This window comes from Pseudomonas sp. AK106 (genome assembly GCF_053903055.1).
In genome coordinates this window covers 5,511,577-5,568,398 of sequence record NZ_CP096426.1, presented here as the reverse complement: position 1 = coordinate 5,568,398, position 56,822 = coordinate 5,511,577, and the positions used below count along the sequence as shown (strand labels likewise).

Genomic DNA, 56,822 nt, shown 5'->3' with positions numbered 1-56,822 from the left:
GGCCGGTGGTGAACAGTCCATGGCTGCAGGCCAGCCGGCTGGCGTTTTTGGGGCTGTATGTCGTGACCCTGCTGGCAGCGCTCGGCTGGGCTGTCTCCAATGTGCGGGAAATCGACCCACAGAACCGCGCCGTGGTGTTTCGCTTCGGTGAGATGGACCGCGTGCAGAACGCCGGTTTGCTGCTGGCCTGGCCGCAGCCGTTTGAGCAAGTGGTGCTGTTGCCTTCTGCTGACCGCGTGATTGAGCGCCATGTCGAAACACTGATGCGTTCACCCACTGCGTTGGCGGCCGACAAGATCACCAGTTTTGCGACGCCGATGAGCGACGCACTGGCAGGTTCGGGTTATCTGCTTACGGGCGACGCCGGTGTCGTACAACTCGACGTGACGGCGTACTACAAAGTGACGGACCCACGGGAGTTCGTGCTCCAAGGCGAACACGTGCTGCCGGCACTGGACCGTCTGGTCAATCGCAGCGCCGTCAGCCTCACGGCGGCGCGGGATCTGGACACCATTCTGGTGGCGCGTCCCGAGCTGGTGGGCTCTGATAGCCAGTCTGCCGAGCGTCGCGAACGCCTGCGCGGCGATCTGGTGCAGGGCATCAATACGCGGCTTGGCGAGCTTACGGCCACTGGCGTGGGTCTGGGCGTTGAAGTCGTGCGTGTCGACGTGCAGTCCAGTCTGCCGGCTGCGGCGGTGAATGCGTTCAACGCGGTGCTGACTGCCAGCCAGCAAGCCGATCAGGCCGTGGCGAACGCGCGCACGGACGCAGAGAAACTCAACCAGACCGCTAATCAGCAGGCCGACCGCACGCTGCAGGTCGCCCACGCCCAAGCGTCTGAACGGCTGGCCAAGGCGCAGACCGACACCGCAGCAGTGACCGGCCTGGCGATGTCGATCCAAAACAAGAGCGATCCCGGATTGCTATTGCGGATCTACCGCGAGCGGGTGCCGGCCATCCTGAAACAGGCGGGTTCAGTGACCACGGTCGACCCCCGCGACGATTCCCGCCTGATCATTCAGGGAGCTGACAAATGAGTGGCGAAGCCGTACACAACCATTCCCACGACCCTGCTCACCCGCATGCCGAGCCCGACGCGCCCGGCAGCATGCTCACCAGCCGTGAACAGCGCAGCGCAGCCCGACAGTTGACGCTGGCGATGCTTGCCCTCGGCCTGCTCGCGCTGGGGCTGGTGTGGCGATTTTTCTCGCCCGAGCAAGTCGGCGTCAGCCAGTTGCTGTTGGGCGCCGCCTCGCTGTTGGTCGCCATCCCGGTGGTCAGCGCCGGCTGGCACAGCTTGCGGTACCCCAGCCTGCACGGCATTACTGACCAATTGATCGCACTGGCCATGCTGGGCGCGTGGGCGACGGGCGATTTGATGACCGCCGCGTTGCTGCCGATCATCATGATTTTCGGCCACGTGCTGGAAGAGCGCAGCGTGATCGGCTCCCAGGAAGCCATTCAGGCATTGGGCCGTCTGACTCGCAGCCACGCTCGGCTGATCGATAAGGATGGCTCTGTCCGCGAAGTCGACAACGGTACGCTGGTGGCCGGTGATCGCGTCGAAGTGCGCGCCGGTGACCGTGTCCCGGCCGACGGCTTGGTGGTCTCGGGGCAGGCCAGCCTCGATACGGCGCCCATCACCGGAGAGTCGGTTCCGCTCGAAGCGCGCGCCGGCATGGAAGTCTTCGGCGGCGCGATCAACCTCGACGGGCTGCTGCGCATTGAAGTGACGCGCATTGGCAACGAGTCGACCCTGGGCAAGGTCATCGCACTCATGCAAAGTGCCGAACGCTCCAAACCGCCCATCACTCGCCTGTTGGAAAAGTACGCGGGCAGCTACATGGTGCTGGTGCTGCTGATTGCGGCCGTGACCTGGTTCATCACCAATAACGCCCAGGCCATGCTGGCGGTATTGGTCGCTGCCTGCCCTTGCGCGCTGGTGCTGTCAGCGCCGGCGACAGCCATCGCCGGTATTGCAGTCGCCGCGCGTCACGGCATTTTGATCCGCAGTTCGGCTTTCCTTGAAGAACTGGCCGACCTCACTTCACTGGTCGTCGACAAGACCGGCACGCTGACCTACGGCAGTTTGCGTCTGCAATCGGTTCAAGCCGAGGAGGGCGCGGGCGACGACGTCATTGAGCTGGCGGCAAGCCTGGGTTCGGCGAGCAGTCACCCGGTCAGTCGCGCGCTGGCCACGTTGGTGGACAAGGATCATCTGCTCCCACTGGACGACATTCGAGAGCGCCAAGGGCTGGGCGTCGTTGCGCAGACCGCGCGGGGTGAAGCCGCCTTGGGGCGGCCTGAGCTGTTCGCGCAGATGGGCATCGCGACCTCGCCGATCCCCGATCACGATGGCCCGATTGCCGGGCTCGCGGTCAATGGCCACTTCCTGGCCTGGCTGCTGCTGGCCGACAGCCTCAAGCCCGAGGCGCGTCAGGCGCTCAGTGAACTGCGCGAACTGGGCATGGGTCGGCAGTTACTGCTGACGGGGGATCGCCAGAGTGTCGCCGACAGCCTCGGTCAGGAGGTCGGCATCAGTGATATCCACGCTCAGGCGTTGCCCGAGGACAAGCTGAATCGGGTGCTGAGCGAAATCAAAAAAGGCTTTCGCCCGATGGTCGTCGGCGATGGCATCAACGACTCCCTGGCGCTCAAGGCCGGAGTGGTTGGCGTGGCGATGGGCGCGGGCGGTGCCGATATCGCGCTGGCCTCCGCCGACATCGTGTTGATCGGCAGTGATCTGCGCCGGCTGGGCACCTGTGTGCGGCTTAGCCGTCAGTGTCGCCACACCCTGCAAGTGAACGTGATCATTGGACTGGGCTGGACGCTGGCCATTGTCGCCATGGCGGCTTTCGGTGTGCTGGGTGCCGCAGGCGCCATGATCGCGGCGGTTTTGCACAACCTCAGCACGCTGCTGGTGCTGGGTAATGCTGGGCGACTGCTGCGTTTCCACGAGCCCATCGCGAAGTTTCACAATCCTTCCTAAGCCATATTCCCCGGCGCCTGCATCGAAAGCGCCGGGTTAGAGGGCTCCCCTAAGTATTAAAATTCGCTTGAGCTTTGAAGAACTCTGTTACAAATTAAGTTCAGTCTCGTTCGGGGTGCTCCATTTGCAGGCGTCACATTGGCTCGAATTCTGGGGCACGAGGTTGTACCCGTTGTAGATTCGTCGTCGTTCAAACAAGCCGATCGCCTGACGGCTCCTGGTCTGGAGCCGGTTATGGACTACCCTTTTCCATGTAGCTGGATCAGGGGGATTTCATATGCTCGCGCAACTTCCACCGGCGTTACAGAACCTTCATTTGCCGCTGCGTCTCAAGCTCTGGGACGGCAACGAGCTCGACTTGGGAAATGATCCCCGCGTCACGATCGTGGTTAAAGACCCGTCCCTCGTTTCCGATTTCACCCACCCGAGTCTGGGCCTTCTGGGCAGCGCCTTCGTTGAAGGCCGGCTTGAGCTGGAAGGGTCAATCAGCGAAGTGGTCCGGGTGTGCGACGAGCTGACCAAAGCGCTGGTAGACGAGGGCGATGACAATCTCCCGGTGCGCACCGAGCACGACAAGGCCACCGACGCCGCGTCGATTTCCTACCACTACGACCTCTCCAACGACTTCTACCGCTTGTGGCTGGACCGGGAGATGGTCTACTCCTGCGCCTACTTCAAGTCCGGCAACGAGACGCTCGATCAGGCGCAGCAGAACAAGTTTCATCACCTGTGCCGCAAGCTGCGCCTCAAACCGGGGGAGTACCTGCTCGACGTGGGTTGTGGCTGGGGAGGGCTTTCCCGCTTTGCCGCGAGTGAGTACGGCGTCCGAGTGTTCGGCATCACGTTAAGCCGTGAGCAACTGGCGCTTGCCCAGGAGCGGGTGCGCGCGGACGGTCTGCAGGACCGTGTCGAACTGCAGCTGCTCGACTACCGGGATCTGCCCAGGGACGGCCGCTTCGACAAGGTCGTCAGCGTTGGCATGTTCGAGCATGTCGGCCACGCCAATCTTGAGCTGTACGCAAAGTGTTTGTTCGGTGCGGTGAAGGAGGGCGGTCTGGTGATGAACCACGGCATCACCGCCAAGCACACCGACGGGCGACCTGTCGGGCGCGGCGCAGGAGATTTTATTGATCGCTATGTGTTTCCCAATGGTGAGCTGCCGCACCTGTCGATGATCACCGGATTCATCAGCGAGGCCGGGCTGGAGGTGGTCGATGTGGAAAGCCTGCGCCTGCACTACGCCAGGACGCTGGAGCACTGGAGCGCCCGTCTGGAGGAGAAGCTCGACCTCGCCGCTGCGATGGTGCCGGAGCAGGCACTGAGGATCTTCCGGTTGTACCTGGCTGGTTGTGCGTATGCGTTTTCCAAGGGCTGGATCAATCTGCACCAGATTCTGGCGGTCAAGCCGCATGCGGATGGCAGCCATAATTTGCCGCTGACCAGGGACGATATCTACGCGTAATTGCTAAAACTTGTGGGAGCGAGCTTGCTCGCGAAGACGTCGGTACATCCATCGAATCATCGGCGGTTGAAATACCGTCTTCGTGAGCAAGCTCACTCCCACACTTGGCGTACTGCTCAATCACATCTACAGAATCGGCGAAATCAGCCTGGCAACGCGCATTCCCAACTGCTGAAGGTGATGGGTCTCTTTGCTCTCTTCACTGGAGATTTCGTGGGAGAGGGCGAAGTCGTCGATCAACATGGTTTCGACCTCGCGTGCGAAATCCTCATCCACGGTCAAGAGCATGAGTTCGAAGTTGAGCCGGAACGAACGATTGTCCAGGTTGGCGCTGCCGATCGCCGAGATCGCGTTATCCACCAGCACCACCTTCTGGTGCAGGAAGCCGGGTTTGTAGCGAAAGATGCGAACGCCTGCGCGGACGGCTTCAAACGCAAACAAGCTGGAGGCGGCATAGACCGTGTAGTGATCTGGACGCGACGGCAGCAGCAGGCGCACATCCACGCCGCGCAGGACCGCCAATCTCAGCGCCGCCGACACTGCTTCATCGGGAATGAAATAGGGTGTGGTGATCCAAACCCGTTCGGTCGCCGCATGAATGGCTTCGACGAAGAACAGCGAGCAGGTTTCCTGCGCATCGGCCGGGCCGCTGGCAAGTAACTGGCACAGTACGCCGTCTTCCGGGTAGCTGTCGGGCAGGATCAGCGGGGGGATTTCACGAGTCGCCCAGAACCAGTCCTCGGCGAACGATTCCTGCAAGCACGCCACGACAGGTCCGACAACGCTAACGTGAGTGTCGCGCCATGGCGCCAGCGGCGGCTTGAGGCCGAGGTACTCATCGCCCACGTTGTGCCCGCCAACGAAGCCTTTGATGCCATCCACCACGACGATCTTGCGGTGGTTACGGAAGTTGATCTGGAAGCGCGTCAGCCAGCCGCCCCGTGTGGCAAAGGCCTTGATCTGAACGCCACCGGCACGCAGTTTGTCGATGTAGCGCGCCGGTAACGCATGGCTGCCGATGCGGTCGTAGAGCACATGAATCGCTACGCCTTCAGCGGCTTTTTCCAGCAACAGCCCTTGCAGTCGGCGACCGAGATCATCGTCATGGATGATGAAAAACTGCACGAACACCACTTCCCGGGCGCTTTTGATGGCCTCGAAAATCGCACCGAATGTTTCATCCCCGTTGATCAACAGCTTCACTTCGTTATTCGCCAGACACGGCATGCGGCCCAGTTTTGGCATCGCGCGCAGCGAGCGATAAGCGTCCGAGCGCCGCGCGGCCACCGCCTCTTCAATCCATGGCTTCCAGTTGAAGTCGGCGATCGCTGTGCGCATCTCGGTGTTCGCCTGACGCCGTGCTTTGATGTAGGCATCGAACGTACTCCGCCCGAAAACAAGGTACGGGAGGAGGGCGACATAAGGGATGAAAATGAGGGGCATCGCCCAGGCAATAGAGCCCTGAGCAGTACGTACGGTGAGTAAGGCGTGGATTGCTGCGACAATGCCCAGCAGGTGAGTGAAACCCAGCAAATAGCCAAAGAAATACGGGCTGTGGTAATCCATGCGCAACCTTGTGCTAGAAGCTTATTGGTGTCTAACAGACCACACTGCACCAGGATTGTCGCTATTTTATTGCGGGTGCAACTGGCTACCCGATCTGCCGTCTAACCGTCATCGTTCAGTGGCTTGCAAGCAGGCCGCATCAAGATGCCCAAGAGTAATAAAGGAACCCGATTCATGAAAAAGCGTGTACTGGCGTTGATGGTTTGTCTGACTGCCCCCTTCGCCCAGGCGCAGGTGTTGCAGCCGGGGCTGTGGGAGTTGAGTTCTAGCAACATGCAGGTCGACGGTCAGCAGATGCCGGACCTGCAGGTGATGCTGTCCCAGCTGCAAATGATGGCGCCGCAGCAGCGCGCTGCCATGGAGCAAATGCTGGAAAAACAAGGCGTTACTCTGGGTGGTAAGGGCGTACGTATTTGCCTGACCCAAGAGCAGGTCAAGAATGAGCAGATCCCGCTGACCGATCCGAAGTCGGGCTGCACCCAGCAGATCACCGAACGTACCGGCGCTACCTGGAAATTCAAGTTCAGCTGCCCTCGCGCTCAAGGCACCGGCACTGCACAGTTCCTGAGTGACCGTGAGTTCAATACCCACGTCATTGGCTCCTTCAACGCTACAGGGCAGCAGCAGAACGGCAGCATGGACACCCGAGCTGTTTGGCTGGGCCAGCAATGCGGAACGGTAAAACCGAGAACCTGATTCACAATGTTCCATAAGCGCCCTGACTTGTCAGGGCGTTTTTGTTGGTGCAGACAGCGGGTCGTGTTCCACGTGGAACATGGTGTTGTTTCACATGAGCTTTTCCGCCTTAGGCGTTGATGAGGCTCACTAAAACCCCGCCGATCTTATAAAAAGCTTCATCTTCGTCCGATAGCCCGGCTGTTATATTGTAACTATCGCCCTCCATCTCTGAGCCGGGATGCTCAACGCCATCGGAACGTGCCATGCACCGACGTCAAATGCTGCTCAACATGCTTTTGGCCAGCGCCGCCTTTGCGCTTCCATTCTCAGTCAACGCGACGCAGATCCGAAACGCTCGACTGTGGCGTTCCGATAGCAAGCTGCGTCTGGTGTTCGACCTGAGTGGCCCGGTGCAGTACAAGACCTTCACGCTCAGCGCGCCCGAGCGGATCATCATTGATGTCAGCGGCGCGCGGCTTGAGGGCAACTTCAGTCAGCTGGCGCTGGAAAACACGCCGATCAAGTCCATTCGTTCCGGCCACTTCGGTCAGAGCGATACGCGCATCGTGCTCGACCTGACATCCCCCGTGCAGATCAACAGCTTCCTGCTGGGTCCCGATGGCGCGCAAGGCAACCGGCTGGTTCTTGATCTGGGGCATGACGTACTTGCCCGTCCGCCGGTGCAGTTGGCTGCAGCCGCACCGTTAGCGAAGGAGCCTCTCGCTCAGTCCGCGGGAAGGGACCGTTCCAAGCGCGACATCATGGTGGTCGTCGACGCAGGCCACGGCGGCAAAGACCCTGGCGCCGTCGGCTCGAAGGGTGAGCGGGAGAAAGACGTCGTGCTGTCCATCGCGCAGTTGCTCGCCAAGCGTTTGAAGCGCGAAAAGGGTTTTGATGTGCGCCTGGTTCGCAATGACGACTTCTTCGTTCCGCTGCGCAAGCGCGTGGACGTCGCGCGCAAATACAACGCTGACATGTTCATTTCGGTCCATGCCGACGCAGCGCCCCGTTTGACGGCTTCCGGCGCGTCGGTGTTTGCCTTGTCGGAGAACGGCGCGACCTCCGCGACAGCGCGCTTCATGGCCCAGCGTGAAAACGGCGCCGACCTGATCGGCGCGAACAGCCTGTTGAACCTGAAAGACAAGGATCCGATGCTGGCCGGTGTGATTCTCGACATGTCGATGAACGCCACGATCGCCGCGAGTCTGGATCTGGGTCACACCGTACTGGGCAGCCTGGAAGGGATCACGACGCTGCACCAAAAGCGCGTGGAACAGGCCGGTTTTGCGGTGCTGAAATCACCGGATGTCCCATCGATTCTGGTCGAGACCGGCTTCATCTCCAACAGCCGTGACAGTCAGCGCCTCGTCACCGCGCGTCATCAGCAGGCCGTGGCCGATGGTTTGTTTGATGGCATGAAGCGCTACTTCGAGCGCAATCCGCCAGCAGGGTCATATGTGGCTTGGCGCCAAGCGCAAAAGGCGAATGAGGCGTTGGTCTGACGGACTAAATCATGAGGCAGAATGTGCAAGTTCGCTCTCATCAAACTTGACACCACTGCAGATGCACCTGGCTGAACACCCATTGTGGGAGCGCCGAGGAATCGGGGTCACCGACAGCCCATCACTCGGTCGCAGGTAATCTTGGTCCGGCTCCCGCTTGAACTGGACACCCGACTGATCGTCGTCCACCCCACTTTCCGGGTATAACCCACCCACGTCTCGCCGTCCGATGCCAGCCCGGTAAAAAACGTCAGCGAGCCATAACGGCTGTTGGTCTGCGCCCAGCGGCGCTTGCCCACGCTTTCGAAGCCGCGCACGAACATCGTCTTCCCTGCCACCGCCACGCTGTACGTGTTGTCGTCGGCATCGGTGCAGGCCAACAGCGTCGCAGTGCGCGTGCACAACGACTTGTCCAGCCTGGGCGAGGGTGGCAGGGCGAACGCCTGCGTACTCAGCACCAGCGAACACCCTGCCAACAACCCAAACCACCGCGTCATGAAGCTGCCTTCAAAAAAGATTAGCGCCTTTGTATCGTTATACTATAACGTAAAAAGCGATCACAACCGTACTCTGGTGAAACCTTCATGAACCGCCTTCCCGTTACCGTTCTGTCCGGCTTTCTTGGCGCGGGCAAAAGCACGCTGCTGAACCACATTCTGCGCAACCGCGAAAACCTGCGCGTCGCGGTGATCGTCAACGACATGAGCGAGATCAACATCGACGGGAGCGAAGTTCAGCGGGACGTCAGCCTCAATCGGGCGGAAGAAAAACTGGTAGAGATGAGCAACGGCTGCATTTGCTGCACCCTGCGCGAAGATTTGCTGGAAGAGGTCAGCCGGCTGGCCCATGAAGGCCGCTTTGACTATCTGCTGATCGAGTCCACGGGCATTTCCGAGCCGCTTCCCGTGGCGGAGACCTTTACCTTCCGTGATGAACAGGGCCGGAGCCTGGCCGATGTTGCCCGTCTCGACACGATGGTGACGGTGGTCGATGGCCTGAATTTTCTGCAGGACTTCAACGCTGCAGAAAGCCTGGCTACACGTGGCGAGCCCCTGGGCGAGGAGGACGAGCGGGCGATCACTGATCTGCTGATTGAGCAGGTCGAGTTCGCCGACGTGATCCTGATCAGCAAGATCGACCTGATCAGCTCTACCGATCGCCGGGAACTGATGGCCATTTTGCGTCGCCTCAACAGCCAGGCGGAGATTCTGCCCATGGTCATGGGCGCCGTGCCCCTCGGTAAGATTCTCGACACGGGCCGTTTCGACTTCGAGCGTGCGGCGCAGGCACCGGGCTGGCTCAAGGAATTGCGTGGCGAACACGTGCCGGAGACTGAAGAGTATGGCATCGCATCCACGGCTTATCGGGCGCGTCGGCCCTTTCACCCCCAACGCTTTTTCGACTTCCTGAATGCGCCGTGGGAAAACGGCCGTCTGCTGCGCTCGAAGGGGTTTTTCTGGCTCGCCAGCAAGCACGAGGACGCCGGCAGTTGGTCCCAGGCCGGCGGCTTGATGCGTCATGGTTTCGCCGGTCGTTGGTGGCGCTTCGTGCCCAAAGCGCAGTGGCCGCAGGATGACGAAAGCACGCAGGTGATCATGCGCAGCTGGGAGGCGGAGACCGGTGATTGCCGTCAGGAACTGGTGTTCATCGGTCAGAACATCGACTTCGGTCGGCTGGCTGCCGAGTTGGATGAATGCTTGCTGACCGACGCCGAGATGGCGGCCGGCGTCGCGTGCTGGCGCTCGATGCCTGATCCGTTCGGCGACTGGTATGGCGACGCGGCCTAAAACCCGTCCGACTTACTGCGTTTTCCAGATGCCTTTGCTCTGCTGCTCGCAGAACGGTTTGAGAAACGCCGCGTCGCTGGCCACGCCGTAATAGTGAATGTTCTGCCGATAAGGCATATTGGCCACCTGCGCGTTGCTGCACTGGCCAAATGAACCGGAAGGGCACTGTTCCGAATACGTGACCTCGGTTTTCTGATCCTTGAGCTGGGGTTTGCAGAAGCCGTCATGGAACAGGTCTGGGGGAATGTTCAGGTTTTCCTGACAGACCTTGACATCCACTCGGTCGCCTTGGCTGTGTACAACGCACGACTCGGCCCAGACCTGCGCCGACGTCATCGCCAGCAGCGCCCACGCCAGCCCTATGGGCAGCCTGATTATTCGCATCAATTACCTCCGTCAGCGCTCACTTCAGGAGCGAACTCAAGAATGGCCGACATGCTGCAGAACATCCCCACTCATGTCATTGCAGGCCCTTTAGGTGCTGGCAAGACGAGCCTGATCAGGCATCTTCTCAAGCAGAAACCTGCGCACGAGCGCTGGGCTGTGCTGATCAATGAGTTCGGCCAGATAGGCCTGGATGCGGCACTGCTGACGACCGGCGACGATGGTATCGCACTTGGTGAGGTGGCTGGCGGTTGCCTGTGCTGCGTCAACGGCGCGCCTTTTCAGGTGGGGCTCGGCCGGTTGTTGCGCAAGGCCCGACCGGACCGCCTGCTCATCGAGCCCTCCGGGCTGGGGCATCCGGTTCAGTTGATCAAGCAACTACATGAAACGCCCTGGATCGGCGTGCTGGCGATCCAGCCCAGTGTCATGGTGCTCGACGCCCAGGCGCTCGCCCAGGGCAAAACGCTGCCTGACACCCAGCAAGACGCCCTGGCGCAGGCGGGCCTGTTGGTGTTGAACAAGTCTGATGGACTGGACGCGTCGACGCGAACGGCGATTACAGATGGACTGCCTGTTCGGCCGCTGCGCTGGACTGATCACGGCGCGTTGTCTCTGAATGCGTTGCCCGGCATCGACGTCAACGCTCACGCTGGCTCCGACAATCCGGCCATCCCCCGGTCATTGGCGCAACTCCCCGCAACGTGGTCGGACCCGATGGCGCCGGTGTGCCTGAGCCAGCAACAGGCGGAGGGCTGGAGCATTGGCTGGCGCTGGCACCCTGAGCGGGTATTCGATGCGGCAAAGGTGCAAGGCTGGCTGCAACCCTTGGGCTGGCGGCGCGCCAAGCTGGTTATCCACAGCGAGAAGGGGTGGATCTCAGGCAATGCGCTAAACGGGAGTTCGCTGGAATGGACGTCGAGTGAGTGGCGCAGAGACTCTCGCCTTGAGCTGATCTTCGAGAAGCCCCAGGACGAGGCCGCTTTGCAGACAGCACTGGCGGCCTGTCTGCTTTAAAGCGAGTTATCCACAGCGGATCACTGTTTCCACTTGTTGTGTTCCTGACGCCACTGGCTCAGCTGGATAATTTCGGCCGTGGGCTTGGGGTCTTTGATCTCGAACGGGTAGGGCGCCAGTTCGATCTGCGCCGCATGGGCACCAAACATGGTGATCGTGCCGGGATGCCGATGTTCACCGGTGACGGTGAACTCGAAGTTATACACCCGTGCCAGGCGCTTGCGGCCCTCATTGTCGCGCTTGAAAGCGAGTTTCTTCAGCGCGACGTTGCCGTCGAGCAGTTCGAGCTCGAGTTTGGCGCAGTGCTGTTTGACGCGTTCGAGCGCCCGTTCACGCAGGCCATGGGCGTGCCACAGCCAGGCGCCGGCGGTCGCCAGCAGCATGAGGACGAAAATGTTGCCCAGGGTCAGCATGGAAAAGGAACTCCAACAGAAGACTTGCAGCTTAACTGCGTCGGGTGACAGACAGCCATAGCCCGAAAGTTTAATTTCGCTTCACTTCGTCCGGCATCGCCACTACTGTGCCTTCCCGGTCTCAGGAACCTGTCATGAAACGCACGCCCCATCTACTCGCCATCCAGTCGCACGTCGTGTTTGGTCACGCCGGCAACAGCGCAGCCGTGTTCCCTATGCAGCGTATCGGCATCAATGTCTGGCCGTTGAATACCGTTCAGTTCTCCAACCACACCCAGTATGGCCACTGGGCGGGGGAAGTCTTGGCGCCGCAGCAGATTCCGGCGCTGGTCGAGGGGATTGCCGCGATAGGCGAGTTGGGGAATTGCGACGCGGTGCTGTCGGGTTATCTGGGCAGCGCAGCGCAGGGGCGGGCGATTCTGAGCGCCGTTGCGCAGATCAAACGTGCCAACCCGCGCGCGCTGTATCTGTGTGATCCGGTGATGGGGCACCCGGAGAAGGGTTGCATCGTGCCCCAAGAGGTCAGCGATTTCCTGCTGGACGAGGCCGCTGCAGTCGCCGACTTTCTGTGCCCCAATCAGCTGGAGCTGGACAGCTTCTCCGGCCGCAAACCCGAATCGTTGCTCGACTGCGTGGCCATGGCGCGGGCGTTGCTGGCCCGAGGTCCGAAGGCGGTGGTCGTCAAACACTTGGCCTATCCGGAGAAACCTGCAGACGGCTTTGAGATGCTGCTCGTGACCGAACACGAAACCTGGCACCTGCGCCGACCGCTGCTGGCATTCCCTCGGCAGCCGGTCGGTGTGGGCGACCTGACGTCCGGGCTGTTCCTGTCCCGGATTCTGCTGGGTGACGACCTGCGCAGCGCCTTCGAATTCGCGGCCTCAGCAGTGCATGAGGTGCTGCTGGAAACCCAGGCCTGCGGCAGCTACGAGCTGGAGCTGGTGCGCGCGCAGGACCGAATCGCTCACCCGCGCGTCAAGTTCGAAGCCGTCCGGTTGTAGAGCGAATCCCGGCGCTGGCTTAAACGGGCTCATCCTTGATTTCACGATAACGCTTCTCCAGTTCCTGACGGATCTGGCGGCGTTGTTGTGCCTGCACGTAACGGCGCTTGTCTTCGCTGTTGGTCGGCGTCAGCGGTGGTACGCCGGCAGGTTTGCGCTGGTCGTCCACCGCCACCATGGTGAAGAAGCAACTGTTGGTGTGACGAACCGAGCGTTCGCGGATGTTTTCGGTCACCACCTTGATGCCCACTTCCATCGACGTATTGCCGGTGTAGTTGACCGATGCCAGGAACGTGACCAGCTCGCCGACGTGAATCGGCTCACGGAAAATCACCTGATCCACCGACAGCGTCACGACATAGCGTCCCGCATAACGGCTCGCGCACGCGTAAGCCACTTCATCGAGGTACTTCAGCAGCGTCCCGCCGTGCACGTTGCCGGAGAAGTTGGCCATGTCCGGGGTCATCAATACAGTCATCGACAGCTGGGCGTTTCCGGGTTCCATAGCGTGCTCACGGTCTAAAAGGGTCAGAAGGCACCTTGCTCAGGTGCTCGAATTGCAGATTGGCTACAAAACCATCGATACCGGGACGCCAACGGCCGCTCCGCCGTCACGCCCTGCACCCATCTGTTTCCATATATTGCACTGGCTTCTCGCGCTTTTGTGCGGTGTTAACCTGCGGAAGCCCTTGGATGGGGTAAATCCTGCGTCTCAGTCAGAATAATCGGACCTCGTTGGCGAGTTTTCGTACAGCAGTCGTCTCTCTTTCAGGCAGATACGCATATTTCACCGATTGCCAGCAGGAGCAGCGCCCATGCATGCCATCAGTTTCATTCAAGACCTGGCTGTGATCATGCTCGTCGCTGGCGTCGTAACGGTGGTGTTTCATCGGCTCAAGCAACCCGTCGTACTCGGCTACATTGTCGCCGGCTTTATCATCGGCCCGCACACCCCGCCTTTTGGCCTCATCCACGACGAAGACACCATCAAGACCCTCGCCGAACTCGGCGTAATCTTTCTGATGTTTTGTCTTGGCCTGGAATTCAGCCTGCGCAAACTGTTCAAGGTGGGCGCGACGGCGTTTATCGCCGCGTTTCTCGAAATCATGCTGATGATCTGGATCGGTTACGAAATCGGCCAGTTCTTCGCCTGGAATACCATGGATTCTCTGTTCCTCGGTGCCATTCTGGCGATCTCGTCCACCACCATCATCGTCAAAGCGCTCAACGACCTGAAAATGAAGAACCGGCGCTTCGCCCAGCTGATCTTCGGCGTGCTCATCGTCGAAGACATCCTCGGCATTGGCATCATCGCGCTGTTATCAGGCATCGCCGTGAGCGGCACGGTCAGTTCCGGCGAGGTGTTTTCAACGGTCGGCAAACTGTCGCTGTTCATGATCGTCGCGCTGGTCATCGGCATTCTGGTTGTGCCGCGATTGCTGGCTTATGTGGCGAAGTTCGACAGCAACGAGATGCTGCTGATCACGGTGCTGGGCATGTGCTTCGGGTTTTGCCTGCTGGTGGTCAAACTCGAATACAGCATGGTACTGGGGGCGTTTCTCATCGGCGCGATCATGGCTGAATCCAGGCAACTGGCGAAGATCGAGCACCTGGTCGAGCCCATCCGTGACATGTTCAGCGCGATCTTTTTCGTCGCAATCGGCTTGATGATCGATCCGAAAATCCTGCTCGATTACGCCTGGCCCATCGCCGTGATCACCGTTGCCGTGGTGCTGGGCAAGATGATTTCCTGCGGGCTGGGTGCTTTTATCGCGGGCAATGATGGCAAGACCTCGCTGCGGGTGGGCATGGGGCTGTCACAGATTGGCGAATTTTCCTTCATCATCGCAGCGCTGGGGATGACGCTGCAGGTTACCAGCGATTTTCTCTACCCGGTCGCCGTGGCGGTGTCTGCCATAACGACGCTCTTGACGCCTTACCTCATCCGGGCAGCAGACCCGTTGTCCCACACACTGGGCGCTATTGTTCCTGCACGCATGGCGCGGGTGTTTGGCCTATACGGAGAGTGGTTGCGCAGCATTCAGCCGCAGGGGCAAGGCGCCGTGCTGGCAGCGATGATCCGCAAGATCCTGCTGCAAGTCGGGATCAATCTGGCTTTGGTGATCGCCATCTTCTTCACCGGCGCATTCTTCGCGAAGCGTATTGGCGTCTATTTCAGCGATTGGGTCAGCGATGTCGGGCAGCAAAAAGCCTGGATCTGGGGTGGGTGCTTGCTGCTTTCCCTGCCGTTCCTGATCGCGGCTTATCGCAAGCTCAAGGCGCTGTCCATGCTGCTGGCAGAGATGAGCGTGAAGCCGGAGATGGCGGGCAGGCACACCGCGCGTGTCCGTCGGGTGATCGCCGAAGTGATCCCGCTGCTGTCATTGATGGTGATTTTTCTGCTCATCGCATTGCTGTCATCCAGCATGCTGCCGACGCGCGAATGGCTGATGCTGATTGTGGTCGTGGCGGCCGTGGTGGCTGCCGTGTTGTGGCGCTGGTTCATCCGGGTGCATACGCGCATGCAGATCGCGTTGCTTGAAACCTTGGGCAATCACCCTGAGTCATGAGCGCTGAATCAGCCTTGAGGTTCGTGCCTCAAGGCTGACTGAGGAGGGCGGCTGTGCTTCTCAGCTTTCCAGCCAGACGTCGCGCGCCCAGTGCCAGACGGATTCCCAGCTTTCTTCGGTGACCAGTTCTTCTTCGCCAGACCACAGCACCACAGTGCCGTCTTCTTCAACGCAGTAGTAATCCTCGCCGTCCTGACAGATCGGGATCAGCTCGCGCGGCACGCCGATGTCCCACGCGGTCGCCGCCACTTCCGGCAGGTACGTGTGCGAGCCCGGGTCAGTGACGGTGACGGGCTCAAGGCTGCCGTAGACCACGTCGCTGACGGTCAGCAAGAACTCTTTGAAGACGAAGGGGATATTGATGAACAGTTGCTCCTCAACCTCGACCAGTTGATCTTCATCAGGCAGCTCAAGCGGGACAGGGACCGGTTCATTGGCTTCACGGAGTTGTTCAATGACTTCTTCCACGACGTGGATCCTCTAACGATTTGCGCGGGTTATACAGTAGCTCAAAGGCATCGCCAAATTAACTTGGCTTCTCTAAAAACAGAACCCCGGAACAAGTCCGGGGTTCATTTGAAGCAGCTCAGCGGTATTAGCCGTTCTGGCGGATACCTGCCACCAGCCAAGGCTGGTTGTCACCCTGAGCGCGTTCCATGTTCCAGCTTTCGCTGAAGACCTCGCCCTGGTCGAAGCGCGACGTTTTCGACACACCATTGAACGTCAGCGTGGCAATCGTCTTGTCGGCACGATCGTCCAGACCGTCAAGTTGCACGTTGAGGTTGTCGATGAACGTGGACTGGAAACCGTCGCCCAGATCGGCGCGTTCCTTCTTCAGGAACTGCAGCATCTGCGGGGTCACGAACTCGGAGATTTTGTCCATCTCGTTCGCGTCCCAGTGCTGTTGCAGCGACTGGAAGTGGCTGCGCGCAGCCTCGATGAAGCGTTCTTCGTTGAACCAGGCCGGTGCGTTGATCACCGGACGGGCTGCCGCTGCTGGAGCGGAACCGCCGAAGATCGAATTCTGGGCCGGTTGTGGCTGTTCGAAGGTTTCACGCTGGTAAGGAGCACCGGCGGGAGCCATCTGTGGCTGCTGTTTGCGTCGACGCGCCGCGATGAAGCGGAAGATCACGAAGGCGATGATCGCCATGATCAGAATGTCGAAGAACTGCATGCCCTGGAAGCCACCGCCCATGAACATGGAGGCCAGAAGACCACCGGCGGCGAGACCGGCCAATGGGCCCAGCCATTTGGAAGCACCGCCCGCAGCAGGCGCAGGACGGCCGGCGGCATTAGGTGCTGCGGCAGGAGTAGAAGGAGCTGTTTGACGCGCCTGGTGACTTGGCGCCGAGCCCATGCTCTTGCCACCACCGAAACGCGCAGCGTTGACATCGAGGCTCATGGTGAGCCCGATAATCATTGCCAGAGCGATGCTAAGAAAACGTTGCATAAGGGAATTCCCGTTTGTGGATTGCACGCGCGCCATGTTGCACAGGACACATGGGGATGACCAGCGGCCATATGTTTCCGGCTTTTGCGTGGATCCTCACCTGCCTGTCCCACTTGGGTTGTAGGCAGGTGAAGAAAGTTCTGTAGGAAAGATGGGGGGTGGATGTGGGAATGCAAGTGGGGCATCAACGCATCGGCAGTTGCCGATCACACCGGCTCGAGCTTCGCGTACCCCAGCATCAGCCACTTGCTGCCTTCCGAGAAATTCACCTGGACCCGTGCCTGAGCGCCTGAACCCTCGAAGTTGAGGATCACGCCTTCACCAAACACCGCGTGCTGCACGTGCTGACCCAGGGAGAACTGGCTCTGCGGAATGGCTTCGCCATCGAACAAGCGGCTCGGGGCCATGGTTTTGGAACCGCCGAACGGCCGGGTCACGCTGTTGGACAACCGCACTTCCTGAATCAGATTGGCCGGCACCTCCCGGACGAAGCGCGAGACCTTGTTGTAGGTTTCGCTTCCGTACAAGCGTCGGGTTTCTGCGTAGGTCATCACCAGATGCTGCATGGCGCGGGTGATGCCCACGTAAGCCAGGCGACGCTCTTCTTCCAGACGCCCCGGCTCTTCCAGGCTCATCTTGTGTGGAAACAGGCCTTCTTCCATTCCCACCAGGAACACGTACGGAAACTCCAGACCTTTGGCGCTGTGCAGCGTCATCAGCTGAATGCTGTCTTCGTGCTCGTCCGCCTGCGTATCGCCGGCCTCCAGCGAGGCATGGCCGAGGAAGGCAGCCAGTGGCGTCAGGTCTTCCTCTTCGTCGCTGTTCTCGAAGGCGCGCGCGGCGCTGACCAGTTCCTCAAGGTTTTCCACCCGGGCCTGGCCTTTCTCGCCTTTCTCTTCCTTGTGGTACGTGATCAGGCCGGACTGCTCGATCACCGTTTGGGTCATCAGATGCAGCGGCATGTCCGCAGCCTTGGCGGCGAGGTTTTCGATCAGTTCGATGAACGCGCCCAGCGCGCCCGCTGCACGACCGGTCAAGCCTTTGTTGGCGACCAGCAGGCGCATGGCTTCCCACATGGAAACGTCGGCATGGCGCGCATGCTCGCGAATCGCTTCGACGGTTTTCTCGCCAATACCGCGGGGCGGGACGTTGATGACCCGCTCCAGCGCCGAATCATTACCACGCCCGTCCAGCAGACGCATATACGCCATGGCGTTCTTGATTTCGGCGCGCTCGAAGAATCGCTGGCCGCCGTAGATACGGTACGGGATGCGCTCGCGCAGCAAGGCCTCTTCGAGGACCCGCGACTGGGCGTTGGAGCGATACAGAATGGCGATATCGCTGCGCGCCAGACCGGTCTTGATTGCGCTTTCGATGGTCTCGACCACGTAGCGCGCTTCGTCGTGTTCGTTGAACGCGGCATAGAGATTGATCAGCTCGCCATCACCGACGTCCGTCCACAGCTCTTTGCCCAGACGCCCTGTGTTGTTGACGATCAAGCCGTTGGCGGCCTTGAGGATGCTCGCGGTGGAGCGGTAGTTCTGCTCCAGGCGAATGGTCTCGGTGTCGGGGAAATCTTCGGAATACTGATGAATATTCTCGATCTTCGCCCCGCGCCAGCCATAGATGGACTGGTCGTCGTCGCCGACCACCATCAGGCTGTCGCCACCCTGGGCGAGCAGGCGCAACCAGGCGTATTGAACGGCGTTGGTGTCCTGGAATTCGTCCACCAGCACGTGACGGAAACGGCGCTGATAGTGCGCAAGCAGGCTCGGGTTATCGCGCCACAGGTCCAGCGCGCGAAGCAGCAGCTCGGAGAAGTCGATAACGCCGGCGCGCTGACAGGCCGCTTCATAGGCCTCGTAGACCGACTTCATGGTCGTCAGAAAGAGATCGCCCGAGGCTTGAATATGTTTGGGACGCAGCCCTTCGTCCTTCTGTCCGTTGATGAACCACTGCGCCTGCCGTGCCGGCCAGCGCTGCTCATCCAGATTCAGCTCGCGCATGACGCGCTTGACCAGTCGTTGCTGGTCATCGCTGTCGAGGATCTGGAAGCTCTGGTTCAGACCCGCTTCCTGCCAGTGCGCCCGCAGCAGACGGTGCGCCAGGCCGTGGAAGGTGCCCACCCACATGCCGGCCGGGTTGATACCCATCAGTTGCTCGATGCGATGGCGCATCTCGGCAGCGGCCTTGTTGGTGAACGTCACCGACAGGATCGAGTGCGGCGAGGCGTTCTCGACCTGGATCAACCAGGCGATACGGTGCACCAGCACACGGGTTTTGCCGGAACCAGCGCCGGCCAGGACCAACTGACGACCCACGGAGGCAGCTACGGCCTGGCGTTGGGCATCGTTGAGGGAGTTAAGCAGAAGGGAGAGGTCATCGCGCATCGGGGCATTCTAGGGTGCCGTGAGGGCATGGGCAAACCCTAACGCTGGCCGGTCGTGATGTTGTCGGTCGCATTTTGCCGTCTGTAGATTTTAATTGATGACTGTTTGGTCTCGACGGTCCCTTGTGTATCCTCCGCGAACGTTCAAGGCCACCAATTATAAGAAACGCCATGACCTTAAGCTCCGAAGCCCCGGCCGACTCCGTGGCGACACGCCGTGTCATCTGCAAGCAGTTCGCGACCCAGCTTGCCGCCGAGCGCACCCGCCTTCTCTATCAGGGATCGCTCCTGCCGACCCTGTTCATGTTCATCAATGGTTTGCTCTGCGCATGGCTGCTCTGGAGCCCCGAGCGTTACGTGCTGGTTGGCGTCTGGCTGGGATGGCTTTCAGCGCTGGTCAGTCTGCGCGTGCTGCAGGTCGCAGCGTTCAGGTCGGCATCAATGGATCGTCGTTCACAGCCAATCTGGAATCGCATGTTTCTGGCCGGCGCCTGTGTCAGCGGTTTCACGTTGTCCAGCGCCGCGCTGGTGCTGATGCCCGCGCAAAGCCTGTCGCAACAGGCCTGGGTGTTCGGCCTGATCGGCGCCGCGACGCTGTCTGCCAGTGTGGCCTATGCGGTGAGCATTCCGGCATTCCTCACCTTCACGCTGCCGTGCCTGCTGCCGCCCATCTTCTATCTGTTCTGGACCGGCGACCCACAATGCCATGGCTGGGGCTGGCTCGGCCTGATTCTGCTACTGGCGCTGATCGTGGTGGCCGCGCAGGTCAACCGTTTGATCGAGCGGGGCCTGATCCGGCGGTTTCAGAACGTGGCGCTCATCGAGCACCTTCAACAGGCCCAAGCCAAAAGTGACGAGCTGAATCGCGAGCTGACGCGCCAGTACGAAGAGCGTACGCGCTATCTGACCCATTACGATGAGCTGACCGGCCTGGCCAATCGGGCGTTGTTCAACGAGCGGCTGCGCGAGGCCAATCAGCGTGCGCGTCATGGCGGGCGAACGCTGGCCCTGCTGCACATCAACCTTGATCGCTTCAAATTGCTCAATGACAGCTTGGGTCACGACATCGCTGACCAGTTGCTGCGCCTCGTCGCGCGCCGGCTGAACGCCCACGTAGCGGACGCCGATACCGTCGCGCGTTTGTCGGCGGACGAGTTTGCCGTGCTATTCGACAGCCACGGCAACCTGACCACAATGGCGCGGATCACGACGCGTCTGCTGGCCAAGCTGCGCTCGCCGATATCGGTGTCCGGCCATGAGCTGGTGGTCAGTGCCTCTATCGGCATCGCGTTGCTGCCGGGTTCCGCTCGAGACATCGCCGCGCTGGTCAGCCAGGCGAATATGGCCATGCAACACGCCAAACACCTGGGTGGCGACAATTTTCAGTTCTACACTGAAAGCCTTGAGGCGGGCACGCCCGGTCGTTTGCAGCTGGAAATCCAACTGCGTCGCGCGATCGCAGAAGGGCAGCTGGAAGTGTTTTATCAGCCGAAACTGGAGCTGGAAAGCGGGCGCCTGAACTCGGCAGAAGCACTGGTGCGCTGGCGTCATCCCGAGCGCGGTCTGATTTCGCCCGGCGAGTTCATCGGACTGGCGGAGGAGACCGGTCTGATCGCCAACATCGGGGAGTTCGTGCTGCGCAAAGCCTGCCATCAGGCATGCGAATGGCAGCGGGAGGGGCTCGCGCCGATCAGGGTGTCAGTCAATCTCTCGGTGCATCAGATGCGCCAGGGCAAGCTGGTCAGCCTCGTGCGGCAAGTGCTGGAAGAAACCGGGCTCAAGCCGGAATACCTGGAGCTTGAGCTCACCGAGAGTCAGTTGCTGGAGAGCGTCGAGCACATCATCACCACGTTCCAGCAACTGCGCGCACTCGGCGTGAAATTGGCCATCGACGATTTCGGCACCGGCTATTCATCGTTGAGCTATCTGAAGCGATTTCCAGTGCATTGCGTGAAGATCGACCAGGCCTTCATCCGCGGCTTGAACGAAGGGGCGGAAGACGCGGCGATTACACGGGCAATCATTGCGATGGCCCACAGTCTTGACCTCAGGGTTGTGGCCGAGGGCGTGGAAGATTGCGAGCAACTAGAGTTTCTCAGGGCTCATGGTTGCGACGAGGTTCAAGGCTACTTGATCAGTCGCCCGGTGGAGGCCAGCGTCATGGGCGGCATCCTGCGCAGTTGTCTGGCTGAAGCCTGGAGTCCTGTACGAAAAGCCCTACACTACAAAGCGACCTAACCCTCATCACCGATCGGTTGACCACGGGAAGATCGTTTAACTGTGCGGTTTGCAGGTCATGTAGTATAACTACAAGAAAGCTACAGCCCGGCCCATCCTTCACTTGAGTCCTGTCCTTTGAATCTGTTGCAGCACATCGCCCAGTCACGCCATCTCTTGCGCAAGTCGGAGCTGAAAGTAGCCGATCACGTGCTGCTCGATCCGGCGGCCGTGATGCACAGCTCCATGGCCGACCTGGCGCATGCGGTCGGGATCAGTGAGCCAACCATCGTGCGTTTCTGCCGCGCCATTGGCTGCACCGGGTTTCAGGATCTGAAACTCAAGCTGGCGCAAAGCCTCGCCGCCGGCGCGAGCTTTGGGCAGTTCGCTATCCACGAAGACGATTCCGTCGCCGATTACAGCCTTAAGATTTTCGACACAACGCTGCACACGCTGATAGAAGTGCGCGAAAAGCTCGACCCCCATGCCTTGCAGGCAGCGGTGACGGTCATGGCGGCCGCGCATCGGGTCGAGTTCTACGGTTTCGGCGCCTCGGGTGCGGTCGCGGCTGACGCCCAGCACAAATTCTTCCGTCTGTTACTGACGGCAGCGTCCTACTCCGATCCGCACATGCAGGCGATGTCGGCTGTGACGCTCAAGCCCACTGACGTCGCGGTGTGTATCTCGCAGTCCGGCCGCTCCAAGGATCTGCTGATCACGGCCAACCTGGTGCGCGAAAGCGGCGCCAACCTGATCACCCTGTGCCCGAGTCAGACGCCATTGGCGGAGCTGTCCACGGTCAATCTCGCCATTGACGTGCACGAAGACACCGAAATCTACACGCCGTTGACCTCACGTATCGCGCACTTGGTGGTCATCGATGTCCTGGCGATGGGCGTCGCGATGGCGCGCGGTCCGAGCCTGGTCAATCACTTGAAGAGCGTGAAGCGCAGCTTGCGCAGCCTGCGGTTGTCGCCGAAGTCGATCAAATCGTCCGAAGATTGAGCTGAACCGGCGCAATGCTGAAACCTTCACCAAGCTGTAACGCTTCCGACGTCTGATCGTCACCGCATCCCGCCACTCTGTACTCCCGCACACGAATGGGAGACAGGATATGCCTCGGCACTACGATGACTCGCAGCAGCACAGCACCTCCAGCACCAAGACCCGCCGTCAGCAGGAAGACCAGCGCCGCATGGCGTTCCGGCGTGCGATCGAAAGCCATTCCGAAGAGCGTCGCCTGAACCAGGAACTCTCGAGCTACCTGGACAGCGCCAGCGCCCATTTCTGGCAGAGCGCTAGCGCTTCGGAAGGTGTCCATCAAAGCGCGCGACCAGCTCGCTGATCTGCGTACGCTCTGTCCGAATGAATGACAGGAACGCGTGAGCCACCGGCGACAGACGTTTGTCCCGTGCCTGTACGACGCACCAGCTTCGGTACAGCGGCAATTCGGCCACTGGCAGCTCAATCAGCGTGCCAGTGGCAAGTTCCAGGCTCAGTGCATGGCGCGTCAGCAGTGCGACGCCGAGCCCCGCCACCACGCATTCACGCTGCGCTTCCGCCGAGGACACCTCCAGCGTGTGCTCGAAGTGAACGCGTTTCTCCTTGAAATACTCCTCGCAGGCCTTGCGCGTCCCCGAGCCCTGTTCGCGTACCACCAGCGTTGCCGCCTCCAGGTCCTTCAGCGTCGGATTGGCGAGCAAGGTCAACGGATGATCCGGCGGCGCGACGGCCACAATCGGGTTATTCAGAAAGGGCAAGAACTCCAGCCCCATGTCCTGGGGGACCATCGACATCACCACCAGATCATCGCGGTTATCCGAGAGTCGCCGAATCACCTGCGCCCGATTGACGACCGTGAGGTTGAGCATCACCTCCGGATATTTGCGCTTGAAGGCTGCGAACAGGTGGGGGACGAAATACTTGGCACTGGATTCGATCGCCAGTTTGAGCTGCCCCTGCAGCGAGCCCTGCATGTCGGACAGCTGCATGTCGAGGTTCTCCAGCCGACCGAAAATGTCGCGACTGGCGAGCTGCAGCGCCTCCGCGGCCTCCGTGAGATAGAGCTTTTTACCCACGTATTCGAACAGCGGCTGGCCGACCAACTCTTCCAACTGACGCATCTGCAGGCTCACCGCCGGCTGGGTCAGCGACATTTCCTCAGCCGCTCGACTGTAAGAACGCAAATCACAGACCTCGTTGAAAATACGCAGTTGACGCAATGTCATGCGCATCAGTGACTTACGCATCCTTCTGCCCTTAATCGGCTAACTGATACTGGCAACTATAAGGTTTTACTTATGGTTCACCCAATATTTACTCATTTTTGTTAATTGCTGATTCGTCATAGGGTGGCTTCACCTGCGAGCAACATGCAGTTACGGAATGTCGCGCGGTATTGGCCAGTCATCTGGTCCGTCTGCTAATCGGTCGAGGAGATACCAGTGATAAGAAAAATCCTGATCGCCAACCGTGGGGAAATTGCTGTCCGAATCGTGCGCGCCTGCGCCGAAATGGGCATCCGCTCGGTGGCGATCTATTCCGATGCGGACCGTCACGCGCTGCACGTCAAGCGTGCCGACGAAGCCTACGGCATCGGCTCGGAGCCCCTCGAAGGCTATCTGAACCCTCGCAAGCTGGTGAATCTCGCCGTTGAAACCGGCTGCGACGCATTGCACCCCGGTTACGGGTTTCTGTCGGAAAACGCAGAGCTGGCGGATATCTGCGCCGAACGGGGTATCAAGTTCATCGGCCCGTCCGCTGAAGTGATCCGCCGCATGGGCGACAAAACCGAGGCCCGCCGCAGCATGATCAAGGCCGGCGTACCGGTGACGCCCGGCACGGAGGGCAATGTGGCCGACATCGCCGAAGCACTGGTCGAAGGCGATCGCATCGGTTACCCCGTCATGCTCAAGGCCACTTCCGGCGGCGGCGGTCGCGGCATTCGTCGCTGCAACAGCCGGGAAGAACTGGAGCAGGCGTTCCCCCGGGTCATTTCCGAGGCCACCAAGGCGTTCGGCAAGGCTGAAGTTTTTCTCGAAAAGTGCATCGTCAATCCCAAGCACATCGAAGCGCAGATCCTCGGCGACAGCTTCGGCAATGTCGTGCACCTGTTCGAGCGTGATTGCTCGATCCAGCGCCGCAACCAGAAGCTCATCGAAATCGCCCCAAGCCCGCAACTGACGCCGGAACAGCGCGCCTACATCGGCGACCTGTCCGTGCGGGCCGCCAAGGCTGTGGGCTACGAGAACGCCGGCACCGTGGAGTTCTTGCTGGCCGAGGGCGAGGTGTACTTCATGGAAATGAACACCCGCGTACAGGTCGAGCACACGATCACCGAGGAAATCACCGGGATCGACATCGTGCGGGAGCAGATCCGCATTGCGTCGGGGCTGCCACTGTCGGTCAAGCAGGAAGACATCATCCATCGCGGTTTCGCGTTGCAGTTCCGCATCAACGCGGAAGACCCGAAGAACAACTTTCTGCCGAGCTTCGGCAAGATCACCCGTTATTACGCGCCCGGCGGCCCCGGCGTGCGCACCGACACGGCGATCTACACCGGCTACACCATTCCGCCGTATTACGACTCCATGTGCCTGAAGCTGATCGTCTGGGCGCTGACCTGGGAAGAGGCTATGGACCGCGGCTTGCGCGCGCTGGACGACATGCGTCTGCAAGGGGTGAAGACAACGGCCGCGTACTACCAGGAAATCCTGCGCAATCCGGAATTCCGCAGCGGCCAGTTCAACACCAGCTTCGTTGAGAGCCATCCCGAGCTGACCCATTACTCGATCAAGCGCAAACCCGAAGAGCTGGCCCTGGCCATCGCCGCCGCCATCGCTGCCCATGCGGGCTTATAAAAAAGCCAGCTGCAAGCGCTAAGCCGCAAGCTGCAAGTTGAAGCCGATCCGCTGTGACTTGCCGCTTGTAGCTTGCCGCTTGAAGCTAAAAGGAGATCCGAACATGTCCAAGAAAATCTTCGTCACCGATACTATTCTGCGCGACGCCCACCAGTCTCTGTTGGCGACCCGCATGCGCACCGAGGACATGCTGCCGATCTGCGACAAGCTCGATAAAGTCGGCTACTGGTCGCTGGAAGTGTGGGGCGGTGCGACCTTCGACGCCTGCGTGCGCTTTCTGAAGGAAGACCCGTGGGAGCGCCTTCGCCAACTGCGCGCGGCGCTGCCCAACACCCGTCTGCAAATGCTGCTTCGCGGTCAGAACCTGCTGGGCTATCGACACTACAGCGATGACGTGGTCAAGGCATTCGTCGCCAAGGCAGCGGACAACGGTATCGACGTGTTCCGGATCTTCGATGCCATGAACGACGTGCGCAATCTGCGCGTCGCGGTCGAAGCGGTGAAGGCTGCCGGGAAGCATGCTCAAGGCACCATTGCGTACACCACCAGCCCGGTGCACACCATTGGCGCGTTTGTGGCGCAAGCCAAAGAAATGGAAGCGATGGGCTGTGATTCCGTCGCGATCAAGGATATGGCCGGTCTGCTGACCCCCTATGCCACGGGCGAGCTGGTCAAGGCGCTGAAGGCCGAGCAATCGCTGCCGGTGTTCATTCACTCCCACGACACCGCGGGCCTGGCCGCGATGTGCCAGCTCAAGGCCATCGAAAACGGTGCCGACCATATCGACACCGCGATCTCCAGCTTCGCCTGGGGCACCAGCCACCCGGGTACCGAATCGATGGTCGCGGCCTTGAAAGGCAGCGAATTCGACACCGGCCTGGACCTGGAGCTGCTGCAGGAAATCGGCCTGTATTTCTACGCGGTGCGTAAGAAGTATCACCAGTTTGAGAGCGAATTCACGGCGGTCGATACCCGTGTGCAGGTCAATCAGGTCCCGGGCGGCATGATCTCCAACCTCGCCAACCAGCTCAAAGAGCAGGGCGCGTTGAACCGCATGGGCGAAGTGCTGGCCGAGATTCCGCGGGTGCGCAAAGACTTGGGCTATCCGCCGTTGGTGACCCCCACTTCACAGATCGTCGGCACCCAGGCTTTTTTCAACGTGCTGGCCGGTGAGCGCTACAAAACCATCACCAACGAAGTGAAGCTTTACCTGACTGGCGGCTACGGCAAGGCGCCAGGGCAAGTGGACGAGACCCTGCGCCGTCAAGCCATCGGCAGTGAAGAGCTGATCGATGTGCGCCCGGCCGACCTGCTGAAGCCTGAAATGACCAAGCTGCGCGGCGAAATCGGCGCGTTGGCCACCACCGAAGAGGACGTGCTGACCTATGCCATGTTCCCGGACATCGGCCGCAAGTTTCTCGAAGAACGTGCGGCGGGCACGCTGGCGCCAGAGCCTTTGCTGCCGATTCCAGAGCCGGGCGCAGTCGCTAAAGCAGGCGGCGAGGGCGTTCCGACCGAATTCGTGATCGATGTTCACGGCGAAAGCTACCGCGTCGATATCACTGGCGTGGGCGTCAAGGCCGAGGGCAAGCGCCACTTCTATCTGTCCATCGACGGCATGCCGGAAGAAGTGGTGTTCGAGCCGCTCAATGAGTTCGTTGGCAGCGGCATCGGCAAGCGTGCGCAAGCCAGCAAGCCGGGCCATGTCAGCACTTCCATGCCGGGCAATATCGTCGATGTGCTGGTGAAGGAGGGCGATGACGTTCGCGCCGGTCAGGCGGTGCTGATCACCGAAGCGATGAAGATGGAGACCGAAGTTCAGGCGGCAGTGGCCGGCAAGGTCGCAGCCATACATGTCGCGAAAGGCGATCGCGTCAACCCGGGCGAGATTTTGATCGAAATCGAGGACTGACACAGACGCTGCAAGATTGACGGCCTGCCGCGCACAGACGCGGCAGGCTGAACGATTACCTCTGGGGGAGCTCTCGTGGCTCCTCTTTTTTTGCCTGAAGCTGGGCGCTTTAGGCTGTTTCGTTTCAACGCGCTCACTTGCCGCGCAGTTGCTCCAGCGTCCTGATTTGCTGGCCGTCCTTAAAGTTATCCACAGCCAGCCATGCTTCGAACGCCTCCCGTAGTGCCGGCCACTCGGTGTCGATGATCGAGTACCAGGCGGTGTCCCGGTTTTGCCCCTTGAACACCGCGTGTTGGCGGAATGTGCCTTCGAAGCTGAACCCGAAGCGTTCGGCCGCGCGCTTGGAGCGGGCATTGTTGGCGTTGCATTTCCATTCCAGGCGGCGATTGCCCAGCGAGAAAGATTCCTTCGCCAGGAGATAAACCGCCTCTGTTGCCTTGGGCGTGCGTTGCATCGACGCGCCGAAGGTCACATGGCCAATTTCGATGCGGCCCGCGCTCGGGAAGATGGACATCAAGCCCAGAAAGCCGTCGATGGCGCCGGTCTGTTGATCAATGACGGTGTAGAACCACGGATCGGTCGAGCCTTCCAGGCCTGCGAGATAGTCATCGAATGCGCCGCGCTCTGGAAACGGGCCGACAAACAGGTAATCCCACAATTTTCGGTCAGCGGCCGGGCCTTCCAGTGCCTCCCACAGACCATCGCCATGCTGGGCGGCGTTGAGTTTTTCCAGACGGATGAAGCGTCCTTGCAGTGTGCGCGTGTCCGGCAGCCTGGCCGGTTGCCACTGAGTGAGATCCGACATATCGAGAGTTCCTGGTCTTACAGCGGTTTGCGAAATTGAATAAGGCCCGGGCGCTCAGCGATGCGCTCGTAGAGCTGAATGGCGGTTGCGTTGGTCTCGTGGGTGAGCCAATGGACTTTGTCGGCGCCGTCCCGTTTGGCGGTCGCGTAAACGTACTCGATCAGTTGGCGGCCAACGCCCGTGCCGCGCTGTTCCGGCACCACCAGCAAATCCTGCAGGTAGCAGGCATTGCCGATGCTCCAGTTGGATCGGTGATAAATGAAATGCACCATGCCCACCGCCTTGCCGTCCTGCCAGGCGAGGGCGGCGTTGGTGGGCTCGCTGCTGTCCAGAAACCGTTGCCAAGTGCTCTGTGTGACCGCGTCAGCCAGTGTGGTTTTGTAGAAGCTCAGATAGGCATGCCATAACGGCAACCAGGCTTCTTGGTCTTCGGCGGTGACGGGACGGATGTGGAGGTCAGACACGCGGTGCTCCCTGGTTCATCAATTGAGCGATTTTCTGATCGGATGGGTCCTGGCTGAGTGCCAGGCCTTTGCTTACCCCCGCGATGTCTGCGGCGCTGCGGTTCTGGTTAAGCTTGCGCTTGCCTTCCAGCCGCTCGACGGGGATCGCGAAGCCGACGATGCCGTTGAGCATCTTCTCGATGTAATCGGCGGGTGCGTCGCTGACCGCCCAGGGCTCGGCGCGGCTGGCTTCGTGCTTGTCGGTCAGGCCGGTGACTATCCGCAACAGTCGCGCGGGATCAGTGAACACGTCAGCACGGCCATAGGCATGCACCGCCAGATAATTCCAGGTGGGCACCACTTTGCCGTGCTCGGCCTTGGCGGCATAAAAAGAAGGGCTGATGTAGGCGTCTGCGCCCTGGAAAATCAGCAGTGCTTGCGCGCCGGTCTCCAGGGCTTTCCACTGCGGATTGGCCTTGGCCAGATGCCCATAAAGCGTGCCGTGTGGACCCTGAGTGGGTTCAAGCAACAAGGGGATATGGCTCGCTTGCACACCGGTCTCGTCAAAAGTGACCAGTGTCGCCAGGCGCGTGGCATCTATCTGCCGGTGCAGGCTGGCGAGGTCCTCGTCTTTGAAATAGCTGGGCGTATACATGAGATTTTCCTTGGCGGCTGAACCAATCCTAGGCAGCCTAATGGTTCGTTGTAAGAGCCATTTATGGTCAATCTCATAGGGCCAATCCCATGCATGTACCCACGCCGGCGCTGACCTTCGATTTCGCCGGCATCGCGCTGAACCGCCGCCATGGCCTCAGCCGCCAGCTCTATCAGACGCTGCGCGAGCGCATCCTCGACGGTCGCGTACCGGGAGGCACGCGCTTGCCGGCGAGCCGGGATCTGGCCTTGTCCCTCGGCATTTCTCGCAACAGCGTCATGCGTGCCTATGACCAGCTCTACGCGGAAGGCTTTACCGAAAGCCGTGTTGGCGATGGCACGTACGTCGCCTTGTTGAGGGAGCAACCGTCCGCTGCGAAAAAACTATCCACACAGCTGTCCACAGGGTTATCACCAAGCTTATCAACAGGTTTATCCACAAAATGGCCGACAGTAGCGGCCGAATTGTCAAACAATCTTATCCACAGCAAGGCGATGAACACGCTGGAACAGCATCATTTACGACCCCCGAAAAGCGGCCTGCCGAAGGCGTTTCGAACAGGGGTTCCGGCATTCGATCTGTTCCCTTTTGACACGTGGGGCAAGCTGCACGCGGCTTTCTGGCGTAAGCCGGGCTTGCAACATCTGGGCTATGGCGACCCGGCCGGCGAATGGCGTTTGCGGGAGCTGATCGCGGCTTATTTGAGGACGTCCCGCGATCTCCGCTGCGCACCTGAGCAAATTGTGATCACCAATGGCGCGCAGCAGGCGATAACCCTTTGTGCACAGCTGCTGCTGGAGCCGGGCGACGTGGTGGCCATCGAAAATCCGGGGTACCGCGCGGCCGGTCATGCCTTCGGAGTGGCTGGCGCAACGTTGCAGGGCATGGCGGTTGACGCCGAGGGCATGCGCAGTCCGGGGCGCGATGACTCAGGCTGCAAGTTGGCGTACGTGACGCCCTCTCATCAATACCCGATGGGCGTGACCATGAGTCTGGCGCGGCGGCTGGAACTGCTCGCGTGGGCCGAGCGCAATCAGGGCTGGATCGTCGAAGACGACTACGACGGCGAGTACCGCTACAGCGGTGCCCCGCTGGCGCCGTTGGCAGCGCTGGATCGTAGCGGTCGCGTGCTGTATGTCGGGACCTTCGGCAAGGTCGCGTTTCCGGCCCTGCGTCTGGGTTATCTGGTGTTGCCGCGCAACCTGGTAGAGCCGTTCAGCCGGCGACGGGCCGTGGACATGCGTCATTCCGAGGTCGGCACGCAAATGGTCATGGCCGAGTTCATCGCGGCGGGTCACTTTCAGCGGCACATCCGTCGCATGCGCCGGGCTGCCTTGAGTCGACGTGACGCATTACTGGCCGACTGGCCCCATGAACTTGCGGGTTGCAGCCCGATGATCAAGCCGGTTGCAGGGCTGCATGTCACGGTCGCGGTGGGCACGTTAGAGCGTGAGACGGAACTGGTGACCAAAGCGGAAAGTGTCGGGGTCGAGGTCGCGCCGTTGAGTGAGTACTGGCTGCCGGAGTCAGAGACGCCGATGGATGATCGGGCCGGGCTGGTATTGGGATTTGCGGCGGTGCCTGAGGCCGACATCGCCTCGGCGCTGGCGCGGTTGCGAAGCGTCTGGCGGGTTTGAGGGGGCTGAAGCCGGTGGCGGCGTCGGCGCGTCATCCCGCAGACACCGGCGTATACTCGCGCCCATCGCAATCCTTCTCCGAGATACGCCCATGAGTCTTCTTCTCTCTGCGGCGCCGCAGCGCAAGCTTGGCGCGCCGCTGATCGCCTTCCTCTTGTTGGTGGTCGGCGCTCTTTTCCTGCAATCGGCCGTTGGCGGCAGGCAAGTGCTATTACTGATCGTTGGCGCCGCGCTGGGCCTGACGCTCTATCACGCTGCGTTCGGCTTCACCTCGGCCTGGCGGGTATTTATCAACGAGCGACGCGGTGCCGGTTTACGCGCGCAAATGGTGATGCTGGCCGTCGCGGTGGTGCTGTTTTTCCCCGCGCTGGGTGCCGGTACGCTGTTCGGCACGCCGGTCACCGGCCTCGTGGCCCCGGCCGGTGTGTCCGTAGTCTTCGGCGCCTTCATCTTCGGCATCGGCATGCAAATGGGCGGCGGCTGTGCGTCTGGCACGCTGTTCACCGTCGGCGGCGGCAATGCGAGGATGCTCGTGACCCTGCTGTTCTTCATCATTGGCTCGCTGATTGCCACCCATCACGTCGATTGGTGGTTCTCGCTGCCGTCGTTTCCTGCCACCTCCATCGTCAAAAGCTTCGGTGTCATGCCCGCGCTGCTCATGAGCCTGGCCCTGTTCGCGGTCATCGCCCTTGTGACCGTCACGCTGGAAAAGCGTCGGCATGGGGAGCTGGAAGCGGCCGTCACCAGTGAGCACGTTGGCTTGCGCCGTTTCCTCCGTGGCCCCTGGCCGCTGGTGTGGGGCGCGGTAGGGTTGGCGCTGCTCAATTACGCCACGCTGGCATTGGCAGGTCGTCCCTGGGGAATCACCTCGGCTTTCGCGCTGTGGGGCGCAAAGGTCGCCGGTGGTTTGGGCGTGGATGTGGGCAGCTGGCCGTTTTGGCAGATGCCAGCAAACGCCAAGGCGTTGGCCGCGCCGGTGTGGGAGGACATCACCACCGTCATGGACATCGGCATCATGCTGGGTGCAGCAGTGGCGGCGGGTCTTGCAGGACGATTCGCCCCGAGTCTGAAAATCCCGACACGCTCGTTGATCGCGGCAGTGATTGGCGGACTGTTGCTGGGCTACGGCTCGCGCCTGGCGTACGGCTGCAACATCGGCGCGTACTTCAGCGGCATCGCCTCAGGCAGCCTGCACGGCTGGCTTTGGCTGGTCGCTGCCTTCGCAGGCAACGCAGTGGGCGTGAGGATTCGGCCGTTCTTCTTTGCGGGTGAGCGTCGGCCCGCTGTATTGACCGGATGCTGATCGAGTGATCTAAATGAAGGAGGGCGCTTGCCCGCGATTGCGGGCAAGCGCTCTTAAGCAGGATTTAACCGGCGATTTGCTCTTTCGCCCGCTTGGCGATGTTTTCCGCCGTGAATCCGTATTTGGCCTGCAGTTTGTCGATGGGAGCCGACGCACCGAAGGTGTTCATCACGATCTTCGCGCCGGTCTGACCGACATACCGATCCCAGCCCACCGGCCCTGCCTGCTCCACCACCACCCGGGCTTTAACGTCCGGCGGCAGCACGCCGTCGCGATAGGCCTTGTCCTGATCCTCGAACAGTTCCCAGCTCGGCATCGACACCACTCGCGCCGCGACCCCCTCGGCTTTGAGCTTCTCGAACGCCTCGACGGTCATGCCGACCTCGCTGCCGGTGGCGATCAGGATGACGTCCACTTTGCCTTCCACCGCATCGGCCAGCACATAAGCGCCTTTGGTTAAGCCCTCGGCGCTCGCGTATTTCGAGCGATCAAGGGTTGGCAGCGGCTGACGCGACAGCACCAGGCACGACGGCCTGCTGGTTTGCGCCAGTGCAATTTTCCAGGCTTGGGCCGTTTCGTTGGCATCGCCCGGACGAATCGTCAGCACACCCGGTGTCGCACGCAGCTGAGTCAGTTGCTCGATAGGCTGGTGGGTCGGGCCGTCCTCGCCGACGCCAATGGAGTCATGGGTAAATACGAAGATAACCGGCAATTCCATGATCGACGCCAGACGGATCGGTGGCTTCATGTAATCGCTGAACACCAGAAAGGTCGAGGTGTATGGGCGGATGTATGACAGAGCCAGGCCATTGGCAATGGAACCCATGGCATGTTCGCGGATACCGAAGTGCAGGTTTCGACCGCCGTAATTGCCTGCTTCGAAGCTGCCTGCCCCATCAAACGTCAGGTTGGTTTTGGTCGACGGCGAAAGGTCGGCCGAGCCACCGATCAGCCAAGGGATTTGTTCGGCAAATGCATTCAGCACCTTGCCACCGGAAGCGCGCGAGGCGATGCCTTTGGCGTCCGCTTCAAAACGCATCTCCTTGTCCTGCCAGCCTTCGGGCATTTCACCGGCACGCATGCGCTTGAGCTGATCAGCGAGGTCGGGCTGGTCCTTTTCAAACTGGTTGAAGGTCGCCAGCCAGGCGTCGTAATCGCTGCCGCCGCGCTCCAGCAATGCATCACGCAGGCAATGGCGGGCATCTTCCGGCACCAGGAAGCTGCTGTTTTCATCCCAGCCGTAGGCTTTTTTCGTCAGCTTGATTTCGTCATCGCCCAGCGGTTCGCCGTGGGCGGCAGACGTGTTGTGCTTATTGGGAGAACCGAAGCCAATGATGCTGTCAACCACGATCAAGGTCGGTGCATCGCTGGTTTGCTGAAAGGTCTGCAGCGCTTTTGCCAGGGCGTTGGCGTCGTTGGCGTCTTTGACGTGCAGGGTTTTCCAGCCGTAGCCCTCGAAACGCTTCTGCACATCGTCGCTGTAAGCCAGCTCGGTATGGCCTTCGATGCTGATGGTGTTGTTGTCGTAGATCCAGCACAGGTTCGACAGCTTCAAATGTCCGGCAAGTGAAGCCGCTTCTGCGGTGACGCCTTCCATCATGTCGCCATCGCCGCACAGCACGTAAACGCTGTAATCGAACAGCGTAGCGCCGGGCTTGTTGAAGTGCTCGCCCAGCCAGCGCTCGCCCATCGCCATGCCGACGCTGTTGGCGCAGCCTTGGCCCAGCGGGCCAGTGGTGGTCTCTACGCCGGTGGTCATGCGGTATTCAGGATGGCCCGGAGTTTTGGAGTCCATCTGACGAAACTGCTTGATGTCCTCGAGGCTCACCGCAGGCTTGCCCGATGGTTTGCCGTGCTCGTCGATCTCGATCACACCTGCCAGGTGCAGCAGCGAATAAAGCAGCATCGAAGCGTGGCCGACCGATAGCACAAAGCGGTCCCGGTTTGGCCAGTCAGGGTGTTCCGGGTGATAACGCAGGAAATCTTTCCACAGCGTGTAGCCGACAGGTGCCAGCGCCATAGGCGTGCCGGGGTGGCCGGAATTGGCTTTCTGCACGGCATCCATGGCCAGGGTGCGAATGGTATTGATGGTCAGTTGGTCGCGGTCGGTGTGCGGCGTGAACGTGCGCGCAGCGCCTGATCGTTCGGTGGAGGGAGTATTGGCAGACGAGCTCATTAACGTTCTCCTCGTGACGGGTAGCTGAAACATCCAGATAGGTGTTGAGCACAGGGAGGGCGTTATCGTTCCATGAACAATCTGTCAGCCGGCTCGGGGGAGAACCGATTCAGCTTTCCTAGAGTAATTGGTTACATTTAGCCTGTGGTCGTAACGAACGAACTTGCCCGCAGGTATTCGAAGCTGTGGGTCGAGCCTTTGCCGACTGATTCAACGTATTGCGACGGGGGTGGCTTTTGCAGGAATTTATCGTCAAGAAGTACCGGACAATGATCCGGACGTTTACCTACATCGGTTGGTCCTTGTTCTGGCTGCTGATCTGGGACGTTGTCGTCACCGCCGACTTCATGCTGTTTCTGGATCGCAAGATCACCCTGCCATCGATGCCACTGACTCTGCTGGGTTCTGCGCTGGTGGTGCTGACCAGCTTCCGCAACACGAGCGCATACAACCGCTGGTGGGAAGCGCGCACGTTATGGGGCGCGCTGGTGAATAACTCCCGCAGTTTCGCCCGGCAGGTGCTGACGTTCATTGATGACGAGGACGGCCTGAACCCGGTCAAGGCCACACTGCTGCGCCGTCACGTGGCTTACGTCGAATGCCTCTCGGCCCATTTGAAGGGCAGCGATTGCGCCGAGCAGGTGACCGCGATGATTTCCCGGGAAGAGTACGAGCGCCGTACCCGCACCAACAACTTCCCCAACGCGATTCTCAATGAGTCTGCCGCGATCATCGCGCAGGAATACAAGGCCGGCCGCCTGGACAGCATCCGTCTGGAGCGCCTCGAAGCGACGCTGGTGGAAATTTCCAATAATCAGGGCGGAATGGAGCGCATCGCCAATACGCCGTTGCCTTACCCCTACGTGACGTTTCCGCGCCTGTTCATCACGCTGTTCTGCATCATTGTGCCGATCGGCCTGGTAGACACGCTGGGATGGTTCACGCCGCTGGCGTCCACCGTGGTGGGCTTCATGCTGCTGGCAATCGAGAAAATCGGCACCGACCTGCAAAGCCCGTTCAAAGCCTCCGAGCACGAGATCCAGATGAAAGCGCTGTGCGAAAACATCTCCGGCAATCTGAATTCGATGCTGCAGGACGCGATGGATAAGCGGCCGGTTGAAGTGGCTTATTCGTAGATCTAGATATTCCCTGCGTCCCGGCTCTGCGAGGTCAGCATTAAATGCTACATAGCGTGGGACGTTTTGAATTAGCGAGCCGCTACCGGATGTGAAATGGCGTAAGACGTCGGCGAGCTGTATCACCTGGTGACGTTTATCCCCGTGCTGCTGATCTATGTTGACTATGGTTAAAGCCGTTGGGCGGAGTCATGGCCCTATCGACATAAATCATACCCGTAACGGGTATACACTCAGAATCAGGTGATCGGATGATGGTGCTGAAGCGAAGGGATTTCGCAAAGTGGCAAGCTGGCGAAAATCTTTCCGACAACGCGCTCTGCGATGCAGTTGCAGAGATGGAAGAGGGTTTGGTCGACGCGGATTTGGGAGGAAGCTTGTACAAGAAGCGAGTCGCCCGGTCCGGCGGAGGGAAGAGCAGCGGTTATCGTACCCTGCTATCCGCGAGGTCGGGAGACAGCTACGTGTTTCTGATCGGTTTTGCGAAAAGCGCCCGAGCAAATATTACGGCTGAGGAAAAGAAGGCTCTGCGCTATGCGGGCAAAGTTTTTCTCGGCCTGCCCGAGGATGCAATGGTGTTGGCTTTGCGGGCTGGAACGTTAGAGGAGGTTCACTGTGACCAGTAAAATCATTGAGGCGCTACGGGCAGATATCGCCGAGCTTTATGCGGAAGGCGCTGTGGGCAAGATCACCCTGCGCGAGTTTGAGTCGATATGCCCAGCACCCGTCCGGGAGCTTAGCCCTGGGGATATACGGAACTTGAGGCTGGCGTTGAATTTCAGCCAGCCTGTATTCGCGCTGCACCTTAACACTACAGCTTCAACGGTACGCAAATGGGAACAGGGCGATAGCCGTCCTGCAGGACCTGCGTTGAAATTGCTGAATGTCATCGCCGACAAAGGCCTGCAGTCCATCATCTGAGCGGCGCTAGTCGCTCAGCGCAATTCCCCACACACATCCAGCTCCACCAACCGCCGCACGTCATCCCCATTTAGTCCAGCCCCCAACAGTGCATGCAGCTTGCCGAACGCAGCTTCGCGGGTCATGCCGCCGCCGGACAGCACGCCGACACCGCGCAGACGACTGCCGGCCTCATACACATCCAGTTCGACGCCGCCTTCGTGGCATTGGGTAATCGCCACGACGACGACGCCTTGCCGGTGCGCACGCCGCAGGCTGGCAAGAAAGTCGGCGTTATCGCTGGGGCCCGTGCCGCTGCCGAAGCATTCCAACACAAGACCCTGAATACCGCTGTCGATCAGACCGTCGAGCTGAGCGGCGCCAATGCCGGGAAACAGGGGCAGCACGGCGACGTTCGCCAGTTGCCTGGGCTGACGATAATCCAGTGCCGCTGGCAACGCCGATGCGGCCTCACCACCCCGAGCGCGATTAAGTGCCGCGAACGGATTACGGCCGAAGCTGCGGATCTTCGCGCAACGAGTGGGCTCGAGCAGCTCGCCGTGGAAGTACAGATGCACCCCCGAGGCGAGCCCGTGACCCAACGCCTGCAAGGCGCCGTTGACGTTTTCCCAGGCATCGCTGTCGGGAACCCCCGCTGGCAGCATGGAGCCGGTGAACACCACAGGGGCATTCAGGCCCAACAGTTGAAAGCTCATGGCCGCTGCGCTGTAGGCCAGGGTGTCGGTGCCGTGCAGGATCAGCACGGCATCGCAACCTTGCGCTTCAATTGCCTCGACCACCGCCTCACGCAAGCGCTGCCAGTAGGCGGGCGTCATGTTGGCGCTGTCGATCAGGGGAGACATTTCGCGGAACGTCCACTGCGGCACGACCATTTCGGGCAGTGCAGCCAGTTGCTCAGCCATGCGCGCTTCAAAGCCGGAAGCGGGTGCCAGCCCGTTTTCGCTGGCCTGCATGCCGATAGTTCCACCGGTATACAGCACCATCACTTGGCGGGCTGATGCGTGGTTTTCGCGGTTCATGCCTGTCTCCCTGGATTAACGTTCAAATGATCAACGCGGGTCCGCGACGGGTTTGCCGCTGATCGCTTGCGCGTGGGCCGCAGGCTGAGCGGCATCAGGCTTTGGCCAGGCTTTCAGGTCCAGGTCCAGATCGGGGAACTGGCTGGAGTCGAAGACTGGCGTCTTGATGCCGGCTTTACGCTGGGCATCGTAGTCGTTCAACACCCGCAGCGCGATTTTGAACAGCATCGCCAACGCGATCAGGTTGACGAAGGCCAGCAGCGTCATGGTGATGTCGGCGAAGGCGAACACCGTGCCCAGATCTTCAACGGCGCCCCACAGAATCAGCGCAAGGACCAATACGCGATAGAAGAAGATCGCCTTGCGGTTCTCGCCCAGCAGGAAGCGCAGGCTGTTTTCGCCCAGGTAGTAGTTGTAGAGGATGGAGGTGAACACGAACAGCGCCAGCGCCACGCTGATGAACAGTCTGCCCCAGTCACCGACGACGGCGGCGAGGGAGTTCTGCGTCAGGGCAATACCATCGCCTTCGAAGCCAGGCGTGTAGAAACCCGACAGCAGGATCAGCAGCGCGGTGCAGGTGCAGATGACGAAAGTGTCGAGGAATACGCTGAACGCCTGAACCACACCCTGTGCAACCGGGTGCTCGACCTGAGCGACCGCTGCAACGTTGGGCGCACTGCCCAGCCCGGCTTCGTTGGCGAAGACGCCACGTTTGACGCCCATGACAATGGCGCTGCCGATCAGGCCACCAAACACTTCATCCATGCCGAACGCGCTTTTGACAATGGTCATCAGCATGTGCGGAACGTGTTCGAACTGCACGCCGATGACATACAGCGTGACGGCGATATAGACCAGCGTCTTGATCGGCACCAGCAGGTCGGCGACCTTGGCGATGCGCTTGATCCCGCCGACGAACACCAGACCCAGCAGAATCGCCAGACCGACGCCGGCGTAGCCTGGCGAGATCTTGAAGGCGTCGTTGAGCGAGTGGGTCACGGCGTGGGATTGCAGGCCGTTGAAGGCAAAACCGAAGGTCACCAGCAACAACACCGCCATGATCATGCCCAGCCAGCGTTTGCCCAGCCCGTGCTGAATGTAATACGACGGACCGCCGCGGAACTGGCCTTCGGCGTCGCAGCGTTTGTACAGTTGGCCGAGGGAGCATTCGAAAAAGCTGCTCGCCATGCCGACAAGGGCAGTGACCCACATCCAGAACACTGCGCCGGGGCCACCCAGGGTCACGGCAATGCCGACGCCTGCGATGTTGCCGGCGCCAACACGGCCGGCAAGGCTCAGCATCAAGGCCTGAAATGAACTCAACTGGCCCGCGCTGCTGCGCAGACTGTCGCGGAACACCGCGAACATGTGAAAGAAGTGACGGAACTGAACGAAACGCGAGCGAATCGTGAAATATCCACCGAGCCCAACAATGAGCACGATCAGTACTTTTCCCGAGAGGAAGTCGTTGATGACTTCAAGCATTGGTGTTTCCTCGCTTTCTTAGAGGGTGCGCACTATACCGGCGCGCGTTATTGGAGTCTTTATCCGGTTTGCATCAAGCCCATATGACACTGGGCAAAAAAAAGGGCCTGGAAGCGTGTGCTCCCGGCCCTCAAAAGGGTGAGGGGTGTCTAGACCCTCAGCCTGGTGATCATGTTGCAAGTGCTGCAGAGCCGGACGATCAAGCCTTCAAGGGCACGAGCCGCGGCGCAATCATGTTCTCGGGGCGCAGGATGTCCGCCAGCATGACGTCGTCCAGCAAGCCCTCTTCACGCACCAGCTCCAGCACGCCACGGCCTGTTTCGAGCGCGATACGGGCAATGCGAGTGGCGTTTTCGTAGCCGATGTACGGGTTCAGCGCAGTGACGAGGCCGATCGAGTGCTCGACCAGCTCACGGCAGCGCACTTCGTTGGCGGTAATGCCGACGATGCAGTGCTCGCGCAGCATGTCCATGGCGCGCTGCAGCAGGCGAATCGAGTCGAAGATCTTGTAGGCGATCAACGGCTCCATCACGTTCAACTGCAATTGACCGCCTTCGGCCGCGATGGTCAGCGCCAGGTCGTTGCCCATGATTTCAAAGGCGCACATGTTCACCGCCTCCGGAATCACCGGATTCACCTTGCCCGGCATGATCGAGCTGCCTGGCTGACGGGCAGGGAGGTTGATTTCGTTGATGCCGGTGCGCGGGCCGCTGGAGAGCAGGCGCAGGTCGTTGCAGATCTTCGACAGCTTGACCGCGGTGCGCTTGAGCATCCCGGAGAACAGCACGAAAGCACCCATGTCGGACGTGGCTTCGATCAGGTCCGCAGCCGGCACCAGCGGCTGGCCGCTGATGGTCGCCAGACGCTGAACGGCCAGGTGCTGATAACCAGGGTCGGCGTTGATGCCGGTACCGATGGCAGTGCCGCCGAGGTTAACTTCGGTCAGCAGCTCAGGGGCCAGGCTGCGCAGGCGGTTGAGGTCTTCTGTCAAGGTGGTGGCGAAGGCGCGGAATTCCTGACCCAGGGTCATTGGCACCGCGTCTTGCAGTTGGGTACGACCCATTTTCAACACGTGGTTGAACTCGTGGCCTTTGGCCGCGAACGCCTGAATCAGGCTGTCGAGGCTGGCGAGCAGCGCGTCGTGGCCCAACAGCAGACCCAGGCGAATGGCCGTCGGGTAGGCGTCGTTGGTGGACTGCGCCATGTTCACGTCGTTGTTCGGGTGCAGGAATGTGTATTCGCCTTTGGCATGGCCCATCGCTTCGAGCGCGATGTTGGCGATGACTTCGTTGGCGTTCATGTTGGTGGAGGTGCCGGCGCCGCCTTGAATCATGTCGACGACGAACTGATCGTGGAAATCACCGCGGATCAGTCGCGCGCAGGCTTCGCTGATGCCCGCATGTTTCTCGTTGCTCAAATGGCCCAGCTGATGGTTTGCGTCCGCTGCTGCCTGCTTGACCATCGCCAGCGCTACGACCAGCTTTGGGTAGTGCGAAAGCGGAACGCCAGAGAGGCGGAAGTTATGCACTGCGCGCAGGGTCTGGATGCCGTAATACGCTTCAGCGGGTACTTCGAGAACGCCAAGCAAGTCTTTTTCGATGCGAAATGATGCAGCGGAGGACATGATAGAGAAAGTCTCAAGATGGGCACGGACTAAGCCGGAACGCCCTTGATACTAGGCCTGTAGGCTATTCTGGACCAATGCTGTAAAACGCTGCCCTATGCGCAATCGGCATAATGCCGTGGTGACGTGGGGATTGTTGCAAGCGTGTGAATCAGTGTATGACGCTCCCGTTTGCGCCTGCGTATGCGTAACTTCTTTTAGGTTGGAGAAACGATGAACCTGGAAAGCAAATGGCTGGAAGACTTCAGTGCGCTGGCCGCGACCCGCAGTTTTTCCCAGGCAGCGGAGCGTCGGTTCGTCACGCAACCGGCTTTCAGCCGGCGCATTCGCAGCCTCGAAGCAGCCTTGGGGCTGACGCTCGTCAATCGCTCTCGCACGCCGATCGAACTGACAGCGGCGGGGCAGTTATTCCTCGTCACCGCGCGCACGGTGGTCGACCAGCTCGGCGAAGTGCTGCGTCATTTGCACCATCTGGAAAGCGGGCAGGGCGAGGTCATGCAGATCGCCGCTGCGCATTCGCTGGCGCTGAGCTTCTTCCCGCGCTGGATCGCGCAACTGCGCAACGAAGGGCTGAACATTGCCACACGCCTGGTCGCCACCAACGTCGGTGACGCGGTGCACGCGCTGCGTGAAGGCGGCTGCGATCTGATGCTGGCGTTCTACGACCCCGACGCGGCGCTGCAAATGGACGCCGAGATCTTCCCGTCGTTGCATCTGGGCGTGACCGAAATGCTGCCGGTCTGCTCGACGGACGAAGAGGGACGGCCGCTGTTCGACCTGGAAGGGGAGCAGAGCGTGCCGCTGCTGGCGTACAGCGCAGGTGCGTTTCTGGGTCGCTCGGTGAACCTGCTGTTGCGCCAGCGTAGCGTGCGCTTCACGACGATTTACGAAACGGCAATGGCCGACAGCCTCAAGGGCATGGCGTTGCAGGGGTTGGGGATCGCATGGGTGCCAAGGCTGAGCGTGACGGCGGAGCTCGAACGGGGAGAGCTGGTGATCTGCGGCGGCACTCAGTGGCACGTCCCGCTGGAGATTCGGCTGTACCGCTGCGCCTTGGTTCGAAAGGCCAATGTCCGACTGTTGTGGCGCAAACTTGAAGCCGGCGGCACCTCGCCTGCCGCTTGACCTCGAAGTCAGCAAATCCGGGCTTGTACGGGCCGGTCTGGTTGGCTGACAGGAGGTCGCCGGCAGTCTGTCAAACGAGGATCTTTGCGGTATACTCCGCGGCCTTCGGCCGGTTCGACTGGTCATCATTTGTACAACAAGCCACGCCGGTCCTCCCGCGTGGCTTGTTGTTTTTAGCCGCGCCTGCGGGCGCCCGATGAGAGGCACGACGATGAGCGCACTGGTTGGCGTGATCATGGGCTCCAAGTCCGATTGGTCCACCCTTAGCCACACCGCCGACATGCTTGAAAAGCTCGGCATTCCGTACGAAGTCAAAGTGGTTTCGGCGCACCGCACGCCCGATCTGCTGTTCAAGTACGCCGAAGAAGCCGAAGGCCGTGGCATCGAGGTGATCATCGCCGGCGCCGGTGGCGCCGCTCACCTGCCAGGCATGTGCGCTGCCAAGACTCATCTGCCCGTTCTGGGTGTCCCGGTTCAGTCTTCCATGCTGTCGGGCGTCGATTCATTGCTCTCCATCGTGCAGATGCCTGCCGGCATTCCGGTCGCGACCTTGGCCATCGGCAAAGCAGGCGCGATCAATGCTGCGCTGTTGTCGGCCAGTATTCTGGGCGCCAAGCACCCACACTTCCACGCAGTGCTGAAGACATTCCGCGCTGAGCAGACAGACAGCGTTCTGGACAATCCAGACCCACGCGAGGCCTGAGGTTTTCATGAAGATCGGCGTAATCGGTGGCGGCCAGTTGGGTCGCATGTTGGCACTGGCGGGCACTCCGCTGGGGATGAACTTCGCCTTCCTTGACCCTGCACCGGACGCCTGCGCCGCTGCCCTTGGCGAACACCTGCTCGCCGATTACGGCGATCAGGAACACCTGCGCCTGCTGGCGAATGATGTTGATCTGGTCACCTTCGAATTTGAAAGCGTGCCGGCTGAAACCGTCGCTTTCCTGTCGCAGTTCGTGCCGGTTTACCCGAGTGCCGAAGCACTGCGGATCGCCCGCGATCGCTGGTTTGAAAAAAGCATGTTCAAGGACCTCGGCATCCCGACGCCAGCGTTCGCTGACATCCAGTCCCAGGCGGATCTGGACGCTGCGGTGGCCAGCATCGGTCTGCCGGCCGTGTTGAAAACCCGCACGCTGGGTTATGACGGCAAGGGCCAGAAAGTCCTGCGCACCCCTGAAGACGTGAGCGACACCTTCGCCGAACTGGGCAGCGTGCCGTGCCTGCTGGAGGGCTTTGTGCCGTTCACCGGCGAAGTCTCGCTGATCACCGTACGCGCCCGTGATGGCGAAACCCGGTTCTATCCATTGGTTCACAACACCCATGACAGCGGCATTCTGCGCCTGTCCATCGCCAGCACCGATCACCCGCTGCAGGCGCTGGCTGAGGATTACGCCGGTCGCGTGCTAAAGCAGCTGGATTATGTAGGGGTGCTGGCCTTTGAGTTCTTCGAAGTCGATGGCGGCCTGAAAGCCAACGAGATCGCCCCGCGCGTCCACAACTCGGGCCACTGGACCACCGAAGGCGCCGAGTGCAGCCAGTTCGAGAACCATCTGCGCGCTGTTGCCGGTCTGCCGTTGGGTTCGACGGCCAAGGTCGGCGAAAGCGCGATGCTCAATTTCATCGGTGAAGTGCCGGCAGTGGATCAGGTCATCGCCGTCGAAGATTGCCATCTGCACCACTACGGCAAAGCCTTCAAGGCCGGGCGCAAGGTCGGCCACGCCACCGTGCGCAGCAAAGATCGCGCAACGCTGGATCGTCAGGTGAAACGGGTCGAAGCCTTGATCAAAAACTGATCACAGCGGTGTCCTGCACATCCTGTTGAACCATTCGCCACCGCTGCCCCTCTCATAGCGTGTTGCCGATAGCTAGCTAGGCTATTGGCATATTCATTCAAACAGAGGGACATGGCATGGGAATCATCGGAACCATCTTCATCGGCTTGATCGTAGGTCTGCTGGCGCGCTTCCTGAAGCCAGGCGACGACAGCATGGGCTGGATCATGACCATCCTGCTCGGCATCTGTGGCTCGCTGGCCGCCACTTATGGTGGTCAGGCGCTGGGTATCTATCGCGCAGGTGAGGGTGCAGGTTTCCTCGGTGCGCTCGTCGGCGCGATCATCCTGCTGGTGATCTACGGCATGATTAAAAAGCGTTAAGCACCGCTGGCCCTCTGCGCTATTGCTGCGCAGAGGGCTAGAATGCCCGGCACTCAATTCCTCCCGCCGAGCATCTCCAATGCGTCATCTCCTTTTCGTTTCACTGCTGCTGGTCTGCGGACTGGTACGCGCCGCTGAATTACCCGAAACCGACTGGCTCGAACTGATGCCGAAGTCGGATCAGAAAGCCCTCGAATCCATGCCCGAAATCGACCACAACTCGCCGGAAGGTCAGGGAACGTTCGACAGCAAGGGCGGTTTGAAGCAGAGCAAGGGCTTGCCTGCCGTCATGTACTCCACCAAAACCGTCGCGTCGATGAACGACAAAACCATCCGCCTGGGTGGCTATCCGGTGCCGCTGGAGACTGATGCGAAAGGCCACAGCACGCTGTTCTTCCTCGTCCCGTACCCGGGCGCCTGCATCCACGTGCCGCCACCGCCGCCGAATCAGCTGGTGCTGGTGCGCTATCCGAAAGGCCTGAAGATCTCCGACATTTACACACCGTTGTGGGTCATCGGCACGTTGAAGGTCGAGAAGGTCAGCAATGATCTCGCCGACGCCGCCTACGCGCTGGACGCATCGAAAGTCCGTGTGGTGGTTGAGGCGGATTTGTAGGGACTGGCGCCGCGCACAGATCCCGATGGGACCGGCTCGACGCACTGTAGGACTGGCTTTAGCCGGGAAGACGTCGGGTGTTGCACCACAAAATTGATGGTGCTCAAACCGGCCCCTTCCCGGCTAAAGCCGGTCCTACAAAATAGCGCAGTGTTGTCAGGCTTCTGCCAACGGCTCGGCCCAGATGCTGACGCTCAGCGCGTGCATATCACCCGGTTTGAGCGTCACGACGTCAGTCATGACGTTGGCTGTCTCAACGCATACCATGCTCTTCCAGCCATCAGCCTGCATATCGTCGAAGGTCAGGGTCTTGTCGATCCACGGGTTCCAGACGATGGCCGATTGCGAACCCGCCGTCTGAATCTGAATACGGCGTTCCCATGTCGGGTCGACCACTGAGATCAGGTTAGGCGTGTCCTGATAAATACGGTCCGTCTCGCCAATGAACGTAATGTCACCCACCTGGACGTTCTGGGTGTCCCAGCTTTCCAGTGTGTTCAGGTACTCGACGCCATCCAGCCCTTCGATGCTGATCTGGGCCACGTCGCTCACCGCGAAATAACTGTGCAGCGCCTGGCTGAGCGTGACGTCTTCAGCACCAGCGTTGAAGCTCACCAGGCTGACATTCAGCGCGGCATCCAGGCGGATGTGCAGCTTCAGGCCAACGGCGTGCGGCCAGCCCGGCAAATGCCCTTCGGCTTGGGGCTGGATGAATTCGACGATCAATGCGTCGCCGTCCTCACCCACGCCCATCAACTCCCAGTCGATCGCGCGGACTTCACCGTGGGCCTTTGCCGGTTCATCGCTCTCGCGCATGGCCTGCACGCTTTGTGGATTGCGCTGCAAATTGCCAAACCACGGCCAGCAGATGGGCATCCCGCCGCGAATAGGCTTACCCGATTTGAACAACGCCCCCGGGTTGGACCAGATCAGCGGCTTATCGCCGTCCACCTGGTAACTGATGATATGAGCGCCTTGCTGGGCGATCACCAGCTCGGCCTGGCCGTGGCGGATGCGCCAGCAGTTAAGCTCACCGAGCTGGAAGGATTCGACGTTTGACGTAGGCATAGGGGTTCTCACTCGAAGGACAGTGACTGAATCAGACTGCGCCAAGCTTGATGAGTTTGTTGCGCAAAGCCAAGGGCGGGCACCTCGGCCCGCCCGGGCTTAAGGATCAGCGTCGGGCAGGCACCGAGCGGGTACGGCCGCTGCCGTCGATGGCGACAAAAACGAACACCGCTTCGGTCACCTTGCGCCATTCGCTGGACAGTGGATCATCGCTCCACACCTCGACCATCATCTGAATCGAGCTGCGGCCGATTTCCAGGGTCTGGGTATAGAACGACAACTGCGCCCCCACCGCGACAGGCACCAGGAACGCCATGCGGTCGATGGCAACAGTCGCCACACGTCCTCCGGCCACCTTGCTCGCCATGGCAGTACCGGCGAGGTCCATCTGGGAAACCAGCCAGCCGCCGAAAATATCGCCGAAGCCGTTGGTTTCGCGAGGTAGGGCGGTAATCTGCAGGGCAAGATCGCCCTGCGGTATCGGATCTTCTTGTTCGAGCTCAATCATTATTGGGTCCCTCTGACCCATGACTCTACTAAGTCTTCATTTTGTTTAAAGGGAAACTCTGCGAAAACGACTTGGGCAAATGGCTTCGCACAACTTCCCTGAAGAGCCCGGTTGAGTCGCGGCCGGCAAGTATATCGAGCGCGCCGTCTTGACACGACCGCCGCTTTTTCATGATGCCTTCGCGTCATTGCAATCCATGTGCATTTGTACGCAATTTGCTATCGTGCCGGACCGACTTGGCGCACTACGCCATTTTTGGCACGCAATTTTGATGCCCGATTAACTTTTCGAGTCGAGAAATCGCGTGTGAAGCCGTTACCCACGGTTGAGTCACCGTTGATTTTTCGCCCAAAGAGAGCCTCAAAAGAGAAGCCATTGTTATGTCCTCTGTGCCTTTAAGCGCCACACAGCCTTCGCGCCCGCTGAACCGTAACGATTATAAAACCCTTTCACTGTCTGCCCTGGGCGGAGCGTTGGAGTTCTACGACTTCATCATTTTCGTGTTCTTCGCAGCAGTGGTAGGCAAGCTGTTTTTCCCCGTAGATATGCCCGAATGGCTACGTTTGATGCAAACGTTTGGCATTTTTGCCGCCGGTTATCTGGCTCGGCCGCTGGGTGGCATCGTCATGGCGCACTTTGGTGACCTGTTGGGCCGCAAGAAAATGTTCACCCTGAGCATTTTCCTGATGGCCGTGCCGACGCTGATCATGGGCTTGCTGCCAACGTACGCGCAGATCGGCATCTGGGCGCCGATGTTGCTGCTGCTGATGCGCGTGATTCAAGGCGCCGCGATTGGTGGCGAAGTGCCTGGCGCGTGGGTATTCGTTTCCGAACACGTTCCCGCCCGTAACGTCGGTTACGCCTGCGGTACCCTCACGTCCGGCCTGACGGCCGGGATTTTGCTCGGCTCGCTGGTCGCTACCTGGATCAACAGCGTGTACTCGCCCGTTGAAGTATCGGACTACGCCTGGCGGATTCCTTTCCTGCTTGGTGGCGTCTTCGGTCTGATGTCGGTTTACTTGCGCCGCTGGCTGCACGAAACCCCGGTGTTCGCCGAACTCCAACTGCGCAAGCAACTGGCTGACGAAGTGCCGCTCAAGGCAGTCCTGCGCGATCACCGTGGCGCCGTTGTGCTGTCGATGCTGCTGACCTGGCTGCTCTCTGCCGGTGTGGTGGTGGTTATCCTCATGACCCCGACCCTGCTGCAAAAGGCCTATGGTTTCGCACCTGCCGACACCCTGAAAGCCAACAGCCTCGCCATTGTCTTGCTGAGTCTGGGGTGTATCGGGGCTGGCGCGCTGGCGGATCGAGTTGGCGCGGGCCTGGTGTTCCTGTTCGGCTCGCTTGGTCTGCTGGTGAGTTCGTGGACCTTCTACCACATGATCGGCACGCACCCGGATCTGCTGTATCCGCTCTATGCCATCACTGGTTTGTTTGTCGGCACTATCGGTGCCGTGCCCTTCGTGATGGTCAAGGCCTTCCCGCCGGTGGTTCGCTTCTCCGGGCTCTCATTTTCCTACAACCTGGCGTACGCCATCTTTGGCGGTTTAACGCCTATGGTCGTCAGCCTGATGTTCGCTGCCAACCCGATGGGCCCGTCCTGGTACGTGGCGATTTTGTGTGTGATGGGGATGGGGATCGGTGTGTATTTGTTGAAGAAGAAACCGGGAATTCAATCGTAATTGAGGGATGTAATCTTCGGATTGACGGCGGGCCAGCCAACCTGGCCCGTCATGTTCGCTTGATTTAGCAAGGTGGCCAATACCGGTGTTTACTGCGAGAAGCCATGACACATGTGTTGCCTTTAGAATTTGTCCTTGTAGGCGAAAATCGATGCCTTACCTGTAGACCCGCCGACGATCAATAACGTCCCGGAGGCGTTCGTCGTGAAACTGCTTTTCTCATAACTAAACAATTCGCCACTATGGGGCGCGGCTATTCCTCGTTCTCCCCCAAAGCTGGGATCTGGCAATCCGTTGGACAGAAAACGGGCCATCACTGGATGGAATTTATAGTCGCTACTATGACCGTACTCGCCTCTAACTGTGGTGGTATGGAGGGGGGCAGCCAGTTGCTGTCCACTCATGAAAACGCTCAAATTATTATTTTCTGAAAGGCTCACAAAAACAGGGTCTCCATAATTAAAGATTATTTCAGGCGAACCGTTTTCCTTGTAATTTGCCAATGCCGCATAAGCGGTTGCATAGTCGGCAGAATACTGTTGCCCGCAAACAACGATGTGGCTATTGTCCTGCGAAAACGTGCAGCTGTTTATGGTTTCGAAATCGTTCGACAGGTCGAGGTAACCTGAATCTCCAAATTGTGCTAATTCACCCTCATTTGTCAGGCACGTAAGGTACGGGATAATTTCCATGTTTACGCTTTCGTATTGGCAAGTGATGAGCACTCTTCCAGAATCAGTATCTACATCAATATCAATTGGATCAACGCTCCTTCCATCCTTACGAAACATCACATACCCGTACCCGTGAAATTTTAGATCTGCGCTGCCTTCTTTCGTGATATGAAATAGGAAAGCATCTTGTTTAGTAAGCTTACCTCGTTGTCTCTGGACCGATGCCAGGATAAAAACCCCTCCATCTGCTTGCACTGCATACTCGATGGCAGGAACAGCCCGCACATGAGTCCTTATTTCGTTGATGACTTCGCGGACATCTACGACGCCTTGAGTTCCGTAGCTGGAGTCTTTAATCCCGCTGGGCAGAAGCCGGGTAATCATGGGTTTGTTAAAGCGGGCGCCTCCTAGACTTATAAGGTCGCCTACTACAATTAAACCTCCATCAGATGTTTCATGCGATGAGCGGAGACGGGTATAGTGTGCATCGTCAAAGTTAATTTGCCCGAAGCCATTCTTTTCCGGACCGAAGCTCAAATCCAGTTTCCCATCCGCGGTGATGCGTGCAACGGCAGCGTAATTGGGCGTGTCTGCTGCGGATGAGGCTTCTTCATAAGCGGTTACCCAAAAGCTGTCTTTGGCTGTAGGCACGATGCTTGAGGCTATTGTGAGTGGATGCCCGGCTGAGCTAAGTACCAATGTTCCCTTATTGCCAAACGTCTCATCGTGCTTAAGCAAAGGAATTGTAGGATCTTGCTCGTAGTTGGCTAGAGCATTTCGATTAATAAATTTATCTCGCCATATTGTTGATCTCAATTGAGTTTTACTGAAAGTTCCCTTGTTCATGGTGAATTCCTTAAATTGGTATTGGCGTCTGGAAGAAACCCTGCACTTTCTATAGTAGATAGTGGTTGCCGGGGAGTTAGATGTTTTCGAAGTAATGTGGATTTTTTTATTTCGAATAATGTGGGGTGAGCAATTCACTTACGCTGTGGTTAAACCGTCGAAGGCCTGAGAGAAGGAGGGAACTCGATTTGTTCATTTTTTTGTCACAATATAGTCATATCTTTAGGCCGTCAGGGGCGATTCGTACGGCCAATTTGGACATCTAGGAGCAATGCATGACCTTCAAACGTTTGATGACGGCGCTGACTTTCGTGGCGGCTGGCGTGACTGTCGGCAATGCGTGTGCCGCCGTCGACCCGGCAATCAAGCCCTATGTCAAAACCAGTGGGATCTCCGGGAATCTGTCCAGCGTGGGCTCCGACACACTGGCCAACCTGATGACGATGTGGGCCGAGGCCTACAAGAGAGAATACCCAAGCGTGAACATCCAGATTCAGGCCGCCGGCTCTTCGACAGCGCCGCCCGCACTGACCGAGGGCACCGCGACCCTGGGGCCCATGAGCCGCAAGATGAAAGACGGCGAATTGTCGGCCTTCGAGCAGAAGCACGGCTACAAACCGACGGCGATTCCCGTAGCAGTGGATGCGTTGGCAGTGTTCGTTCACAAGGACAACCCGATCAAGGGCCTGACGCTGCAGCAGGTCGACGCGATCTTTTCCGCCACCCGGCTGTGCGGCGCCAGAACCGATGCAAAAACCTGGGGCGATGTGGGCGTGACGGGGGATCTGGCCGGCAAGGCCATCCAGCTGTTCGGGCGTAATTCGGTTTCCGGCACCTACGGTTATTTCAAGGAAGTGGCGCTGTGCAAGGGCGACTTCAAACCCAACGTCAACGAACAGCCCGGCTCAGCGTCAGTGGTCAGCTCCATCAGCAATTCGCTGAACGGCATTGGCTACTCGGGCATTGGTTATAAAACGTCCAGCGTGCGAACCGTACCCCTGGCGAAAAAAGAAGGCGGCGAGTTCGTCGAAGACAACGAAGCCAACGCGCTGAATGGCACCTACCCACTGGCGCGCTTCCTTTATGTCTACGTCAACAAAGCGCCGAACAAACCGTTGAATCCGCTTGAAGCCGAGTTCGTCAAATTGATCCTGTCAAAACAAGGTCAGGAAGTTGTCATGAAAGACGGGTACATTCCGTTACCAGCCAAGGTTGCTAGCAAAGCCTTGGCTGATCTGGGGCTACAAGAACGGTAGCGAGCACGCTGCCCAGACAACCCTGAAGCGGGGTGACAGGTTCGTCCCGCCACAAACGACAAAGGCCTTATGGAACGAGGCTCGCAGAACACTGAACAGTCCGTTGCCCCGATTCAGGGGCGGCGGGCTTTTTTGCGTCACCTCGCTGTCATGTATTTGTCATACACAGCGGCTACGGTGTGCGCATGAATGATTTGGCCAATTCATCAATGACCGAAAACCCCCGTCCCGAGCGCATCGATTTCAATGCGCCCGAGCTGCAACGCAAGCGCAGGATCCGTGCGCTCAAAGACCGTCTGACGCGTTGGTACGTCTTAGTCGGCGGTCTTGCCGTGTTGGCCGCCATCACGTTGATTTTCTTCTATCTGGCTTACGTCGTTGCGCCGTTGTTCCAAGGGGCGAAACTGACGCGCAGCGATGCTCAAACGCCTGCCTGGCTGCAGGATGCCGGCAAGCCGATGGTATTGGCCATCGAAGAGCAGAATCAGGTCGCCATGCGCGTGTCCGACAAGGGCGAAGCGCTGTTTTTCCACCTCAAGGACGGCGGCGAGATTTCCCGAGTGGCTTTGCCGATCCCTGCTGGCGCGAAAGTGACGTCGGTGGCGCAGGATCAGCCCGGCAAGCCTTTAATCGCGGTTGGCCTGTCCAACGGCCAGGTGCTGGTGTTCAAGCACGCTTACCCGATCAGCTATCCCGACAGCAAAAAAACCATCACCCCCACGATTACCTATCCCTACGGCGAGACGCCGCTGGTGCTGGACGAAGGGAGGCGGGCGATCGAGCACGTCAGTCTGAATGCGAGCGACACCACCCTGATTCTGGCCGGCGCAACCGGTCCCCAGCTGCACGTGTTGTCGCTGACCCAATCTGAAAACCTGATGACGGGCGAAACGACTCGCGAGCAGAACCGAATCGAGCTGCCGCAGCTGTCGGCGGCCGTTAAAGCCATCTACGTCGACCCACGCCAGCAGTGGCTTTACGTGATCAATGGTCGCGCGCTGGTGGATGTGTTCGACCTGCGGGATCGCACGTTGAACGGCCGCTACAAACTACTTGAAGACGCCGATGCCGAAACTACCGCGAGCACGCAACTGGTCGGTGGCGTCTCTCTGGTGATCGGCAGTTCCCGAGGCAATATCGCGCAGTGGTTCATGGCGCGGGACGTCGATGGCGAGATGCATCTGCAGCACATTCGGGATTTCAAAATGAGTGGCGCACCGATCTCCCTGATCACCGCCGAGCAACGCCGCAAGGGCTTCATCGCCATGGACACCTCCGGCAAGCTCGGTGTGTTCCACAGCACCGCTCACCGCACGCTGCTGATCGACCCGATTGCCAGCGGCCCGGCCGTGATGGGCTTGTCGCCGCGGGCGGATCGCATCGTCGTTGAGGACAGCGGCAAGCTGCTGCCCTTGAGCCTGAAAAACCCGCACCCGGAGATTTCCTGGAGCGCCCTGTGGGACAAGGTCTGGTACGAGAATTACGACGAACCCAAATACGTTTGGCAATCCACCGCATCCAACAGCGATTTCGAGCCCAAGCTGAGTCTTGCGCCGCTCACCTACGGCACCCTCAAAGCCGCGTTCTACGCCATGCTGCTGGCCGCACCGATTGCCGTCGCTGCGGCGATTTACACCGCTTACTTCATGGCGCCGCGCATGCGCCGCAAGGTCAAGCCGATCATCGAGCTGATGGAAGCGATGCCGACGGTGATTCTCGGGTTCTTCGCCGGGCTGTTTCTGGCACCGTATCTGGAAGGGCATCTGCCGGGCATCTTTAGCCTGCTGATCTTTACCCCCATCGGCATCTTGTTGGCAGGGTTCGGCTGGACGCGCTTGCCTGACTCGATTCGTCTGCGGGTGCCCGACGGTTGGGAAAGCGCGATTCTGATTCCGGTCATTCTGCTGATTGGCTGGGTCTCACTGAGCATGAGCCCGCACTTGGAAAACTGGTGGTTCGGCGGCGACATGCGCTCGTGGATCACTAACGACCTGGGCATCACCTACGATCAGCGCAACGCACTGGTGGTCGGGATCGCCATGGGCTTTGCGGTCATCCCCAACATTTACTCGATCGCCGAGGACGCCGTGTTCAGCGTACCGCGCGGTCTGACGCTCGGCTCACTGGCCCTCGGCGCCACGCCGTGGCAGACGCTGGTTCGGGTGGTGATCCTCACGGCCAGCCCGGGGATTTTTTCTGCGCTGATGATCGGCATGGGGCGCGCCGTCGGCGAAACCATGATCGTGCTCATGGCCACCGGCAACACGCCGATCATGGACATGAACCTGTTCGAAGGCATGCGCACGCTCGCGGCCAACGTAGCGGTGGAGATGCCCGAGTCGGAAGTGGGCGGCAGTCATTATCGCGTGCTGTTCCTCGCCGCCCTGGTGCTGCTGATGTTCACATTTGTCATGAATACCTTGGCGGAGCTGATTCGTCAGCGCCTGCGCAAGCAGTATTCGTCTCTTTAGGGCAGGTTGAAACCGATGAAGCAGACCTCCCTCAAGCGATGGTTCAACAGTGGCGCCCCCGGCGTCTGGCTGAGCGCGGGCGCGGTGTCTGTCGCGGTGATCATGACCATCGGCCTGCTGGCGGTGATCGCCGTGCGCGGGCTGGGACACTTCTGGCCCGCCGATGTGATTTCCGCCCAATACGACGTTCCCGGACAGGAAAGCCACGTGTTGGTGGGCGAGCTGGTTCAGTCTGAACAAGTGCCACGCGCAAGGCTCAAGGCCGCCGGGTTGCCAGTCCTTGATCGGGGGCCGGAGTTCATGACCCGCGATCTGTTCAAGGTCGGCAACCGGGACATCAGCCCCAGCGATTTTAACTGGGTCATTGGCGAGTGGCTCAAGGACCCGCGCAAGCCAGCAGAATTGATGACCCTGGAGCGCCGCGAGTGGGGCAACTTTTACGGCTATCTGGTCAACGTCAAGGAAGACGGCAAAGTCGTCGCGCAAGGCGAAGCCGCATGGCCGCAACTGCAGGCGCGTATCGAGCGCGTGCAGGGGATTTCCGATCAACTGGATGACCTGGAAAAGGGCGAGATCGGCGCGATCAACCACGGGATCGAGCGGCTGCGTCTGCGAGCGCGCAAGCTTGAGCTGAACGGCGAACTCGACGCAGCGGCCCAGGCAGACATGGCCACTGAGCGTGCCGAATACGACGCCCGCTACAAAGACGTCGAGTCGCGGCTTGGCGCGTTACACGCCGAATACAATCGTGACAGCCTGACGGCCCGTGACGCCAACGGCAAAGAAATCGAGATCAGCATCGGCAAGGTGGTTAACGCGTATCAACCCAACGCCATGGGCACGATGACCAAGCTGGGGTTCTACTTCCAGAAGCTTTGGGAGTTTCTCAGCGACGACCCGCGCGAGGCCAACACGGAGGGCGGGATTTTCCCGGCGATCTTCGGCACCGTGATGATGACGCTGATCATGGCCGTCATCGTGACGCCCTTTGGCGTGCTCGCGGCCGTGTATCTGCGTGAGTACGCACGTCAGGGCGTGATGACACGCTTGATCCGCATCGCCGTGAACAACCTCGCGGGCGTCCCGGCGATCGTCTACGGCGTGTTCGGGCTGGGCTTTTTCGTTTACGTGCTGGGCGGTTCTCTGGATCAACTGTTCTTCCCCGAAGCCCTGCCGGCGCCGACGTTCGGCACGCCCGGCCTGCTCTGGGCGTCGTTGACTCTGGCGCTGCTCGCCGTGCCGGTGGTGATCGTCGCCACCGAAGAAGGCCTGGCGCGCATCCCGCTGACGCTGCGCGAGGGCTCGCTGGCCCTGGGCGCGACCAAGGCCGAAACCTTGTGGAAGATCGTTCTGCCGATGGCCAGCCCGGCCATGATGACCGGCCTGATTCTGGCCGTGGCGCGAGCGGCCGGTGAAGTGGCGCCGCTCATGCTGGTGGGTGTGGTCAAGATGGCGCCGTCGTTGCCGCTGGACGGCAATTACCCGTACCTGCACCTTGATCAGAAGATCATGCACCTGGGTTTCCATATTTACGACGTCGGTTTTCAAAGCCCCAACGTCGAGGCCGCGCGCCCGTTGGTGTACGCCACGGCCCTGCTGCTGGTGCTGGTGATTGCGCTGCTGAACCTCTCGGCGGTGACGATTCGCAACCGCCTGCGCGACAAGTACAAGGCGTTTGAAGACTGAGTCAGCGACAAGCGTCAAGCTTCAAGCGGCGAGCTAAAAAGCCGCATACCGTATCAGCACCACATTTGCAGCTTGCGGCTAAAGGCTTGCAGCTACGAACGGAGAGAGACCATGCAACACGAACCCCACGCCCACGGCATCAACATGTCTGCCCTGGGTCGCAAGCGCCAGGTGCTGGATCTGGCGAACGAAGCCGTTGCGCTGGAAGTGCCGGGGCTGGATCTCTTCTATGGCGAGAAGCAGGCGCTGTTCGACATCCGGATGAACATCCCGAAACAACGCGTCACCTCGTTCATCGGGCCGTCCGGCTGCGGCAAGTCCACGTTGCTGCGCACCTTCAACCGCATGAACGATCTGGTGGACGGCTGTCGCGTTCAGGGCGAGATCAAGCTCTATGGCCACGACATCTACACTAAAGGCGAGGACGTCGCCGAGTTGCGTCGCCGGGTCGGCATGGTCTTCCAGAAGCCCAATCCGTTCCCCAAGACCGTTTATGAAAACGTGGTTTACGGGCTGCGTATTCAAGGCGTGAACAAGAAGCGCGTGCTCGACGAAGCCGTCGAATGGGCGTTGCGCGGCGCCGCACTGTGGGACGAGGTCAAGGACCGCCTGCATGAGTCGGCGCTCGGACTTTCCGGTGGTCAGCAGCAACGTCTGGTGATCGCCCGCACCATCGCCGTCGAACCTGAAGTGCTGCTGCTCGATGAGCCGTGCTCCGCGCTCGACCCGATTTCGACCCTGAAAGTCGAAGAGCTGATCTACGAACTGAAATCCAAATACACCATTGTGATCGTTACCCACAACATGCAGCAGGCCGCGCGCGTGTCGGATTACACCGCGTTTCTGCACATGGGCAAGGTGGTCGAGTACGGGGACACCGATACGTTGTTCACCAATCCGACCAAAAAGCAGACTGAAGACTACATAACCGGTCGTTACGGCTAGCACGTGTTTCGTCAGCCTTGAACCACCGCGCAATCAATCGGACGGACACTCATGATCAAAGACAGCCATACACATCACATCTCCCAGCAGTTCAACGCTGAACTGGAAGAAGTTCGCAGCCACCTGCTGGAAATGGGTGGTCTGGTCGAGAAGCAGGTCAACGACGCCGTTACCGCGTTGATTGAAGCCGACTCGGGCCTGGCCCAGCGAGTGCGCGAGGTGGACGACCGCATCAACCAGATGGAGCGCAACATCGATGAAGAGTGCCTGCGCATTCTGGCCCGTCGTCAGCCTGCTGCCTCCGACCTGCGTCTGATCATCAGCATCTCCAAGTCGGTCATCGACCTTGAGCGCATCGGCGATGAGTCCACCAAGATCGCCCGCCGTGCGATTCAGCTGTGCGAGGAGGGTGAGTCGCCGCGTGGTTACGTCGAAGTGCGCCATATCAGCGATCAGGTGAGCAAGATGGTGCGCGATGCACTGGACTCGTTCGCTCGTTTCGATGCCGATCTGGCGTTGTCCGTTGCGCAGTACGACAAGAATATCGACCGCGAGTACAAGACGGCGCTGCGTGAGCTGGTCACCTACATGATGGAAGATCCGCGTTCGATCTCCCGCGTGCTTAATGTGATCTGGGTGCTGCGTTCGCTGGAGCGCATCGGTGACCACGCGCGGAATATCTCCGAACTGGTCATCTACCTCGTGCGCGGTACCGACGTTCGCCACCTGGGCCTCAAGCGCATGCAGGAAGAAGTCAAAGGTCTGACCGCCGAAAGGATTAATGTTCTGGACGCGCCTGACGATAAATAAGATTGCCTGAGAAAAAACGCCTGGCGACCGCCGGGCGTTTTTGTTTCTCCGGTCTGCCCGTATTTTTTCAAGTCACCCGCGAATAAAAGTCCCGGTGTCGTCAAACAGTTTGGCAGCTGGCCGCCCGCCAGCGAATGCTCGCCTTTGCGGTGAACACGCCATCAGGAGCGTCGATGAGTAAAGTCAGTGTATTGGTGGTGGATGACGCACCGTTCATCCGTGATCTGGTCAAGAAAGGACTGCGCAACGCGTTTCCAGGCGTCGCGCTGGAAGACGCCGTCAATGGCCGCAAGGCGCAAGTGCTGTTGAGCCGTGAAGTGTTCGATCTGGTGTTGTGCGATTGGGAAATGCCCGAAATGTCCGGGCTGGAATTGTTGACCTGGTGCCGCCAGCAGGAAAACCTGAAGACCATGCCGTTCATCATGGTCACCAGCCGTGGTGACAAGGAAAACGTCATCCAGGCGATCCAGGCCGGCGTATCGGACTTCATCGGCAAGCCGTTCACCAACGAACAACTGCTGACCAAGGTCAAAAAAGCGCTGCACAAGGTCGGCAAGCTCGATGCCTTGATGTCCAGTGGTC

51 protein-coding genes (2 of these 51 only partly in view) are annotated in these 56,822 nt (G+C 59.9%); 31 read left to right on the top strand and 20 right to left on the bottom strand.

The genetic code is table 11. From position 1 onward, the window contains the following. From M1E04_RS24480 to cfaB, 3 genes are all read left to right on the top strand, one after another. Window positions 1-1,037 carry the 3' portion of an SPFH domain-containing protein gene (locus M1E04_RS24480; RefSeq protein WP_192130611.1) on the top strand. It extends 31 nt beyond the left edge of the window, so only the last 1,037 of its 1,068 coding nucleotides appear in the window; its start codon lies beyond the left edge, outside the window; its stop codon occupies window positions 1,035-1,037. A 71-nt stretch (window positions 1,038-1,108) separates the two neighbouring features. After that, window positions 1,109-2,989, top strand: a complete 1,881-nt coding sequence (locus M1E04_RS24475; protein ID WP_456293235.1) for a cation-translocating P-type ATPase — start codon at window positions 1,109-1,111, stop codon at window positions 2,987-2,989. A 277-nt stretch (window positions 2,990-3,266) separates the two neighbouring features. Beyond that, complete coding sequence (cfaB, locus tag M1E04_RS24470) at window positions 3,267-4,451, top strand: C17 cyclopropane fatty acid synthase CfaB (protein WP_296305907.1); 1,185 nt, start codon at window positions 3,267-3,269, stop codon at window positions 4,449-4,451. Window positions 4,452-4,577: 126 nt separating this feature from the next. On the opposite strand, the gene cls is transcribed toward cfaB, so the two are convergent. Next, window positions 4,578-6,017 carry a cardiolipin synthase gene (gene cls / locus M1E04_RS24465; RefSeq protein WP_065988111.1) on the bottom strand — a complete coding sequence of 480 codons (1,440 nt, stop codon included), beginning with the start codon at window positions 6,015-6,017 and terminating at the stop codon, window positions 4,578-4,580. Between the two features lie 174 nt (window positions 6,018-6,191). Here cls and M1E04_RS24460 point away from each other — a divergent pair, with 174 nt between their 5' ends. Together M1E04_RS24460 and M1E04_RS24455 are read left to right on the top strand one after the other, a co-directional pair. Beyond that, a complete protein-coding gene (locus M1E04_RS24460) occupies window positions 6,192-6,713 on the top strand; it encodes a DUF3617 domain-containing protein (RefSeq protein WP_065988113.1) in 522 nt (173 codons plus the stop codon). Between the two features lie 245 nt (window positions 6,714-6,958). Continuing rightward, window positions 6,959-8,197 carry an N-acetylmuramoyl-L-alanine amidase gene (locus M1E04_RS24455; protein ID WP_192130614.1) on the top strand — a complete coding sequence of 413 codons (1,239 nt, stop codon included), beginning with the start codon at window positions 6,959-6,961 and terminating at the stop codon, window positions 8,195-8,197. A 107-nt stretch (window positions 8,198-8,304) separates the two neighbouring features. Here the strand turns inward: M1E04_RS24455 and M1E04_RS24450 are convergent, their stop codons facing one another. Then, window positions 8,305-8,694, bottom strand: coding sequence for a glutamine synthetase (locus tag M1E04_RS24450; RefSeq protein WP_065988119.1), 390 nt, complete (start codon window positions 8,692-8,694; stop codon window positions 8,305-8,307). Window positions 8,695-8,781: 87 nt separating this feature from the next. On the opposite strand from M1E04_RS24450, the gene zigA reads away from it, so the two are divergent. Further along, window positions 8,782-9,984 (top strand): zinc metallochaperone GTPase ZigA, encoded by a 1,203-nt coding sequence (zigA, locus tag M1E04_RS24445; protein WP_456292170.1) that lies wholly within the window; start codon window positions 8,782-8,784, stop codon window positions 9,982-9,984. Between the two features lie 12 nt (window positions 9,985-9,996). On the opposite strand, the gene M1E04_RS24440 is transcribed toward zigA, so the two are convergent. Continuing rightward, window positions 9,997-10,368, bottom strand: a complete 372-nt coding sequence (locus M1E04_RS24440) for an NADH:ubiquinone oxidoreductase (protein WP_192130616.1) — start codon at window positions 10,366-10,368, stop codon at window positions 9,997-9,999. Between the two features lie 51 nt (window positions 10,369-10,419). Here M1E04_RS24440 and M1E04_RS24435 point away from each other — a divergent pair, with 51 nt between their 5' ends. Then, window positions 10,420-11,382 (top strand): CobW family GTP-binding protein, encoded by a 963-nt coding sequence (locus M1E04_RS24435; RefSeq protein WP_192131004.1) that lies wholly within the window; start codon window positions 10,420-10,422, stop codon window positions 11,380-11,382. Between the two features lie 20 nt (window positions 11,383-11,402). On the opposite strand, the gene M1E04_RS24430 is transcribed toward M1E04_RS24435, so the two are convergent. Next, window positions 11,403-11,795 carry a DUF3301 domain-containing protein gene (locus M1E04_RS24430; protein WP_192130617.1) on the bottom strand — a complete coding sequence of 131 codons (393 nt, stop codon included), beginning with the start codon at window positions 11,793-11,795 and terminating at the stop codon, window positions 11,403-11,405. A 134-nt stretch (window positions 11,796-11,929) separates the two neighbouring features. Here M1E04_RS24430 and pdxY point away from each other — a divergent pair, with 134 nt between their 5' ends. Further along, entirely contained in the window at window positions 11,930-12,796 is an 867-nt protein-coding gene (gene pdxY, locus M1E04_RS24425) for a pyridoxal kinase PdxY (RefSeq protein ID WP_296305898.1), read from the top strand. A 19-nt stretch (window positions 12,797-12,815) separates the two neighbouring features. On the opposite strand, the gene M1E04_RS24420 is transcribed toward pdxY, so the two are convergent. Further along, window positions 12,816-13,301: an acyl-CoA thioesterase gene (locus M1E04_RS24420; protein WP_065988133.1), complete on the bottom strand. Its 486-nt coding sequence runs from the start codon at window positions 13,299-13,301 to the stop codon at window positions 12,816-12,818. A gap of 310 nt (window positions 13,302-13,611) precedes the next feature. Here M1E04_RS24420 and M1E04_RS24415 point away from each other — a divergent pair, with 310 nt between their 5' ends. Continuing rightward, window positions 13,612-15,366: a cation:proton antiporter gene (locus M1E04_RS24415; protein ID WP_192130619.1), complete on the top strand. Its 1,755-nt coding sequence runs from the start codon at window positions 13,612-13,614 to the stop codon at window positions 15,364-15,366. A gap of 60 nt (window positions 15,367-15,426) precedes the next feature. Here M1E04_RS24415 and M1E04_RS24410 read toward each other — a convergent pair whose 3' ends face one another. The 3 genes from M1E04_RS24410 to uvrD all read right to left on the bottom strand — a co-directional run bounded on the left by M1E04_RS24410 (window position 15,427) and on the right by uvrD (window position 19,206). Continuing rightward, a complete protein-coding gene (locus tag M1E04_RS24410) occupies window positions 15,427-15,834 on the bottom strand; it encodes an SMI1/KNR4 family protein (RefSeq protein WP_065988140.1) in 408 nt (135 codons plus the stop codon). A 127-nt stretch (window positions 15,835-15,961) separates the two neighbouring features. Further along, a complete protein-coding gene (locus tag M1E04_RS24405; RefSeq protein WP_192130620.1) occupies window positions 15,962-16,816 on the bottom strand; it encodes a Tim44 domain-containing protein in 855 nt (284 codons plus the stop codon). A 206-nt stretch (window positions 16,817-17,022) separates the two neighbouring features. Next, window positions 17,023-19,206, bottom strand: a complete 2,184-nt coding sequence (uvrD, locus tag M1E04_RS24400) for a DNA helicase II (protein WP_065988144.1) — start codon at window positions 19,204-19,206, stop codon at window positions 17,023-17,025. A gap of 440 nt (window positions 19,207-19,646) precedes the next feature. Here uvrD and M1E04_RS24395 point away from each other — a divergent pair, with 440 nt between their 5' ends. Together M1E04_RS24395 and hexR are read left to right on the top strand one after the other, a co-directional pair. Next, window positions 19,647-21,443 carry a putative bifunctional diguanylate cyclase/phosphodiesterase gene (locus M1E04_RS24395; RefSeq protein WP_410928360.1) on the top strand — a complete coding sequence of 599 codons (1,797 nt, stop codon included), beginning with the start codon at window positions 19,647-19,649 and terminating at the stop codon, window positions 21,441-21,443. 117 nt (window positions 21,444-21,560) lie between these two features. Next, on the top strand, window positions 21,561-22,427 hold the full coding sequence (gene hexR, locus M1E04_RS24390) for a transcriptional regulator HexR (RefSeq protein WP_065988147.1): 867 nt from the start codon (window positions 21,561-21,563) through the stop codon (window positions 22,425-22,427). On the opposite strand, the gene M1E04_RS24385 is transcribed toward hexR, so the two are convergent. Further along, window positions 22,408-22,647 carry a hypothetical protein gene (locus M1E04_RS24385; protein WP_296305884.1) on the bottom strand — a complete coding sequence of 80 codons (240 nt, stop codon included), beginning with the start codon at window positions 22,645-22,647 and terminating at the stop codon, window positions 22,408-22,410. The two genes, hexR and M1E04_RS24385, sit on opposite strands and share 20 nt — an antisense overlap. Here M1E04_RS24385 and M1E04_RS24380 point away from each other — a divergent pair. After that, window positions 22,537-22,767 carry a PA3496 family putative envelope integrity protein gene (locus M1E04_RS24380; RefSeq protein ID WP_192130622.1) on the top strand — a complete coding sequence of 77 codons (231 nt, stop codon included), beginning with the start codon at window positions 22,537-22,539 and terminating at the stop codon, window positions 22,765-22,767. The two genes, M1E04_RS24385 and M1E04_RS24380, sit on opposite strands and share 111 nt — an antisense overlap. Here M1E04_RS24380 and M1E04_RS24375 read toward each other — a convergent pair. Next, entirely contained in the window at window positions 22,721-23,671 is a 951-nt protein-coding gene (locus M1E04_RS24375) for a LysR family transcriptional regulator (RefSeq protein ID WP_192130623.1), read from the bottom strand. The genes M1E04_RS24380 and M1E04_RS24375 overlap by 47 nt on opposite strands. 195 nt (window positions 23,672-23,866) lie before the next feature. Between M1E04_RS24375 and M1E04_RS24370 the strand changes: the two genes are divergently transcribed. Beyond that, a complete protein-coding gene (locus tag M1E04_RS24370; protein ID WP_192130624.1) occupies window positions 23,867-25,282 on the top strand; it encodes an acetyl-CoA carboxylase biotin carboxylase subunit in 1,416 nt (471 codons plus the stop codon). 103 nt (window positions 25,283-25,385) lie between these two features. Next, the gene (gene oadA / locus M1E04_RS24365) at window positions 25,386-27,194 is read left to right on the top strand and encodes a sodium-extruding oxaloacetate decarboxylase subunit alpha (RefSeq protein WP_456292169.1); all 1,809 of its coding nucleotides are present in this window, start codon (window positions 25,386-25,388) and stop codon (window positions 27,192-27,194) included. Between the two features lie 133 nt (window positions 27,195-27,327). Here oadA and M1E04_RS24360 read toward each other — a convergent pair whose 3' ends face one another. The 3 genes from M1E04_RS24360 to M1E04_RS24350 are packed head-to-tail and all read right to left on the bottom strand — an operon-like array spanning window position 27,328 to window position 29,097. Continuing rightward, on the bottom strand, window positions 27,328-27,999 hold the full coding sequence (locus M1E04_RS24360) for a GNAT family N-acetyltransferase (protein WP_456292168.1): 672 nt from the start codon (window positions 27,997-27,999) through the stop codon (window positions 27,328-27,330). Window positions 28,000-28,016: 17 nt separating this feature from the next. Then, on the bottom strand, window positions 28,017-28,463 hold the full coding sequence (locus M1E04_RS24355) for a GNAT family N-acetyltransferase (RefSeq protein WP_410935095.1): 447 nt from the start codon (window positions 28,461-28,463) through the stop codon (window positions 28,017-28,019). Then, window positions 28,456-29,097 carry an FMN-binding negative transcriptional regulator gene (locus M1E04_RS24350; RefSeq protein ID WP_456292167.1) on the bottom strand — a complete coding sequence of 214 codons (642 nt, stop codon included), beginning with the start codon at window positions 29,095-29,097 and terminating at the stop codon, window positions 28,456-28,458. The genes M1E04_RS24355 and M1E04_RS24350 overlap by 8 nt, the downstream gene beginning before the upstream one ends. An 89-nt stretch (window positions 29,098-29,186) precedes the next feature. Between M1E04_RS24350 and pdxR the strand changes: the two genes are divergently transcribed. After that, complete coding sequence (gene pdxR / locus M1E04_RS24345) at window positions 29,187-30,734, top strand: MocR-like pyridoxine biosynthesis transcription factor PdxR (RefSeq protein WP_456292166.1); 1,548 nt, start codon at window positions 29,187-29,189, stop codon at window positions 30,732-30,734. Window positions 30,735-30,825: 91 nt separating this feature from the next. After that, the gene (locus tag M1E04_RS24340; RefSeq protein ID WP_456292165.1) at window positions 30,826-32,037 is read left to right on the top strand and encodes a YeeE/YedE family protein; all 1,212 of its coding nucleotides are present in this window, start codon (window positions 30,826-30,828) and stop codon (window positions 32,035-32,037) included. Between the two features lie 64 nt (window positions 32,038-32,101). Here M1E04_RS24340 and tkt read toward each other — a convergent pair whose 3' ends face one another. Next, on the bottom strand, window positions 32,102-34,102 hold the full coding sequence (tkt, locus tag M1E04_RS24335) for a transketolase (protein ID WP_244656908.1): 2,001 nt from the start codon (window positions 34,100-34,102) through the stop codon (window positions 32,102-32,104). A gap of 380 nt (window positions 34,103-34,482) precedes the next feature. On the opposite strand from tkt, the gene M1E04_RS24330 reads away from it, so the two are divergent. The 3 genes from M1E04_RS24330 (at window position 34,483) to M1E04_RS24320 (ending at window position 36,270) form a co-directional block, all read left to right on the top strand. Continuing rightward, a complete protein-coding gene (locus M1E04_RS24330; RefSeq protein WP_410928314.1) occupies window positions 34,483-35,349 on the top strand; it encodes a bestrophin family protein in 867 nt (288 codons plus the stop codon). 251 nt (window positions 35,350-35,600) lie between these two features. Continuing rightward, window positions 35,601-35,975: a type II toxin-antitoxin system RelE/ParE family toxin gene (locus M1E04_RS24325; RefSeq protein WP_192130632.1), complete on the top strand. Its 375-nt coding sequence runs from the start codon at window positions 35,601-35,603 to the stop codon at window positions 35,973-35,975. Then, entirely contained in the window at window positions 35,965-36,270 is a 306-nt protein-coding gene (locus tag M1E04_RS24320) for a helix-turn-helix domain-containing protein (RefSeq protein ID WP_192130633.1), read from the top strand. The genes M1E04_RS24325 and M1E04_RS24320 overlap by 11 nt, the downstream gene beginning before the upstream one ends. A gap of 14 nt (window positions 36,271-36,284) precedes the next feature. Here M1E04_RS24320 and M1E04_RS24315 read toward each other — a convergent pair whose 3' ends face one another. The 3 genes from M1E04_RS24315 to M1E04_RS24305 form a co-directional block, all read right to left on the bottom strand. Next, window positions 36,285-37,289, bottom strand: coding sequence for an asparaginase (locus M1E04_RS24315; protein ID WP_192130634.1), 1,005 nt, complete (start codon window positions 37,287-37,289; stop codon window positions 36,285-36,287). Window positions 37,290-37,319: 30 nt separating this feature from the next. Continuing rightward, complete coding sequence (locus tag M1E04_RS24310) at window positions 37,320-38,774, bottom strand: alanine/glycine:cation symporter family protein (RefSeq protein WP_192130635.1); 1,455 nt, start codon at window positions 38,772-38,774, stop codon at window positions 37,320-37,322. Between the two features lie 199 nt (window positions 38,775-38,973). Further along, the gene (locus M1E04_RS24305) at window positions 38,974-40,398 is read right to left on the bottom strand and encodes an aspartate ammonia-lyase (RefSeq protein ID WP_065988176.1); all 1,425 of its coding nucleotides are present in this window, start codon (window positions 40,396-40,398) and stop codon (window positions 38,974-38,976) included. A 213-nt stretch (window positions 40,399-40,611) separates the two neighbouring features. Between M1E04_RS24305 and M1E04_RS24300 the strand changes: the two genes are divergently transcribed. From M1E04_RS24300 to M1E04_RS24280, 5 genes are all read left to right on the top strand, one after another. Next, the gene (locus M1E04_RS24300) at window positions 40,612-41,523 is read left to right on the top strand and encodes a LysR substrate-binding domain-containing protein (RefSeq protein ID WP_133773913.1); all 912 of its coding nucleotides are present in this window, start codon (window positions 40,612-40,614) and stop codon (window positions 41,521-41,523) included. A 211-nt stretch (window positions 41,524-41,734) separates the two neighbouring features. Continuing rightward, window positions 41,735-42,226: a 5-(carboxyamino)imidazole ribonucleotide mutase gene (purE, locus tag M1E04_RS24295; protein ID WP_065988179.1), complete on the top strand. Its 492-nt coding sequence runs from the start codon at window positions 41,735-41,737 to the stop codon at window positions 42,224-42,226. 7 nt (window positions 42,227-42,233) lie between these two features. Then, entirely contained in the window at window positions 42,234-43,316 is a 1,083-nt protein-coding gene (locus M1E04_RS24290) for a 5-(carboxyamino)imidazole ribonucleotide synthase (RefSeq protein ID WP_065988180.1), read from the top strand. 116 nt (window positions 43,317-43,432) lie between these two features. Then, window positions 43,433-43,678 (top strand): GlsB/YeaQ/YmgE family stress response membrane protein, encoded by a 246-nt coding sequence (locus M1E04_RS24285; RefSeq protein WP_037016790.1) that lies wholly within the window; start codon window positions 43,433-43,435, stop codon window positions 43,676-43,678. A 79-nt stretch (window positions 43,679-43,757) separates the two neighbouring features. Further along, on the top strand, window positions 43,758-44,294 hold the full coding sequence (locus tag M1E04_RS24280; RefSeq protein ID WP_065988181.1) for a DUF3299 domain-containing protein: 537 nt from the start codon (window positions 43,758-43,760) through the stop codon (window positions 44,292-44,294). A gap of 156 nt (window positions 44,295-44,450) precedes the next feature. Here the strand turns inward: M1E04_RS24280 and M1E04_RS24275 are convergent, their stop codons facing one another. Further along, window positions 44,451-45,362, bottom strand: a complete 912-nt coding sequence (locus M1E04_RS24275) for a D-hexose-6-phosphate mutarotase (protein WP_456292164.1) — start codon at window positions 45,360-45,362, stop codon at window positions 44,451-44,453. Window positions 45,363-45,468: 106 nt separating this feature from the next. Then, window positions 45,469-45,870 (bottom strand): acyl-CoA thioesterase, encoded by a 402-nt coding sequence (locus tag M1E04_RS24270; protein ID WP_037016781.1) that lies wholly within the window; start codon window positions 45,868-45,870, stop codon window positions 45,469-45,471. Between the two features lie 380 nt (window positions 45,871-46,250). On the opposite strand from M1E04_RS24270, the gene M1E04_RS24265 reads away from it, so the two are divergent. After that, on the top strand, window positions 46,251-47,552 hold the full coding sequence (locus M1E04_RS24265) for an MFS transporter (RefSeq protein ID WP_369318223.1): 1,302 nt from the start codon (window positions 46,251-46,253) through the stop codon (window positions 47,550-47,552). Window positions 47,553-47,674: 122 nt separating this feature from the next. Here M1E04_RS24265 and M1E04_RS24260 read toward each other — a convergent pair whose 3' ends face one another. Further along, entirely contained in the window at window positions 47,675-49,072 is a 1,398-nt protein-coding gene (locus M1E04_RS24260) for a hypothetical protein (protein ID WP_369318224.1), read from the bottom strand. Between the two features lie 275 nt (window positions 49,073-49,347). Between M1E04_RS24260 and M1E04_RS24255 the strand changes: the two genes are divergently transcribed. The 6 genes from M1E04_RS24255 to M1E04_RS24230 form a co-directional block, all read left to right on the top strand. Further along, window positions 49,348-50,328 carry a phosphate ABC transporter substrate-binding protein PstS family protein gene (locus tag M1E04_RS24255; RefSeq protein ID WP_369318225.1) on the top strand — a complete coding sequence of 327 codons (981 nt, stop codon included), beginning with the start codon at window positions 49,348-49,350 and terminating at the stop codon, window positions 50,326-50,328. A gap of 185 nt (window positions 50,329-50,513) precedes the next feature. Next, window positions 50,514-52,799: an ABC transporter permease subunit gene (locus tag M1E04_RS24250; protein ID WP_456292163.1), complete on the top strand. Its 2,286-nt coding sequence runs from the start codon at window positions 50,514-50,516 to the stop codon at window positions 52,797-52,799. Window positions 52,800-52,814: 15 nt separating this feature from the next. Beyond that, window positions 52,815-54,485 carry a phosphate ABC transporter permease PstA gene (pstA, locus tag M1E04_RS24245; protein ID WP_456292162.1) on the top strand — a complete coding sequence of 557 codons (1,671 nt, stop codon included), beginning with the start codon at window positions 52,815-52,817 and terminating at the stop codon, window positions 54,483-54,485. Between the two features lie 111 nt (window positions 54,486-54,596). Continuing rightward, the gene (gene pstB, locus M1E04_RS24240) at window positions 54,597-55,430 is read left to right on the top strand and encodes a phosphate ABC transporter ATP-binding protein PstB (protein ID WP_065988194.1); all 834 of its coding nucleotides are present in this window, start codon (window positions 54,597-54,599) and stop codon (window positions 55,428-55,430) included. A 51-nt stretch (window positions 55,431-55,481) separates the two neighbouring features. Then, window positions 55,482-56,240 (top strand): phosphate signaling complex protein PhoU, encoded by a 759-nt coding sequence (gene phoU, locus M1E04_RS24235; RefSeq protein ID WP_037016764.1) that lies wholly within the window; start codon window positions 55,482-55,484, stop codon window positions 56,238-56,240. Between the two features lie 173 nt (window positions 56,241-56,413). Beyond that, window positions 56,414-56,822, top strand: the beginning of a protein-coding gene (locus M1E04_RS24230; protein WP_065988197.1) for a response regulator. Its footprint extends 497 nt past the window's final position; only the first 409 of its 906 coding nucleotides appear in the window; it begins with the start codon at window positions 56,414-56,416; its stop codon lies off the right edge, out of view.

Bases quoted from the DNA above. Each gene is read 5' to 3' on its own strand.
- pdxR (WP_456292166.1), top strand. From the start codon at position 29,187: ATGCATGTACCCACGCCGGCGCTGACCTTCGATTTCGCCGGCATCGCG.
- M1E04_RS24265 (WP_369318223.1), top strand. From the start codon at position 46,251: ATGTCCTCTGTGCCTTTAAGCGCCACACAGCCTTCGCGCCCGCTGAAC.
- M1E04_RS24305 (WP_065988176.1), bottom strand. From the start codon at position 40,398: ATGTCCTCCGCTGCATCATTTCGCATCGAAAAAGACTTGCTTGGCGTT.
- M1E04_RS24475 (WP_456293235.1), top strand. From the start codon at position 1,109: ATGCTCACCAGCCGTGAACAGCGCAGCGCAGCCCGACAGTTGACGCTG.
- purE (WP_065988179.1), top strand. From the start codon at position 41,735: ATGAGCGCACTGGTTGGCGTGATCATGGGCTCCAAGTCCGATTGGTCC.
- oadA (WP_456292169.1), top strand. From the start codon at position 25,386: ATGTCCAAGAAAATCTTCGTCACCGATACTATTCTGCGCGACGCCCAC.
- cls (WP_065988111.1), bottom strand. From the start codon at position 6,017: ATGGATTACCACAGCCCGTATTTCTTTGGCTATTTGCTGGGTTTCACT.
- M1E04_RS24360 (WP_456292168.1), bottom strand. From the start codon at position 27,999: ATGTCGGATCTCACTCAGTGGCAACCGGCCAGGCTGCCGGACACGCGC.
- M1E04_RS24300 (WP_133773913.1), top strand. From the start codon at position 40,612: ATGAACCTGGAAAGCAAATGGCTGGAAGACTTCAGTGCGCTGGCCGCG.
- M1E04_RS24315 (WP_192130634.1), bottom strand. From the start codon at position 37,289: ATGAACCGCGAAAACCACGCATCAGCCCGCCAAGTGATGGTGCTGTAT.
- M1E04_RS24460 (WP_065988113.1), top strand. From the start codon at position 6,192: ATGAAAAAGCGTGTACTGGCGTTGATGGTTTGTCTGACTGCCCCCTTC.
- M1E04_RS24255 (WP_369318225.1), top strand. From the start codon at position 49,348: ATGACCTTCAAACGTTTGATGACGGCGCTGACTTTCGTGGCGGCTGGC.
- M1E04_RS24260 (WP_369318224.1), bottom strand. From the start codon at position 49,072: ATGAACAAGGGAACTTTCAGTAAAACTCAATTGAGATCAACAATATGG.
- M1E04_RS24290 (WP_065988180.1), top strand. From the start codon at position 42,234: ATGAAGATCGGCGTAATCGGTGGCGGCCAGTTGGGTCGCATGTTGGCA.
- phoU (WP_037016764.1), top strand. From the start codon at position 55,482: ATGATCAAAGACAGCCATACACATCACATCTCCCAGCAGTTCAACGCT.
- M1E04_RS24285 (WP_037016790.1), top strand. From the start codon at position 43,433: ATGGGAATCATCGGAACCATCTTCATCGGCTTGATCGTAGGTCTGCTG.
- cfaB (WP_296305907.1), top strand. From the start codon at position 3,267: ATGCTCGCGCAACTTCCACCGGCGTTACAGAACCTTCATTTGCCGCTG.
- pstB (WP_065988194.1), top strand. From the start codon at position 54,597: ATGCAACACGAACCCCACGCCCACGGCATCAACATGTCTGCCCTGGGT.
- M1E04_RS24280 (WP_065988181.1), top strand. From the start codon at position 43,758: ATGCGTCATCTCCTTTTCGTTTCACTGCTGCTGGTCTGCGGACTGGTA.
- tkt (WP_244656908.1), bottom strand. From the start codon at position 34,102: ATGGATGCCGTGCAGAAAGCCAATTCCGGCCACCCCGGCACGCCTATG.
- pstA (WP_456292162.1), top strand. From the start codon at position 52,815: ATGAAGCAGACCTCCCTCAAGCGATGGTTCAACAGTGGCGCCCCCGGC.
- M1E04_RS24385 (WP_296305884.1), bottom strand. From the start codon at position 22,647: ATGGCTTTCGATCGCACGCCGGAACGCCATGCGGCGCTGGTCTTCCTG.
- M1E04_RS24450 (WP_065988119.1), bottom strand. From the start codon at position 8,694: ATGACGCGGTGGTTTGGGTTGTTGGCAGGGTGTTCGCTGGTGCTGAGT.
- uvrD (WP_065988144.1), bottom strand. From the start codon at position 19,206: ATGCGCGATGACCTCTCCCTTCTGCTTAACTCCCTCAACGATGCCCAA.
- M1E04_RS24275 (WP_456292164.1), bottom strand. From the start codon at position 45,362: ATGCCTACGTCAAACGTCGAATCCTTCCAGCTCGGTGAGCTTAACTGC.
- M1E04_RS24330 (WP_410928314.1), top strand. From the start codon at position 34,483: ATGATCCGGACGTTTACCTACATCGGTTGGTCCTTGTTCTGGCTGCTG.
- M1E04_RS24340 (WP_456292165.1), top strand. From the start codon at position 30,826: ATGAGTCTTCTTCTCTCTGCGGCGCCGCAGCGCAAGCTTGGCGCGCCG.
- M1E04_RS24375 (WP_192130623.1), bottom strand. From the start codon at position 23,671: ATGCGTAAGTCACTGATGCGCATGACATTGCGTCAACTGCGTATTTTC.
- zigA (WP_456292170.1), top strand. From the start codon at position 8,782: ATGAACCGCCTTCCCGTTACCGTTCTGTCCGGCTTTCTTGGCGCGGGC.
- M1E04_RS24395 (WP_410928360.1), top strand. From the start codon at position 19,647: ATGGATCGTCGTTCACAGCCAATCTGGAATCGCATGTTTCTGGCCGGC.
- M1E04_RS24435 (WP_192131004.1), top strand. From the start codon at position 10,420: ATGCTGCAGAACATCCCCACTCATGTCATTGCAGGCCCTTTAGGTGCT.
- pdxY (WP_296305898.1), top strand. From the start codon at position 11,930: ATGAAACGCACGCCCCATCTACTCGCCATCCAGTCGCACGTCGTGTTT.
- M1E04_RS24380 (WP_192130622.1), top strand. From the start codon at position 22,537: ATGCCTCGGCACTACGATGACTCGCAGCAGCACAGCACCTCCAGCACC.
- M1E04_RS24405 (WP_192130620.1), bottom strand. From the start codon at position 16,816: ATGCAACGTTTTCTTAGCATCGCTCTGGCAATGATTATCGGGCTCACC.
- M1E04_RS24430 (WP_192130617.1), bottom strand. From the start codon at position 11,795: ATGCTGACCCTGGGCAACATTTTCGTCCTCATGCTGCTGGCGACCGCC.
- M1E04_RS24325 (WP_192130632.1), top strand. From the start codon at position 35,601: ATGATGGTGCTGAAGCGAAGGGATTTCGCAAAGTGGCAAGCTGGCGAA.
- M1E04_RS24250 (WP_456292163.1), top strand. From the start codon at position 50,514: ATGAATGATTTGGCCAATTCATCAATGACCGAAAACCCCCGTCCCGAG.
- M1E04_RS24420 (WP_065988133.1), bottom strand. From the start codon at position 13,301: ATGGAACCCGGAAACGCCCAGCTGTCGATGACTGTATTGATGACCCCG.
- M1E04_RS24415 (WP_192130619.1), top strand. From the start codon at position 13,612: ATGCATGCCATCAGTTTCATTCAAGACCTGGCTGTGATCATGCTCGTC.
- M1E04_RS24440 (WP_192130616.1), bottom strand. From the start codon at position 10,368: ATGCGAATAATCAGGCTGCCCATAGGGCTGGCGTGGGCGCTGCTGGCG.
- M1E04_RS24455 (WP_192130614.1), top strand. From the start codon at position 6,959: ATGCACCGACGTCAAATGCTGCTCAACATGCTTTTGGCCAGCGCCGCC.
- M1E04_RS24270 (WP_037016781.1), bottom strand. From the start codon at position 45,870: ATGATTGAGCTCGAACAAGAAGATCCGATACCGCAGGGCGATCTTGCC.
- M1E04_RS24350 (WP_456292167.1), bottom strand. From the start codon at position 29,097: ATGTATACGCCCAGCTATTTCAAAGACGAGGACCTCGCCAGCCTGCAC.
- M1E04_RS24310 (WP_192130635.1), bottom strand. From the start codon at position 38,774: ATGCTTGAAGTCATCAACGACTTCCTCTCGGGAAAAGTACTGATCGTG.